The following is a 56003-nucleotide window of genomic DNA, read 5'->3' as shown; positions in this document are numbered from 1 at the left end:
GTCCGAATATTTTATGTGCGAATAGACCATGTCGAGATGGCGCTTGTTGACCGGCACATCGACCGGCTCGCACACCGTGCCGCCCGAATGGTGGATCGACGGCGCCATATAGGCGAGCTTCACGAAATTGCGGAAATCCTCGATGGTCGCGTAGCGCCTGACGCCATCGAGATCGCGCACGAAGGGCGGGCCATAGACCGGCGCGAAGACGGTGGCATTGCCGCCGATCTGCACCGAGCGTTCCGAATTGCGGGCGTGCTGGGTATAGACGGACGGTGCGGTCTTCAGCAGCGAACGGCAAAGCCCCTTCGGGAAATGCACGCGCTCACCCTTGACGTCGGCGCCGGCCTCTTTCCACAGCTGCAGCGCTTCGGCGTCATCGCGGAAGATGATGCCGATTTCCTCGAGCACCGTATCGGTGTTCTTCTCGATCAGCGCCAGGCCTTCCTCGTCGAGCACCTCATAGACGTTGATCTTGCGCTTGATATAGGTGAGCTGCGTGCCAGGTCCGCCGCCGGAGCGCGCCGCGCGCCTGGCCGCCGCTCCGCCGCTCGCACCGCGCCCACGTCGCGCGTTTGACGCTTCCTGGTCGACTGCCGCGTGTTCGCTCATGATCGCTCTTCCCTGAATATGGCCTGGCCTGACGATGGCTGGTCCGTAACCGTTGCGGCCGCATGGCGCGGCTTTCGCCGGATCGTAGCCATGCACCCTATTCGAAACGGCCCGTCCGCGCCAACGCCTGTCGCAAAATCGACAAGAAAACCAATAGATTTTCCAGTCGCTTTCCTTTTGCGGGAAGTCGCAAATCAGCTATGGATACCCGCCCATTGCGGGTTAGGTATGAACGCCAAAATTTTGTGCCTTGCGACACAGTCGCGATGCCGTGAGGAGCTGGATAAAAATGTCCGACGACGAGATCATCCTTTCTGAACTTTCCGACGACGAGTTGGTGCAGCAGATGCACGACGATCTCTATGACGGCTTGAAGGAAGAGATCGAGGAAGGCACGCGCATCCTGCTGGAGCGCGGTTGGGTGCCCTACAAGGTGCTGACCGAGGCGCTGGTCGAAGGCATGCGCATCGTCGGCGAGGATTTTCGCGACGGCATCCTGTTCGTTCCCGAAGTGCTGCTGTCCGCCAACGCCATGAAGGCCGGCATGTTTATCCTGCGTCCGCTGCTCGCCGCCACCGGCGCGCCGAAGCAGGGCAAGATGGTGATCGGTACCGTCAAGGGCGACATCCACGACATCGGCAAGAACCTGGTCGGCATGATGATGGAAGGCGCCGGTTTCGACGTCATCGATCTCGGCATCAACAATGCGGTCGAAAAATATCTCGATGCGATCGAGCAGCATCAGCCCGACATCATCGGCATGTCGGCGCTTTTGACCACCACCATGCCCTACATGAAGGTCGTCATCGACACGATGAAGGAAAAGGGCATCCGCGACGATTATGTCGTGCTGGTCGGCGGCGCGCCGCTCAACGAGGAATTCGGCAAGGCCGTCGGCGCCGACGCCTATTGCCGCGATGCCGCGGTGGCGGTCGAGACCGCCAAGGACTTCATGAAGCGCAAGCATAACGTTCGCGCTTCCGCCTGACCCAAGGCATCAGGATGGAAAGACAAGAAAAGCCGCGCCTTGCAGCGCGGCTTTTTTGTTCCCAGATGATGGACGAGGCTGCCGATCAGTTGGCGACAGTGTCCTTGACCGCCCTTGCCGTCGATTTGACGTCCTTGCCGACGCCGCGGACGGTGTTCGCGCAAGCCGTAAGGGCCAGGGCACAGGCAAGAATGGCAATCGGTGCGATGCGTAGCAGTTTCATGGACGGTGTCTCCCTCAACAGATAAATTAGCCCCATAGCAACGAAGGCCGGCTTGACTGGTTCCATGGCCAAAACACAGAAAACGAAACCGAATCAAGACGACAGGCTGCTCGTCATCGCCTGCGGGATGATTGCGCGTGAGGTATTGGCCGTCAAGGAACAGCTCGGGCTCGATCACCTCGAACTGACCTGTTTGCCGGCGGAGTTTCATTTCTATCCCGACCGCATCGCGCCCGCCATGGACAAGGCGATCGAGAAGGCCAAGGCGCAAGGTTACGAGCACATCTTCGTCGGCTATGCCGATTGCGGCACTGGCGGCCTGCTCGACCGCGTCATCGAGAAGCATGGCGTCGAGCGCATGGCCGGCCCGCATTGCTTCGCCTTCTATCAAGGCATGGAGGCCTATGCGAAGGTCGCCGACGACGACATGATGTCCTTCTACATGACGGACTTCCTGTGCCGCCAATTCGACGCCTTCTTCATGAAGCCGCTCGGCCTCGACAAGCACCCCGAGCTGATCAAGGACTATTTCGGCAACTACGAGAAGCTGGTCTATCTCGCCCAGACCAACGACCCGGAACTCGACAAGGTCGCGGAAAAGGCTGCCGCCCTGCTCGGCCTCGCCTATGAGCGCCGGGCGACCGGCTATGGCGACCTGACGGCCGGAATGGCGCAGGCGGCGAAGGTCGCCTGAGCGCGATTTGCCCTAGGCAGCCCCTCCTCCGGCCGTAGCGCCGCCAGCACATCAGCAAAGCTCGTCTTGCAGACAAAACCCAGCCGGTCTTTCGCTCGCGACGCGTCATAGACACGGTCGATGGAGGAAAACATCGTCCAACCCATTCGTGCGTAAAGAGCCGGAAAGCCCGGAAAATAGCGCGCGACGACCGATGGCGCGTCCCTGATCAGCATGTCGCAGTCGTCGGACCGGAATGGTGTCGGCGCACAGATAATGAATGTATCGAAGCCAAGCTGCGGCGCCTTCTCCAACGCGGCGACATGAGCTTCCGCCGCATCTTCCACCGTCAGCCGGCGGAACAGCAATTCGTTTGCCTTGGTGTTGGCATCGGACTGTTCGATCGCATGCGCCATGTCATCGACTTCGGGAAAGAAGCGCGCCGTGCGCAAAACCACGACCGGCAGGCCATGCTGAAGATTATAGAGACGACAGAGATGTTCGGCTGAAAGCTTGGTGACGCCATAGATGTTGCGCGGCTCGGGCGACATCTCTTCCGTCAGCCAGGCGGCCTTTCGCGCACCGCCCTTGAAGCCGTCGCGTATCGCCTGCGAGATCATCAGCGAAGTCGTCGAGGTGAAGACGAAGCGCTGCACGCCGGCCGCCACCGCCGCGTCGAGCAGATTCAGCGTACCTTGCACATTGGTGGCGACGAAATCGCTGTTGGCGCGGCTCTCTATATTGGGCTTGTGCAGCGCGCCGCTGTGGATGATGGCTTCGATACGACTATCCCCGACCGCCCGCATGACCAGATCGCGATCGGCGATCGAGCCGATCATCTGCGTTTCAACAGATGGAACCGGGTCAAGACCGATCACCTCATGGCCAAGCGCGCGCAGGCGCGGCGCCAGCGCGCTGCCCAGCCAACCCGACGATCCCGTGAGCAAGATTCGCATGCGTCACCATGATTTTTGACGGTGACGCTGTTAAGCACGGATGACAGGCGTGGGCGACCCGATAAAATCAGGCATCGGCCGGCAACGGCGCCGCTCCAGACATTAACTGCCATTTTTATCACTGCCATTTTATCCAGGGAGTTCCAGATGATCCTTCGTCCACTGCTTGCAGCCATCGGCCTGCTTTGGTGCACCCTGCCCGCCCTTGCCGACGGCCAGGTGCAGAAGCTGATCACGCCTGCCGACAAGGCCCGCCTCGACAAATATGGCGAGACGCGCAAGGCGGCGCTCGCCGAGGCGAAGGCCGGCAACCCGGCCGACGTCAAACAGCTCGATGCCTTGCTGGCGAAGCCGCTGGTATCGTTCTCCGACAAGGACCTGACCGGCAACTGGAAGTGCCGCACAATCAAGGCGGGCGGGTTGAGCCCGCTTGTCATCTATGGCTGGTTCAAGTGCAAGGTGACTGACGATGGCTCCGGCTGGCGGCTGGAAAAGATCAGCGGCTCGCAACGCACCCAGGGCCGCTTCTTCGACGATGGCGAGAAGCGCTCGATCTATCTCGGTTCCGGCTCCGTCAACGACGATCGGGCAAAGCCCTATGGCAGCGGTCCGCAGACCGACCAGGTCGGCTACGCCTTCCGCACCGGCGCCAGGGAATGGCGCATCGAACTTCCCGCGCCCTATTACGAATCGAAGCTCGACATCATCGAGTTCAAGCGCTGAGCGTGGTCATCAAGATTTAACCCCATTCCGGCACAAATTCCGGCCAGCAGTGCGCGGCAGGCGGCCGCGTGCAAGGCAGGGAAGCAGGTTATGTCTTCACCGGTTGGAACCAGCGCGCCGATCGTCGTCGTGACCGGCGGCGGCCAGCATGTCTGGGCCATGATCAACGCAATCGCCGATCGCGTTGGTCCTGTCAGCGTCGTCCTCGAAACCCCTGAATCCAAAAAGCAATTGCTGCGCGGTCGGGCTCGCCGCCAGGGCTGGGTCTCGGCCATCGGCCAGCTTGGCACCATGGTGCTGAGCAGGCTGGGCAAGCGGCTCCTGGCTAGCCATAGCGCGCGATTGATCGCGGAGGAGAAACTGGACGTTGAGCCGCGACCAGACCAGGAAATCATCCAGGTGGCCTCGGCCAATGGGCCTGAGTGCCTGCAGGCGATCCAAAAAATCCAGCCAGGCGTCGTGCTGCTCAATGGTTGCCGGCTGATCTCGGCCGGGATGCTGAGCAAGATGCCCTGCCCGGTGCTCAACTATCATGCGGGCATCACACCGAAATATCGCGGCATGAATGGCGGCTATTGGGCTCTGGTATCAGGTGATGCGCAGAATTTCGGCACGACTGTCCACCTCGTCGACGCCGGCGTCGACACTGGCGGCGTGCTGAAGCAGGCGCGCGGCAGACCGAAAAAAGGCGACACCATCTCAAGTCACGCGCTACGCCAGGCGGCGTTCTCGCGCGACATATGCGTCGAGGCCATCAGCGATGCGCTGGCTGGAAAACTCACGACGATCGATCCCGGCCTGCCTTCGAAACAATGGTATCATCCGACGATCTGGTTCTACGTGTGGACCGGCCTCAGAACCGGAATCTGGTAGGCTTTGTCAGCCCCCAACCGCATAAAGCCAGACGGCTTTTCCCGTGCGCCGATCCTGCCTCATGTGCGCGTCGCGAACGAATAAACGCACCTTTCATTTTACGACATTGAAATGCGTCGCTTTTGAATGCGCGCGCGTCGTCCCATAACAAGCGGCCCCACTGCGCATGCGGCAATGCTCGATACTTCGAGGAGCGAGAATTCATGGCCGATCTTATCGTCGTCTACTGGCGCGACATCCCTGCCCAGGTCATCGTCAAGAAGGGCCGGCAGAACGCCAAGCGCGAACTGCCGCTGCGCTTCACCGAGGCCATTGACATGTGCGCCATGCGCACTGGCGCCGGCGGCACCGACGACTATCTGGCCGAATGGCGCAAGGCGGATCCGGTTCCGGTCGGCGACGACCTCGAAGCCGAGGTTGAAAAGGCTTTTCAGGACCTCGACGCGAAATATGACCGCGAGCGGCTGGTCGCTCTGGTCAAGGCAGGCGGCAAAGAAAATGTCTGAGACAAATCCGGCGGTTACCCAGGCCACCCTGGTCAAGAAGGCAGCGCCGAAATCCGACTACAAGCCGGCCGACGTGTCGCCGCAGCGGCGCGTGCAGCGCTCCTTCGCGGTGAGATTGTGGTCGATCCGGCATTCGCGCCTGCTCGAATGGTTCTATTCCCGTTTCGCCGACATGTTTCTGCTCCTCCACCCTCTGTGGAGGGGCATCGGCTACGGTCGCGTTGAGGCCCCGATCAAATTCGTCGAAAAGCGCGTCAAGGGTTTCATGTTCGATTGCCGCATGTGCGGCCAGTGCATCCTGTCTTCGACCGGCATGTCATGCCCAATGAACTGCCCCAAGCAGCTGCGCAACGGTCCCTGCGGCGGCGTGCGCGCCAACGGCAATTGCGAGGTCGAGCCCGACATGCCTTGCGTCTGGGTCAAGGCCTGGGAAGGCTCGCAGAACATGGTCAACTCGGACAAGATCCTGGCCGTGCAGAAGCCGGTCGACCAGTCGCTGCGCGAAACCTCGGCCTGGCTGCGGGTCACCGCGCAGGCGGCCGCCGCCCGTGAAGCCGCGGCCGCGCCGAAGACCGGAGCCGCCGCATGACCGCCCGTCAGCGCGACGAGAACCCCGCCGGCATTCACCTGCCGCTCGATCCCCTGCCCGGTCACTCGTCCCGCGGCCGGCTGGAGCGCGTGCTGCGGCGTGGCGAGTTCGCGGTGACGACCGAGCTCAACCCGCCCGACAGCGCCGATCCGGAAGACGTCTACAACCGAGCGAAAATCTTCGACGGCTGGGTCGACGCCATCAACGCCGTCGACGCGTCCGGCGCCAACTGCCACATGTCCTCGGTCGGCATCTGTGCGCTGCTGACCCGCATGGGCTATGCCCCGATCATGCAGATCGCCTGCCGCGACAAGAACCGCATCGCCATCCAGGGCGACGTGCTGGGCGGCGCAGCGATGGGTGTCGCCAACATGCTGTGCCTGACCGGCGACGGCGTGCAGGCCGGCGACCAGCCCGGCGCCAAGCCGGTGTTTGACCTCGATTCCATGTCGCTGCTCGAAACCGTCCGGATCATGCGCGACAATGGCAAGTTCTTGTCCGGTCGCAAGCTGACGACGCCGCCGCAGGTCTTCCTGGGTGCTGCCGTCAACCCGTTCGCGCCGCCCTTCGATTTCCGCCCGATCCACCTCGGCAAGAAGATCGCCGCCGGCGCGCAGTTCGTGCAGACGCAGTATTGTTTCGACGTGCCGATGTTCAGGACCTTCATGCAGAAGGCGCGCGATCTCGGCCACACCGAAAAAGTGTTTGTCCTGTGCGGCGTCGGGCCGCTCGCTTCGGCCAAGACCGCCAAGTGGATCCGCTCCAACGTGCCGGGCATCCACATTCCGGATGCCATCATCAAGCGGCTGGAGGGCGCCCAGGACCAGAAGAAGGAAGGCAAGCAGCTCTGCATCGACATCATCAACGAGGTGAAGGAAATCCCCGGCATCTCGGGCATCCATGTGATGGCCTACCGCCAGGAGGAATATGTCGCCGAGATCGTCGATGAATCGGGCGTGCTCAAGGGCCGCCAGCCCTGGAAGCGCGAGATCCGTCGCGACGATCAGATGGTTGCCGACCGGCTCGATCACATACTGCACGACGAGATTACCGAAACGCAGGTGGACATGGTAAAGACCGCGCACTAAGCGCGGCCGATCACCAGACCCTGGAACGAAACCAGAGACGATATAAAGAAGCACTTTATATCAAGGCGGAGAGACTTCATGACCCGGACCATCGTCGCCTCGGCGACACGAGAGATCATTATCGGCTTCGACCAGCCCTTCTGCGTGATCGGCGAGCGCATCAACCCGACCGGCCGCAAGAAGCTCGCCGCCGAGATGGTCGCCGGCAATTTCGAGACCGTCATCAAGGACGCTCTGGAGCAGGCCGCCTGCGGCGCCACCATGCTCGACGTCAATGCCGGTGTCACCGCGGTCGACCCCAATGCGACCGAGCCGGCGCTGCTGGTGCAGACGCTGGAGATCGTCCAGGGTCTCGTCGACCTGCCGCTGTCGATCGACAGCTCGGTCACCGCCGCGATCGAGGCAGCACTCAAGGTCGCCAAGGGCCGCCCGCTGGTCAACTCCGTCACCGGCGAGGAAGAGAAGCTCGAAGCGATCTTGCCGCTGATCAAGAAGTACAACGTGCCGGTCGTCGCCATCTCCAATGACGAGACCGGCATTTCGATGGATCCCGACGTGCGCTTCGCCGTCGCCAAGAAGATCGTCCAGCGCTGCGCCGATTTCGGCATTCCCGCACATGACGTCGTCGTCGACCCGCTGGTCATGCCGATCGGCGCGCTCGGCGATGCCGGCCGCCAGGTGTTCGCGCTGCTGCGTAGGCTGCGCGAGGAGCTCAAGGTGAACACCACTTGCGGTCTGTCGAACATCTCCTTCGGTCTGCCGCATCGCCACGGCATCAACGCCGCCTTCATCCCGATGGTGATCGGTGCCGGCATGACCTCGGCGATCATGAACCCGGTGCGGCCGCAGGAAATGGAAGCCGTGCGCGGCGCCAACGTGCTCAACGGCACCGACGAGAACTGCACCAACTGGATCAGGACCTACAAGGACTACAAGCCGGCCGAAGGCGGCCATGCGGTCGCGGCGCCAACGGCGGTCAACGCCCCTGGCGAAGGCGCCGGCAATGGCGGTCGCCGCCGCGGCGGCCGTGAAGCCCGGATGGGTCGGGGATAAGCGCGCAATCGTGAATTCACCTGCCAACATCACCGATCCACTCGTGCTGTTCATGCCGTCGGGCAAGCGCGGGCGGTTTCCTGTCGGCACACCGGTGCTCGATGCCGCGCGCCAGCTCGGCGTCTATGTCGAGAGCGTCTGCGGCGGCCGTGCCACCTGCGGGCGTTGTCAGATCGAGGTGCAGGAAGGCAATTTCGCCAAGCACAAGATCGTCTCTTCCAACGACCACATTTCGCCCAAAGGCCCCAAGGAGGAGCGCTACGAGCGCGTGCGCGGCCTGCCTGAACGGCGCCGCCTCTCCTGCTCGGCGCAGATCCTCGGCGACCTCGTCATCGACGTGCCGCAGGATACGGTCATCAATGCGCAGACCATCCGCAAGGATGCCGACACCAGGGTGATCGCCCGCGATACGGCGATCCGCATGTGCTATGTCGAGATCGAAGAGCCCGACATGCACAAGCCGCTCGGCGATCTCGACCGGCTGAAGATCGCGCTGATGAAAGACTGGGGCTTCAAAAACCTCGAATTCGACTTCTACCTGCTGCCGCAGGTGCAGGGCATATTGCGCAAGGGCAACTGGACCGCCACCGCCGCCATCCACAAGGATGCCGACAGCGACATCGCGCGCGTCATCGCACTGTGGCCGGGCCTCAAGAACGAGGCCTATGGGCTGGCCTGCGACATCGGCTCGACCACAATCGCCATGCATCTGGTGTCGCTGCTGTCGGGCCGCGTCGCCGCCTCCTCCGGCACCTCGAACCCGCAGATCCGCTTCGGCGAAGATCTGATGAGCCGCGTCTCCTATGTGATGATGAACCCGGATGGCCGCGAAGGCATGACGGTCGCGGTGCGCGAGGCGATTTCCAGCCTCGTCGACAAGGTCTGCGCGGAAGGCAATGTCCAGCGCAACGACATCCTGGATTCCGTCTTCGTCGGCAATCCGATCATGCACCATCTGTTCCTCGGCATCGATCCGACCGAACTCGGCGGCGCGCCCTTCGCGCTCGCCGTCTCGGGCGCGGTGCGCATCAAGGCCTCCGATATCGGCCTCAAGCTCAACCAGGGCGCGCGCCTCTACATGCTGCCTTGCATCGCCGGCCATGTCGGCGCCGACGCGGCGGCGGTGACGCTGTCGGAAGGCCCGCATCGCCAGGACGAGATGATGCTGATCGTCGACGTCGGCACCAATGCCGAGATCGTGCTTGGCAATCGCACGCGTGTCGTCGCCGCCTCCTCGCCCACCGGCCCGGCCTTCGAGGGCGCCGAAATCTCCGGCGGCCAGCGCGCCGCGCCCGGCGCCATCGAGCGCGTGCGCATCGACCCCGACACGCTGGAGCCCAAATATCGCGTGATCGGTTCGGAACTTTGGTCCGACGAGCCCGGCTTCGTGGAAAGCGTGCAGGCGACCGGCGTCACCGGCATCTGCGGCTCCGGCATCATCGAGATCGTCGCCGAGATGTATCTCGCCGGCATCATCTCGGAGGATGGCGTCGTCGACGGCTCACTGGCCGCGCGCTCGCCGCGGGTCACCGCCAACGGCCGCACCTTCTCCTATGTGCTGAAGGAAGGCGAGCCGAAGATCACCATCACCCAGACCGACGTGCGCGCCATCCAGCTCGCCAAGGCAGCACTCTATGCCGGCACCAAGCTTTTGATGGAAAAGCAGAACACCGAGCATGTCGACCGCATCCACTTCGCCGGCGCCTTCGGCTCCTTCATTGATCCGAAATACGCCATGGTGCTGGGCCTGATCCCGGATTGCGACCTCGACAAGGTTTCCGCCGTCGGCAACGCCGCGGGTGCTGGTGCCCGCATGGCGCTGCTCAACCGCGGCTATCGCCGCGAGATCGAGGAGACGGTCAGCCAGATCGAGAAGATCGAAACCGCGCTGGAACCGAAATTTCAGGAGCATTTCGTCTACGCCATGGCGCTGCCCAACAAGGTCGACCCGTTCCCGAAACTGTCGGCAGCAGTGAAACTGCCGCCGCGCAAGACGGTCAGCGAGGACGGTGTCGCCGGCGACGCCGCCCCGCGCCGGCGCTCGCGCGAAGGCCACGCGGCAAGGCGCAGCCGGGAATAGAAGCAACCTTCACAGGTCGCCTCGAAATCCCAAACTCATTTGCATGCAAATGTTTCCGGATCGAACCGATCCGGAAACCAAAACGCTGTTTTCGCGAAATCCACCCGATACATGGCAGGCGCATTTACCCGGCATCGAACGGCGGCCGAAGATAATCCTCGGCTCCCGCTGTTCTTCAAGGGAGATGAAAATGTCGATGTTTGGAAATCTCGGTCGCTTCGGTGTGACCATCAGGCAGACCCATGCCAGGAACAAGGCGATCCGCGCGCTGAACAGCCTGCCGGCGCATGTCCAGAAGGATATTGGCTGGCCGGCGTCGCCGCCTGCCGACCCGCAGGCCGCGCTCATTTCGCTGCTTCTGGGGACGGCGCGCTGATGACCTTCGCCGACAAATGCAAATTGCTCGACAGGCGCCGGGGGTCTCGCACATCCCCGGCGGCAACCAGCAACCGGCTGCGCGCGGCACTTTTGCCGCGCCGCTGACTGCGGCGGCGTGCATCACGCCGCCGTGTGGACCACTGCGTAAATCTTGACATTTTCGGCCAAGGTACGATCTTCGGAAATAGTGGAGGTTTCTCTTAGTCGGCTCTTGCCGAAGTTCGTGTATCCGCATGCCAAGTCTGAAAAGCCACTTCGTGTCCTTCGTGCTCAGGTACAGCCGCAAAAAGGCCTTTTCCAGCCCGGAAAACCTGCAGCGCTGGATCGCGGCCGCGCGCAAGACCGAGGACCATCACCCCCCGGTCTCACTGCAGCAGCGTTTCGACATCCAGACGCGCACCGTCGACGGCTTTCCGGTTTATGAGATCGCTCCGAGGGCCGGCGAGCAGAGGCGGATTCTCTACCTGCATGGCGGCGCCTATGTCTTTGAGATCACGCCCTATCATTGGCATCTGATCGCCGAGATGGCCGACCGGCTGGGCTACGGCATCACCGTGCCGATCTATCCGATCGCCCCGGAACACGATTTCCACGCCATGTTCGGCATGGTCGGCGAAGTCTATCGCCAGATGCTCGACGAGACAGAGGCGCAAGACATCATCTTCATGGGTGATTCCGCCGGTGGCAACATGGCGGTGGTGCTGACCATGATGGCCGCGGAAGAAGGCTTGCCCCTGCCCTCCCGCCACGTGCTGATCTCACCCGGCCTCGACATGTCGCTTTCCAACCCCGAGCTGTTCGAGGCCGAGCGCAACGACCCCTGGCTCGGTATTCCCGGCGGCCTCGAAGCGATCCGGATGTACAGCGCCGGCATCGACCGCAGCGACTGGCACATCAGCCCGATCTATGGCGACCTGTCGGTGCTGCCGAAAACGCTGCTTTTGACCGGCTCGCACGATCTCTTGACGCCCGACAATCTGATCTTCGCGCAAAAGGCGCGGGACGCCGGTGTCGAGATTGATGTCATCCACGAGGAAGGCATGTTCCACGCCTGGCCATTGATCGACATGCCGGAATCGCGGCGCGCGCGCCAGCACATCGCGGCGTTTCTCAGCGAGAAGCGCTCGCCGGTCAGGCCAGATAGGAAAGCAAGGTTCGAAGCGCCCTCCGCCGAGGCGGCGGAGTAGCGCCTCTGCTTTCGGTCCGATCCTGTTGACGGATCAGAACTTGCCGGTTTCCCGGAACACTTCGAAGGTCGCGCGGATATGGTCGGCCACCGCCTTCACCGGCGCGCTGGCGTCCGGCGCCACCACCATGGCCAGATTGTAGGTGCCGATATCGGGCATGCCGTCCTTCGGGCAGAGCTCGACCATGTCGTTGCCGAGGAAGGATCGCGGCAGCGGCGCGACGGCCAGGTCAGCCATGATCGCGGCGCGCTGGCCGGCCGTGTGCGCGCTCATGTAAGCGACGCGGTAGTTGCGGCCCTCGCGCCCCAGCGCTTCGAGCGCGCCGGCACGCCAAGCGCAGCCCTCTTCCCACAATGAAACCGGCAGCGGTTCGCGCAGATGCGCGCAGCCGCCCTTGGCGCCGGCCCAGACGATCGGCTCGGTCAAAAGCACCTCGGCGCCGAGCGCGCTGGTCTTGTAGGAGTTGGTCAGAAGCGTGATGTCGAGCGCGCGGTCGTCCATGCGCCGGCGCAGATTGCTGCTCTGGTCGATGGTGACGTCGACGGCGATCGAGGGATGCGACTGCGCGAAACGCTTCAGCACGTGCGGCAGCACGCGCTCGCCATAGTCATCCGGCGAACCGAGCCGCACCACGCCGACGATCTCGGGAATGATGAACTTTGACACCACCTCGCGGTTGATCGACAGCAGCCGCCGGGCATAGCCAAGCAGCATCTCGCCATCCGTGGTCAGCGACACCGAACGGGCGTCGCGCGCGAACACCGAGCGGCCAAGAATGTCCTCCAGCTTCTTGATCTGCATGGAGACCGCGGACGGCGTGCGGAAGACGGCATTGGCGGCGGTGGTGAAGCTACCGGTCTCGGCAATCGCCACGAAAGTGCGCAAAACGTCGAGATCAAGCAGCGGCAGTGGATGATTGAGTGGGGCGTTCATGGGAACTGACCTTCAATTTTTCTGATACAAAGCATCATTCCATTTCGTTTGATTGAACACCGAATTGGGAGGATAGTCAACTCCATCGAGGCAGGATGCTGCCACAAGCAGCCACGAAACGACCACGTCACAGACCTGCAATCGACATGAAATGGGGTTGAAACACGCCGCGTGTAAGGCCCCACGCATCAAAGGTCGGAATGTCTCCGGCCCGCCACCAAAGGAGAATGAAATGTCTATCCTGTCGTCCCTCGGTCGCATCGCGACTGAATTCAGCGCGGCCCGCGCCCGCTACCAGACCGAACGCGCCATCCGCTCCCTGCCGATCGAACTGCAGAAGGATATCGGCTGGCCTGAGGCTTCCGACACCAAGACCGGCATTCGCAACGGCGTTGGATCCTGGGCTGGAGCGAAGTAAACCGTGTGTACCAAATGCTGAAGGCCTGCCGCGCGGACCCAGCCCGGCAGGCCTTCTCTATTTTACCCAGGCCTTCCACATTTTGTTTGCATTCAAATGAGTTTGAGAGCCATGTCGCCAACGCATGGCGCATATGAGCAAGCCGCATAGCGGCTCTGATTTCGAATTAATGCCTTGTAAACAATCACAAATTTCGAGCAGACTGCCCAAATTTGTCGCATCTGGTGTCGTATTTCATATCAAGCGCTTCGCTTTTGCGATTTAGTTTCACGCAGCACAAGCCTATATGACCACCAGCAAACGAGCTGCCCCACTCCATCAAGCGAAGGCGACCCGTCTGAGCAACCGATAGGAGATGATCATGAAGCTTTTTGCCCGCCTCTTCGCCCGCCGCGAAATGAACCTGACCACCGCTCTCGAGCGTCAGCGCCTCGCCAACACCATGCCCGGCCAGACCGGTGCGATGGCTGCGGCGCGCCTCGGCTTCGTCGCCTGACCATTTTTCCGAAGCAGCGCCTCCCTGCCGCTGCTTCAAGACTGTAGCGCCGCCTGGCTCCGGCCACGGCGGCGTTTTTGTTTTGCCTTTGCACATTTCGCCTGTCGCTTGAACAGTTGATGCTGCTCCCCCGGAACATGACTGGATGTTCCCGAGAGCATTGCGGCCAGCAATTGCCCATTTGCGACCCATGTCGCAAATTTTGTCTCGCCAAGGCGGCCTAGCCAATTGACAGCCAAGGTTTTTCCTGATGTCGCTATGCTATTCGCGACATCCTGTTCGCGCCATGGCCAGATGAGGTTCCCGTGAACGCCGTCAAGCATCCGATCAAGCGATCGTTTGTGTTCTTCCTTGTTCCCGATTTCACGATGATCGCTTTTGCGACCGCACTCGACCCGCTGCGCTCCGCCAATCGCATGCTCGGCTACGAGGCCTATCGCTGGCGCCTGGCCAGCATCGACGGCAAGCCGGTGCGCGCCTCGAACGGCGTCGAATGCGCGGTGAACACCTCGCTGGAGGAAGAGCGCAAGAAGATGGCCGGGCCCGACAGGCCGAACATGGCCATCGTCTGCAGCGGCATCAATGTCGAGCGCTATCAGAACAAGTCGGCCTTCGCCTGGCTGCGCGAGGAATATAATCGCGGCGTCGCTGTCGGCGGCCTGTGCACCGGCGCGCATATCCTGGCCGCCGCCGGCCTCTTGTCCAACAAGCGCTGCGCCATCCATTGGGAAAACCTGCCGGGCTTTTCCGAGGCGTTTCCGAAGGCCAATGTCTTTGCCGACCTCTTCGAGATCGACCAGAACATCTACACCTGCGCCGGCGGCACCGCCGCGCTCGACATGATGTTGAAGCTGATCGGCGACGATTTCGACGAGAGCCTCGTCAACCGTGTCTGCGAACAGGTGCTGACCGATCGCGTGCGCAGCCCGACCGACCGCCAGCGCCTGCCGCTCCGCGCGCGCCTCGGCGTGCAGAACTCGAAAGTGCTGACCATCATCGAGCTGATGGAAGGCAATCTCTCCGAGCCGCTGTCGCTGATCGAGATCGCCGACCATGTCGACCTGTCGCGCAGGCAGATCGAGCGGCTGTTCCGCACCGAGATGGGCAGATCCCCTGCCCGCTACTATCTGGAAATCCGGCTTGACCGCGCCCGGCATCTGCTGATCCAGTCGTCGATGCCGGTGGTCGAAGTGGCTGTCGCCTGCGGCTTCGTCTCGGCCTCACATTTCTCCAAATGCTACCGCGAGCTCTACGCCCGCTCGCCGCAGCAGGAACGCGTCGACCGCAAGCAGTTGCTGGCGGCTTGATCGCCGGTCAGGTCCCGGCCGGCTGCCCCTGCGCCGTGCGCATCGCCTCGACACGGATATCTTCGGTCAGCCTAGCCTTCAGGCCTGAGAATTCCGGGCTGGTCTTCAGCGTGTAATGGCGCGGATGCGGCAGGTCGATGGCGACATCCGACTTGATGCTGCCGGGCCGCGCCGTCATCACGATGACCCGCGAGGCCATGAAGATCGCCTCCTCGATGTCGTGGGTGACGAACAGCACGGTCTTCTTGCGCCGCTCCCAGATGCCGAGCAAAAGCTCCTGCATCAGCCCGCGTGTCTGGTTGTCGAGCGCGCCGAACGGCTCATCCAGCAACAGGATCTCGGGATCGTTGGCGAGCGCCCGGGCGATCGCGGTGCGCTGCTGCATGCCGCCGGACAGCTGCTTCGGCCAATGGTTCTCGAACCCCTTCAGCCCGACGAGATCGACATAGGAAGCGACGAGCCCGTCCCGCTCTTTTTGCGCCATGCCGCGTTCGCGCAGGCCGAAGGCGACGTTCTCGGCCACCGTCAGCCACGGGAACAGCGTGTAGGACTGGAAGACCATGCCGCGATCCGGCCCCGGCCGCGTCACCGCCTTGCCGTCGAGCAGCGCGCGGCCTTCGCTCGGTGCCTCGAGACCGGCGACGATCCTCAGCAGTGTCGACTTTCCGCAACCGGACGGCCCCAGGATGGTGATGAAATCATTGGCGGCGACCGCCAGGTCGACCGGCATCAGCGCCTTGACCGGCTGCCCGCCGCGCACGCCGGCAAAGGTGCGCGAGACGCCCTCGATAAGAAGCTTGCTCACGCCAGGCTCCATGGAAAGAGCCAGCGGTTGAAGGCCTTGAAGGCAAAATCGGACAACAGCCCGATCAGTCCGATGACGATGATGCCGAAGATGATCTGTCCGGTCGCCAACCGTGACTGGCTGTTGATGATCATGTAGCCGATGCCCGACGACGAGCCGATCAGTTCGGCGACGATGACATAAGTCCAGGCCCAGCCGAGCACCAGCCGCAGCGTCTCGGCGATTTCGGGCGCGTTGGCCGGCATGATCACCCGTTTGACGATACCGTTGTTGGTCGAGCCCAGCGTAGAGGCGGCCTCGACCAGGTCGCGCCGTGTCGACCCGACCTTGACGGCGACGATCAGGATGATCTGGAACACCGAGCCGACGAAGATGACCAGCAATTTTTCCAACTCGCCGATGCCGGCCCACAGGATGAGCAGCGGAATGAAGGCCGAGGCCGGCAAATAGCGGGCGAAGGAGACAAAGGGTTCCAGGAATGCCTCCACCGGCTTCCAGGCGCCCATGGCGATGCCGATCGGCACCGCGACGACCGACGCCAGCACGAAGCCGCCGAAGACGCGCCAGATGGTGATCAGTATGTCGAGCCAGAAACGATCCTCGACCAGCAGCCGCCAGCCGTCTCGCAGCATCGACAGCGGATCGGCGAGGAAGATGCGGTTGACGTGCCCGCCAAGCGTGATCCAGGCCCAGAAGGCGACGAACAGCACGAAGAAGGAAATGCCGAGCACGGTTCGCAGGCCCGGCGAGACTGGATGCAAGGGGCGCATCTTCAAATCGTCCCCATCTTCAGATCGTCACTTGTCCAGGAGAAGACGGCGGCGCCAGGCGCCGCCGCATGATGGGCAAAGGCCGGACGGTCAGTTGGACACCGCGCTGGTGTCGGCCAGCGTGGCAACGTCGGGGGCTTCCTTGATCAGCCCCATCTGCAGCAGCAAGTCGCCGGCGGTCTTGGAAAAGTCCAGGAATTCCTTGGTGAAGAACTGCTTGTTCTCGGCCTTGTCGGCCCATTTCAGGTACTTCGCCGAATCCTCGAATTCCTTGGCCGACTGCTTCACGTCAGCGCCCATGATTTCGTAGGATTTCTGCGGGTCTTTCTTGATCAGGTCGAGCGCCTCGAAATAGCTGTCGGCAAGCGCCTTGGCCGCGTCCGGATTGGCCTTGAGGAATTCGGGTGTGCAGCCGACCGTGTCGAGAACCATCGGGTAGTCGAGCGTGGTCGCCAGTATGTGGCCCTGGTCGGCCTTGTCGCGCACCGCCGAAATGAACGGCTCATAGGTGACGGCGGCATCGTTCTGGCCGGCAAGGAAGGCCTGCGCTGCGGCGTCCGGCTCGAGATTGACGACCGTCACGTCCTTGGTCGACATGCCGTTCTTGTTCAGCACCCAGGCGAGCAGAAAATAGGGCGACGTGCCCGGCGCCGAGGAGGCGACGCTCTTGCCCTTGAGATCGGCGACCGACTTGATGTCGTTGCGCACGACAATGCCGTCGGCGCCATAGGATTTGTCGAGCTGGAAGATCTGCTTGGTGGTCACCCCGCTGGCGTTCCACACCAGCCAAGTCTCGACGGTGGTGGCGGCGCATTGCAGGTCGCCGCTGGCGATGGCGAGCGGACGGCTGGCCTGAGGCACCTTCTTCAAGGTCACGTCGAGGCCGTGCTTCTCGAAGAGGCCTGCCTGCTTGGCAAGCGTCAGCGGTGCAAAGCCGGTCCAGCCGCTGATGCCGATGGTGACCGATGTGGCGGCCATCACCGGCGCGGACAGGCTGGCGGCAAGCGTCAAAGTCGCGGCAAAAACGGCGATCCGGTTCATGTGAGTTCCCCTTTTGTTTGTCTTGAGGGAAATTGTTCACAGACGCCAATCGGCTTGTCAATCAACAGGAACGTGTTCGGCGGCACGGTCGCCGCGATTGCCTCGTCGCCGACGCTCAGCCGGGCAGAAGCCGTGCCCGTCAATAGCCGTCGCAGACGCACTCGGCGGACGAGATCTGATCGTTCCAGTCGCCTCCGAGATAGCGGGCTCTGCGGCTGATCTCAATCGAACTGCCGCCCATCCGCGTATCCTCATAGGCTATGAGCGTGCAGCCGCGGCTAACGAACACCGACGACACACGATCGTTCCAGAACTGACCGCCACGAAAACTTACCGAATCATTGGGCGCCATTTCGATGGATCGTCCGCGAAAATTCGCGTGCTCGAACATGACGCAGGCAGGCTGGTCGTTGTATTGGGCGCTGGCGCCGTCGGCAAAAAGCACGGACGCGACAGCTGTCAGGATGGCAAGGCGTTTCATCTCTTATTTCCTCGGTTTCGACCGCGGTCCCCCACTGCTGGATAGCGCGGTCCGGACCGTTTGCCAATGCTCCAGCCCGCAGCCCAAGCTAGCGGCTGTCCAGCATCCAGCTGCGGTTGCGCCACATTTTCTCGCCGATCTGGCAGTCGGCTGGGGGTTTGTCCTGAGCCAGCACCACTGGCGGATGATCCGCCTCCTCCGCCGCCCATTGCGGTGACGCCGGACCGGCAAGTTCCAGCACCAGCTTGCGGCGTATGGCTTCGGGAAATTGCGTCCAGTCGTTGACCGGGATCATGAAGGCGCCGGGGCCGCCGATGACACAGTCGCTGTAATAGCGGTCGAGATCGTTGACGTCGTAGGCGCCGGAAAAGCCGCCCCGGGTCATCAGCGGCAGGCCGTTGATGATGATGCCTTGCCTGACCACGCCATCGCGGGTGAGATTGACCGGCGCGCCCTGATTGTTGGGTCCGTCGCCCGAAATGTCGATGACCCGCTTGGTCCCCTGGTAGCCGCTTTCGGCGAAAAGGTCGCTGCCGAACTCCAGCGCACCGGAGATCGAGGTGCGTCGTGCGCTGTTCGGCGGCTGGGCGGACAATTGTGCGACCACCCGCTCCGCATCGGCACGGTTGGCGATGACCGTCCATGGCACGATGACGCGTTGCCATGTGGTGCCGGCCCATTCGACATAGGTGACGGCGATCTTGCCATGGGCGCCATCGGCGATCGCCTGCAGCACATTGTCATGCGTCAGCGCCGCCGCGTAGCCATGACGCTGGATCTCGAGCTCGTCCGCCGACATCGACAGCGAAACATCGACGGCCAGCACCAGTTCGACATCGACCGGCTCGTCCGCGCGAGACGGAGGCGCCAGCCAGAGCATCAGCGCCAGCGCAGCGCACCCGGAAAGGAGATGTCTTGCACAAGGGAAAGCAGACATGCCGCAAGGGTAAGCGAAAATCGCACGCTTAAAAAGACAAAAGCCCGGCTCGAAGCCAGGCTTTTGCGATCAGTCCGTTGCTCCGGCCGAAACCTCAGCTGCGCGGCTTGAGGTTCTCCGGGTCGTAGAGCGGCTTGTAGCCGACGCCTGCGACTTCGACCGGATAGGTCTCACCGAAATACTCGACATTGAGCTTGCGGCCTTCCTGCGCATACGCCCGCGGCAGATAGGCAAGCGCGATGTTCTTGCCGATGGTCGGGCCATAGGCGACCGATGTGGTGAAGGAGCGGCGGCCGAGTTCGTCGACCAGCGTCTCACCGGTGGCGGGATCCAGCACCGGCATGGTGCCCACGGGATAACGCGCCACACCCTTGGAATCGGTGTTTTCGGTCATCACCAGCGTGCACAAGGTCGCAGGCTGATGCTCGCGGGCGCGGTATTCGACATGCTTGGCTTTGCCGCAGAAATCGTTCTCCTTGACCTTCGGACGGGCGAGATCGGCTTCCAGCAGATTGTACTCGGTCAAGAGGTCGGCGTTCTGCAGCCGCAGGCTCTTTTCCATGCGCCGCGTATTGGCATAGGTCTCGACACCGAACGGCATGACGCCGGTCGAGCGCAGCGCGTCCCAGACGGCCAGGCCGTCCTCGTAGCGCATATGCAGTTCCCAGCCCTGCTCGCCGACATAGGAGATGCGGAACGCGGTGACATCCTTGCCGCCGATCCTGACCGGCTTGATCGCCGCGAACGGGAAGTTTTCTATCGAAAGGCCCTCGGGATTCTCGACCACTTTCTGCAAGGTGGTGCGGGCATTCGGGCCCCAGATGCCGATGGTGACGTATTTCTCGGTCACATCGGTGATAGTGGCGTCAAAGCCTTTGTCCTGCGCGGTGCGCTGCATGTAGCGGAAGTCACGCGGGCCGGCGTCGGCGCCGTCGATCACCCGGCAGCGATCGGCCATGCGGATGACGGTGAAATCGGCGCGCACCATGCCTTCCTCGTCGAGGAAGTGGGTGTAGATGCCCTTGCCGATATTGTTGTCGCCGCCGATCTTGGCTGCGCACAGCCATTCCAGCAGCGCGACATGGTCTGGCCCTTCGACGTCATACATCGAGAAGTGCGAGAGGTTGACGATGCCGCAATCCTCGCTCATCGCCAGGTGCTCGGCATTGGAGACGCGCCAGAAATGGCGGTTGTCCCACTCGTTCTCACGTACGGGTACCCGGTTGCCATACTTCTCAAGCAGGTGCTCGTTGGCGGCGTAGCCATGGGCGCGCTCCCAGCCGCCCAGCTCCATGAAGTAGCCGCCGAGCTCCTTCTCGCGCTCCCAGAACGGCGAGCGCCTGATGTCGCGGCCCTTGGAGAAAGGCTCGCGCGGATGCACCGCCGGATTATAGACCTTCATCGCCGTCTCGGTGCAGCGATCCCAGATGAACTGCTCCTTGGTCTGGTGCGGATAGAAGCGCGCATAGTCGATGGCGTGGTGGTCGATCGCCGTGCGGCCGTCGGTCATCCAGTCGGCGATCAGCTTGCCCACGCCGGGGCCGTCCTTGACCCAGATGGCGACGGCGTACCAGAGCCCCCTCACCTTCTGGCTTTCGCCCATCGACGGGCCACCGTCGGCGGTCACCTGCAGCAGGCCGTTGAAGGAATGGCTTTCGTTATAGCCGAGTTCGCCCAGGATCGGCGTCAGCTCCATGGCGCGCTCGAGCGGCGCCAGGATCTGCTCCATGTCGAGGTCACGCTGCGACGGCGACAGCCGTGCCTCATGCTTTTCCAGCAGATCGCGCGGATGGCAAAGGCGCGGATTGTTTTCTTCGTAATAGCCCCACTCGATCTGGCCGCCCTCGGCAGTCTTGGGATCGCCGGTGTCGCGCATATAGGCCGAGTTGCCCTGATCGCGCAGCAACGGCCAGCCGATCTCCTTGCCGGTGCCGGCGAACTCGTTATAGGGCCCGAAGAAAGTCAGCGGATGGTCGATCGGCATGACCGGCAGGTCCTCGCCGACCATTTCGGCGATCAGCCGGCCCCAGATGCCGGCGCAGACGATGACATAATCGGCCTCGATCGTGCCGCGATCGGTCACCACGGCGCTGATGCGGCCGTCCTTGACCACGAGCGACTTGGCCGGCGTGTTGGCGAAGGATTTCAGCTTACCCGACGCTTCCGCCTGGTCGACCAGCTTGCCGGCGACAGTCTGCGAGCGCGGGATGACAAGGCCGGCATCCGGATCCCACAGGCCGCCCTGAACCATGTCTTGTTCGATCAGTGGGAATTTCTCCTTGATCTCGGCCGGTTCGATCAGGCGCGCGCGTGTGCCAAAAGCTTTCGCCGAGGCGATCTTGCGCTTGATCTCGTCCATGCGACTGTCGTCGCCGACGCGCGCGACCTCGAGACCGCCGATGCGCGCGTAATGGCCCATCTTCTCGTAGAAATCGATGGAATAGAGCGTCGTCCAGCAGGACAGGAAATCATGGCTGGTCGTGTAGCAGAAGTCGGAAGCATGCGCGGTCGAGCCGATATCGGTCGGAATGCCCGACTTGTCGATGCCGACAATGTCGGTCCAACCACGTTCGATCAGGTGATGGGCGATCGATGCGCCGACAATACCGCCGAGGCCAATGATGACGACCTTCGCCTTTTTCGGAAACTCTGCCATTGCCCGCGACTCCAAAGTGATAAAGCGGGCGGACTATAGGGCGGAGCGGTAGGCCTGATGAAGCCTGTTTGCGACATTGGCAAAAAGCCGAGCGACCCTGAGGGCCGAACACGCTTCCCCTGGCAGCACTGGTGGGGATTCCTTTACGCGACAGAGTTGGATTCGCATTCGAAACTCCCCAGGAGCTTCTCGAAGACAAGCCGCTTGCCTTCGCGCACGCTGTCTTCAAGCGGGTTCGCCTTCGCCAGATGCGCCGCAATCGCGCTGGCCAGCATGCAGCCCGTCCCGCGCATCGATGCGGCAAGGCGCGGTGTGTCGAAGCGGATTGGCTCTTGATCGGAGCGCAACAGAATGTCAGTTGATCGAGGCCCCGATGCGTGGCCGCCCTTGATCACCAGGGCCTGCGCTGCGGCGGCCATCAATTCCTGGCCTTGCAACACTGCGCCGTCCTCGTCCAACGCCAGTTCCGAGCCAACAAGGAGCGCCAGTTCGACGAGATTGGGTGTGACGAGACGGCAAAGCGGCATCAGATCACTTTTCATGGCGGCGATGGCACCTGCTTCCAGGAGCGCCCGGCCTGACGTCGAGGCCAGCACGGGGTCGAGCACTGCCGGCACCTGCGGATTTTCGCGCAGCACGGCGGCAACGGCGGTGATGATATCGGCCGTTGCGAGCATGCCGATCTTGATGGCCGCCACATGGTTGGCCTGCAACGCCGCTCGCATCTGATCTGCGACCAGACTGGGTTGCACATGATGGATTGCCGTGACGGCTTCGTGCGTCTGCACCGTTAGTGCAGTGACAGCAAGGCAGGTGCGCACGCCAATGGAAGAGATCGTCTCGATATCGCGTGCAATTCCAGCCCCACCGCTGGAGTCCGATCCACCGACGACAAGCACATAAGGGTCTCGCTTCAGCGCCATCGGTCCGTCTTTTCGATCCATTCCCGCGTGCGCGCTTCGGGATCGGCATTCAATGTGATGTCGGTGACCACCGCCGCGCTGTCGCCGCCTGAGGCGAAGACACCGTCGAGCCGGTCAGGGTTGAGGCCGCCTATGGCGACCAGGGGTATCGGTGCGACCCGGCGCTTCCACTCGCGGATCCGTTCTATCCCTTGCGGCGCCCATTTCATCTTCTTCAGGATCGTGGGATAGACAGGCCCCAACGCGATATAGTCAGGCTCGGCGGCCATCGCCGTTTCCAGTTCGATATCATCATGTGTGCTCAGTCCGAGCCTCACGCCGGCTGCCCGTATCCGCGAGCGGTCGGCGGTCTGCAAATCCTCCTGGCCAAGATGCACGAAGTCGCAACCTTCCTCGATCGCCAGCCGCCAGTGGTCGTTGACAATGAGTTGGCATTGCTGCTCGGCGCACAAGGCCTTCGCCTTGCTGATTTCGGCGCGCAACCCGGCATCATCCATGGTCTTGATGCGAAGCTGCACCAGCTTGACGCCGAGCGGCACCAGCCGTTCGATCCAGGCGGCGCTGTCGACGATCAGGTAGAAGGGATCGAGCTTCATGAGAAAACCGGCCTGCCGATCGTCGGCGTCGATGGCACGGCGACGTCGCGCGGCTCGATCATGCCCGAGCAAAAGGCCTCACGGCCGGCATCGACCGCCTTGCCGAATGCGCGCGCCATGCCGACCGGATCGGCCGCCTTGGCGACCGCTGTGTTCAGGAGCACAGCGTCAAAGCCGAGTTCCATGACGTTCACCGCGTGCGACGGACGTCCGAGCCCTGCATCCACAATCAGCGGGACGCCAGGAAAATGTCCGCGCATCGAACGCAGCGCCATGATGTTGACAGGTCCGAGGGCGGAGCCGATCGGCGCGCACCATGGCATCAAGACCTTGCAGCCCGCCTCCAGCAGCCGCTCGGCGACGACAAGATCGTCGGTGGTATAGGGAAATACCGTAAAACCGTCCTCACACAGGATACGGGCAGCTTCGACCAGGCCGAACACGTCCGGCTGCAGCGTGTCGTGGTTGCCGATCACTTCGAGCTTGATCCAGCCAGTACCGAAGACTTCGCGCGCCATTTTCGCGGTCGTGACAGCTTCCTTGACGGAGTGGCAGCCGGCAGTGTTGGGCAGGATTTTTACACCCAGCGAGCGGATCAACGACCAGAATTGTTCGCCAGCCCTGCCGCCTGCCATTTCACGGCGCAACGAGACGGTCACCACCGACGTGCCCGACGCCTTGACGGCATCGGCAAGGATGGCCGGCGAAGGGTATTGAGCAGTGCCGAGAAGCAGGCGCGACGGAAGCGCGGTTCCATAAAGCTCGAACATGGTCTAGCCGCCCTGCATGGGCGAGAGGATTTCGATCCGGTCGCCATCGCTCAACCGGAACTCCGCCCGCTTGGCTTTGTGCACGAGATCGCTGTTGACGGCCGTTGCCAGCCAATCGCCCTCATAGTCGAGCGCGGCAAGCAGGTCGGCCAGTGTGGCGGCTGCAACCTCATGCGCTTCGCCGTTGACGGTCAGTTTCATGAGCAAGCTCCCTGGTTCTGTCTTGGCTGAAAACCAGGCCGGCAGCCTGGCGCGCCATGGCGGGGGCGAGAAGAAAGCCATGGCGGTAAAGCCCATTGATTGCAACGATGTCTCCGCTCGTTTCGACGCGCGGCAGATTATCGGGAAAGGCCGGACGAACGCCGACACCGGTTTCAACGACCTCGGCTTCGCCAAAGGCCTGGTGGAGGGCATAGGCAGCACCCAACAGCTCCATCATGGAACGCGCCGTGACCGGTCCGGCGGACTGGCTTTCAATCATCGTTGCGCCGATCATGAAACGCTGGTCAGTGCGCGGCACCGCATAAAGCGGAAGGCGCGGATGCAGCAGCCGGACCGGGCGCGACAGCGAGATGTCAGGGGTGCGCAGGATCAGCATTTCGCCGCGAACGCCGCGCAGCCGGTCATCGGCTGCTGCCATTCCCGTGCAGTCGATCTGCCATTCGAAACCGGAAACAGGCTGGGCGTCGGCCCCGAAGCGGAATTCGACGCCCATGGCCACGAGCTTGCCATGAAGTGCTGCCATCGCCTGGCGCGGGTCGAGATGAGCCTCATCGGGAAACAGCAATCCGCGCCGGAAGCGGCCGGCGAGGTCGGGCTCCAGGAGCGCAATTTCGTCTTCATCGACACGCCGATGCCCCGACGTGCGACTGGCGAACCGGTCGAGCTCGCCAGCATCACGCGGGGCGGCCACGACCAGCGTTCCGGCCCGTGTCACCTGACCCGGCAGCACCGCATCCCACCAGTCAGCGGTGTCGCGTCCGATATCCAGCACCGGCTGCTCGGCGCTTTCTCGCTCACACCATGGCGCCAGCATGCCGCCGGCAAACCACGATGCATTGCCACCGAGGCCATGCCGGGTCTCGACCACGGTCACCGCCGCGCCTCGGATCGCGAGTTCGAAGGCGGCGGTGAGGCCGGCGACGCCAGCCCCTTTGACCAGAACCCTCATGACGGCTCCGGCACCTCTGGCATGAGCGGTACGCCGGTCTTGTCAGCCGGCATGTAGAGATCGCCACCCTCGCGGTATTTCGCCGCCATCGCCGCCATGCCCTCTTTCTGTGCCTCGGCGCGGATGTCCTGGGAGATACGCATGGAGCAGAATTTTGGTCCGCACATCGAGCAGAAATGTGCCACCTTATGCGCCTCCTTGGGCAAGGTCTGGTCGTGGAAAGACCGCGCGGTTTCGGGATCGAGCGAGAGGTTGAACTGGTCCTCCCAGCGGAACTCGAAGCGCGCGCGGGAAAGGGCATCATCCCTGACTTTTGCTGCCGGATGGCCCTTCGCCAGATCGGCGGCATGGGCGGCGATCTTGTAGGTGATCACGCCGATCTTGACGTCGTTGCGATCGGGAAGGCCGAGATGCTCCTTCGGCGTGACGTAGCAGAGCATGGCGGTGCCGAACCAGCCGATCATGGCAGCACCGATGCCGGAGGTGATGTGGTCATAGCCCGGCGCGATGTCGGTCGTCAGCGGTCCAAGCGTATAGAAGGGCGCCTCGCCGCAGACAGCGAGCTGCTTGTCCATGTTCTCCTTGATCTTGTGCATCGGCACGTGGCCGGGGCCCTCGATCATCACCTGGCAGTCCTTTGCCCAGGCGATCTGCGTCAACTCGCCGAGCGTTTCCAGCTCGGCGAATTGCGCCGCGTCGTTGGCATCGGCGATCGAGCCGGGACGAAGGCCGTCGCCGAGCGAGAAGGACACGTCATAGGCGCGGCAGATGTCACAGATCTCCGCGAAATGCTCATAGAGAAAGCTTTCCCGGTGATGGTGCAGGCACCATTTGGCCATGATCGAGCCGCCGCGAGACACGATGCCTGTGACCCGGCCAACGGTCAGCGGGATGTAGTGCAGCCGCACGCCGGCGTGGATGGTGAAATAGTCGACGCCTTGTTCGGCCTGTTCGATCAGCGTGTCACGGTACACCTCCCAGGTCAGGTCCTCGGCAATGCCGCCGACCTTCTCGAGCGCCTGATAGAGTGGCACCGTGCCGATCGGCACCGGCGCATTGCGAACGATCCAGTCGCGGATGTTGTGGATGTTGCGGCCGGTCGACAGATCCATCACCGTGTCGGCGCCCCACCGGATCGCCCAGACCATCTTTTCGACCTCTTCGGCCATCGATGAGGTGACCGCCGAGTTACCGATATTGGCGTTGATCTTCACCAGAAAATTACGACCGATGATCATCGGCTCACTCTCTGGGTGGTTGATGTTGGCGGGAATGATTGCCCGTCCGCGCGCTACCTCCTCGCGAACGAATTCGGGTGTGACGAAATCGGGAATAGCCGCGCCGAAGCTTTCACCGTCGCGCGGCAGCTTGCCGCGCATGATCTCGCGTCCAAGGTTCTCGCGGATGGCGACGAACTCCATTTCGGGCGTGATGATGCCGGCGCGCGCGTAGGCAAGCTGGGTCACTGCCTTGCCAGCCTTGGCCCTGAGCGGCCGGTTGCGGACCGGAAATTCCGGCGTCAGGCGCTCGCCCACGGCGAATCCATTGTCTTCGGGCCGGACATGGCGGCCGTCATAGGCCTCGACATCGCCGCGTGCCGTAATCCATTCGTGGCGAAGCCGGGCGAGGCCATTTTCGATGCTGGTTTCGACAGTCGGGTCCGTATAGGGGCCGGACGGATCGTAGACGGTGACGGGCGGTTCGCCCGCCGTCGGATGGACGGAGATTTCGCGCATCGGCACCTTGATGTGCGGATGGAGGACGCCGGACTTGTGGATTTTCCGTGAGGCAGGCAGCGGTCCCGTCGAGACGGCTGGGGTGAGGGCATTCATCTTGAGGCTCCTTTGCTCATTGCATTGGAGACCCAGTTCTGTGCCGGAAGGATGAGACGCTTCGGTCGCCCTGCTTGAAAAACAGGACTTCGGGCGTGAACTCCCGCAAAGCGCTTGCACCGTCCCTACGCCAGTATGAACTGGATCAGGTTCAACGGGTCACTGCGCCGCGAAGCCAGCAGTATCTCAGCCCCTTGCCGGGACTCCCCTGGTGAATGCTCCAAGTTGAATGGGCCGGCGCTATTTTGTCAAGCGCATTTGGCCGGCGCGGCAACCGGCACTGATTGCTGTTGTGGACGAAGGTCGGCGGCGAAGCTCAGGCGAAGGCCCAGATATCCTCGGCCTGGAAGCCGACCTGGTAACCCGCCGTCTTCAGTTTGACCACGACCTGGCCGATCTCCGGGGCCGGCAACGCACCAACCTCGACCTTGATCATGCCCGGACGATAGCGTTTGAGGTCGAGTTGTTCGAAGACGATCCAGTCGGCGCCTTCGCAATCGACGAGGAAGGCATCGATGTGGCTGATGCCGTTGCGATCGAGCAAGGTCTGCAGCGTTTCCGAGGGCACCTCGATGTCTTTCAGGTGTGGCGCGAACTTGTTGAAGTTGGCATCGGCCTCGCCCCAGGCATTCTTGCCCGACATCAGATTGGTGTCAGTGACCGACGAGCAGCCAATGAACTCGATCGGCAGCGTGCCGGCCTCGAGCGCGGCGGCATCGAAAGTGTGGACGGTGATCGTACCCTTGGTCTTGGTGACGGCTACCGGCTCGATGATGAAGCGGTCCGTGTCGGGATAGTTGGCGCGCAGCCGCTTCTGATTGTACGGGATCGGCTCGACCAGCATGGCGCGGGCGCCGTATATCCTGTGCAGCCATGGCGTGACGTCGTCGAACAGCGCGCCGTCGCAAGCGCCGACATTGACCATCTGGAACGGCTGCCCTGCCCCACCGAAGCGTGCCTTCAGCGCCGCCCTGGCAAGGAATTTCGTACCGCGCAGCGACGGCCCGCGGTCGAGCAGGCCCGAGGGAAGACCGAGCGACAAGGCGATGCGCGCCAGGCTGGATAGCGAACTCATGGCTTGTCTCCAGGAATGACGTGCAAGGCGGCGCGATGCTGGCCGCGAGCCACGGCCGCCCACAGCGCCATGAACGGCGTTGCCAGCAGCAGGAAGGGCGGAATCAGATGCGGGAAATAGATACGCGTGTCATGGATCGGAAAGACCGTGAACTTCGCCAGCGCCCCCAGCACCAACGCCGCGAACAGGATGCCGGCGCGGCGGTCGAGGCGGAAGCCGGCACGGCCGGTAGCGAACCAGCCGGCCAGTGCCAGAACCGAAACGCCGACCCAGCTGTTCAAATTGACGGCGCGCAGCAGCGATGTGGCAAAAGCCTTGAGATAGGCGGTGACCGAGAAGGCCGGCGCGAACCCGTCCATATTGTAGTGCTGTTCGATGCTGGAGAACCACAGATGCGGCCACCAGCCGGGATGATGAGCCCAGTGCGAAATGGCGAAATAGGCAACGAAGGACGCGGCAAAGCCGGCCAGCGCACCCCATGCCTTCTGCCGGAAGGCGATCAGCAGCACCGCGAATATGGCAAGGAAAACAATATTGTCCGGCCGCACCATGAAGGCGAGAAAGAGGAGGATCGCCGTCGCCACCTCGCGGCCTCTGGTATAGGCAAAAAGCCCTCCGAGCAGCAGCGCCGACGTGAGCAGATCCGGCGTCGAAGCCCGCGCCGCGTCGCCAAAATCGGCCATGATCAGCACCGCACCAACCACCGGCGCCAGCGCCAAGGCCTTCTCCGAGCGTAGCCAGAGCAGCGCGATGGCGCCGAACAGCAGCACCGAAAACAGCTGCACCAGGCGCATCGCCTCGACCGGCGACATCACCGCGCTCAGCGTCGACAGGATCTCGGCGTAAAGGAACTTGATCCGGTACATGCCGAGCAGAGAATGGAAGTCGGCGGCATTCTCCGTCATGTGGCTGCGGAAGCCGCCGCCATCATCGGTCAGCGCCTTGTAGGCGCCGGCCGACACGCCCGCCTTGACCGTGCTGTAGGCATAATCATGCAGCGCCTGCGCATCGGGATAGGTGCCTTCCTCGGATATTGCGAGGTAGGGCAGCATGTCCCAATTGGCGTCCGGCATCACCCAAGCTGTGAACGCCGTCAGAAGGATGTAGAGCGCGAACGCCGCCGCGCCGATCGGTGCCGCCAGCCGCGCATAGCTCCCCTCGCCCCAAGCCAGACCGGCCTCGGCGAGCCGATCGAGCATGTTCTGCGGAGCGGGAGACTTGGTCAGCATCTTTTTGTGCTCAACGGACTTGGCTTTTGACGAAATCCTTCACGATCGACACGATGCCGCGTGACAGCAGGCTGTCGAAGGCATCGACGAAGCGGTCGACATGCTCGCGCTGGCAGATCAGCGGCGGCTCGAGGCGGATGACGTTACGGTTGTATTCGGTGAAAGCGACGAGCACGTCGTAATCGCGCAGCAACAGCGCGCCGACGAAGCCGGACAGCGAGCCCTTCAGCTTGTCGTCGAGCACACTGACGATCGGGCGCAGCACCATCGGCAAGGTCTGCGAGAAGTCGTGGAACTCGAGGCCGACCATGAAGCCTTTGCCGCGTACATCCTTGATGATCTTCGGGTATTTTTCCTTGAGCACCTGCAGCCGCTGCAGCAAATAGTCGCCAGTGAAGGCGGCGTTGTCGATCAGCCCCTCGTCATAGAGCACGTTGAGGCCCTCGATCGAGGTGACGCAGGCCTCGCCCATGCCGCCAAAGGTCGCCATGGCGTGGATCATCGCCGTCTTCGGCGTGCCATAGGCCTTCATGTAGACATCTCGCCTGGCGATCATCGCACCGACCGCCGCCTTGCCGGCGCCGAGCGATTTGGCCAGCGCCGTCACATCGGGCACGACGCCGTAATGCTCGAACGCATAGAAGCGGCCCGAGCGGCCGTAGCCGCACTGCACTTCGTCGGCCACCCACAGCACGCCATACTGGTCGCAGAGCGCGCGCAGCTTCTGCCAGTATTCGGCTGGTGCCTGGATAATGCCACCGCCGCCCTGGATGGTTTCCAGCACGATGACGCCGACCTCGGGATCGGAACGGAACAGGCGCTCGACCGCTTCGATGTCGGCGAAGGGAATGCGAACCGTATTGTCCGCCATCTTGAAGTCAGCGCGGTAGAGCTGGCCGTCGGTGATGCCGAGCACGCCCTTGGTCTTGCCGTGGAAGGAATTCTCGGCATAGACGATCTTCGGCCGCTTCGGGCCGGCGGCGCGCTCAGCGAGCTTCACCGCCGCTTCCATCGCTTCAGAGCCGGACGAGCCCAAAAACACCATGTCGAGATCGCCGGGCGAGCATTTGGCGATGTTGTGCGCGAGTGCTGCCGCATATTGCGACATGAAGGCGATGGCGATTTCCTGGCGCTTCTCTTCCTGGAACTTTTTACGCGCTTCGAGGATGCGCGGATGGTTATGGCCGAAGGCAAGCGAACCGAAGCCGCCGAAGAAGTCGAGGATCTTGCGGCCGTTCTGGTCGATGTAGAACATGCCTTCGGCACGCTCGATCTTGATCTTGTGGAAGCCGAGCAGCTTCATGAAATGCAGCTGGCCGGGATTGAGATGCGCCTTGAACAGGTCGGTCATGCGCGCGACATCCATCGCCTTGGCCTGTTCGACGCTGATCAGATCGGGCTTGGCGATGGTGGCGGGCGACAGCGCCGGCGCACTGACTAGGGTGCGCGCATTTGTCTGTTCGGGCTTGGCCATGACGGTCATTTCAATCTCCTGTCCGCGCTGACGACCCGCGTCGTGCGCCATAAAACTGTTTGGCGGGCCCGCTATTCGGCGGGCACATGCTTGGTGGCCACAGCAGGACCGGCCTTCTTGGCGCGGTATTCGCTGTAGGCGGCGATCAGCATGTCCTCGTCGCGATATTGCGGCACCCAGCCGAGCTGGCGTTCGGCCTTGGACACGTCGAGCACGCATTCCTCGTCGGCGATCAGATACTGTTCCGGGTCCATGATCGGCATGTTCATGAGATCGAGCAGGTCGAGCGTGCGCTTGACCGCCCAGCCCGGCGTCGGCAGCAGGATCGATTTCGAGCCGGCATGCCGGATCAGGTCGCCGAGCAATTTCTTCACCGGCGGCGGATTGAGGGAACCCAAATTATAGGCCTCATTGGGCACGCCGGCCTTCCAGGCCGCGCGGGCAGCTTCCGCGCAATCGAAAACAGAGATGAACTGGTAGGGGTTTTTGCCCGTGCCGATCATCGGCACCGGAAGGTTCCAGTCGATCAGCTTGAACAGTTTTTCGAGGATGCCGAGCCGGCCTGGGCCGATGATCAGGCGCGGGCGAAACAGCGAAATCGACATGCCGCGCTTGCGCCATTCGGCCGCCAGTTCCTCAGTCTTCTGCTTCGACCAGCCATATTCGCCAAGCGGCGCGACCGGATGCTCCTCGGTCATCGGCTGGGTGACCGTGTGGCCGTAGATCATGTCCGTCGTGTAGTGGGCGAGTTTTGCCGCACCGGCTTTGTCCATGGCCTGCATGATGTGCTCGGTGCCATGGAAATTGACCGGGAAGAAGAAGTCGTGTCGCTTGGCCCGCACCTGGATCGGCGACAGCATCTTGGCCGACAGATTGTAGACCATGTCGTCGGCCTTCAGCCCGACGGCGGCGACCGAAGCTGGATCGGTGACGTCACACTTGATGAAGCGGACGTTGCGGTAATGCGCAAGGTCGCTCTTGACGATATCGGCGACGAGAACCTCTTCGCCATCGGCCACAAGCTTCGGGGCGAGGTGACGGCCGACGAAGCCGTCACCGCCGAAAATCACATGTCTCATCGAACGATCTCGTTTGCTGGGATCTTGTCAGGCGTGATGGAAGCGGTCTGATCCTCATGCCCGCGACCACTTTGCGCGATCAGCACGGTGCCGACGCAGATGAAGGCGATGCCGGCGATGCGCCAGCCATTGAGGTCTTCGCGGAAAACGAAATAGGCGAAGATGGCGACAGCGACATAGGCAAGGCTGAGGAACGGATAGGCGAAGGAAAGCTCGACCTTCGACAGCACATAGAGATGCGAGGCCATCGAGATCACGAAGGTGCAAAGCCCGAGGAACACCCAGGGGCTGAAGACGATCTGCAGCAGCTTGACGAGCGGATTGACGCCCTCGAACGAGATCGGCCCAAGCGACATCATGCCTTGCTTCAGCATCAGCTGCGCAGCGGCATTAGTCATGACCGTAAAGAGAATGAAGACGATATATTTCATGCCTGCTCACCCACCCCGTGTCATCGAGTAATACAAAGCTGAAAAGATTTCGTGAACTCACAAGAATGTTTTGAGTAAACCTTGCAATTAATCATTCGCTAACCACGATTCATTCCAATTTTATCTATTCCGCCGCCTCAGCGCCGCGTCGTCGCAGGTCGATGCCGCCGGCCGTGCGCGCCCAGAAATCGGACATGAAGGCAGGGTCGCGCAGTGCTTCCAGCCTCGGCCAGCCCGCGAAGGAGGCGGCGAAGGTCGCAGCACTCATGCGCGCATCCTTGTAAGGATTGACCGCCCCGCCGGCCCCGATCGTGATGCGGTCGAGCTCGCCAAGCAGGGCGTGCGTCGCCGCCCCCTTGTTGGGGAAATCCAGCGTCAGCGTGCAGCCCGGTCGCGGGAATGACAGCAGCGCCGGCGAGCGGATCGAACCGAAGCGTTTCAGCACGGTGAGGAAAGACCCCTGCCCGGCCCGCCGAGCCGCCGCGAGCAGCTCCGGCACCACGGTACGTGCAGCCTCTTCCGGCATCACGCTCTGGTGCTGGAACAGTCCCTTGGGGCCATAAAGCCGGTTCCAGTCGCGCATACCGTCGAGCGGGAAGAAAAAACTGCGGTAGCTGGTCTGGCGCGGCGCGGTCGCCCGGCCTTTCTTCCATCGGTAGGCGGCATTGAAGGCGGTCAGGAACGGCCGGTTGAGCACATTGAACGGCGGCTGGAACGGCACCGCCAGACTGCCGCCGGCGCGCGAGGCCGCGTGTGAGCCGTGCTCGGCGTGGTTGCCGGCGAACAGCAGCCCGCGACCGCTGTTGCGGCCGCCGGCGATTTGGTCGATCCAGGCGACGGCATACTCATTGGCTTGGTCCGCCGCCTCTGCCAGATCGAAGAATTCGCCGAGGTCGCGAAACGGCGTCGTCGTCTCGACGATGTCGAGCGAAGGCACCCGCATCAGCCGGATCGAGGCCGACAGGATCAGGCCGGTCAGGCCCATGCCGCCGATCGTCGCCGCAAACAGGCGCGGATTGTCCGTGGCCGAGCAGCGATAGGTCTTCCCATCGGAGCGCAGCAGCGTGAAGCTTTCGACATGGCAGCCGAACGTGCCGCGCCGGTGATGGTTCTTGCCATGCACGTCATTGGCGATGGCGCCGCCAAGCGTGACGAATTGCGTGCCCGGAACCACCGCCGGGAAGAAGCCGTAGGGTGCTGCATGGGCGATGATGTCGGACAACAGCACGCCGGCATCCGCTTCGAGAACACCGGTCTCGGCGTTGAAGACGCGGATGCGGTTCAGCGTCCGCATGTCGACGACCGCGCCGGCCTGGTTCTGGCAGGAATCGCCATAGGAACGCCCATTGCCATAGGCCAGCAGCGACCCTTCCTTCGCCTGGCCGCCCTTCAGCAGCGCAATGGCGTCGTCGGCGTGGATCGCCCTTGCCGCAGGCGGCGTGGCAAGGCCAAAGCTGCGAAAACGGTCGGCCATGCCTACCAGCCCCCGATGACCAGCAGCACGGCGCCGATCGCCACCACGATCTGGCTGCGCCAGTCGCGGATGATGAAGACGACCGGGTCGTCATGCATCTCGTCGCGGCGCGCCAGGATCCAGACGCGCATGGTGAGGTAAAGCACGATCGGCGGCAGCGGCCAGATCAGCCAGGGATGCGGATAGAGCTCGCGCACCGCGACGCTGTCCATGTAGAGCGCCAGCACCAGTGCCGAGGAGAAGGCGGAGGCCATGCCGGCCTGGGCGACGATCTCCTGGTCCTCGGTACGATAGCCACGGCCGGCAATGCGTTCGCCGGGCGGAATGGCAGTGGTGCGCAGTTCGACGAAGCGCTTCACCAGCGCCAGCGACAGGAAGAAGAAGATCGAGAAGGCGAGCAGCCAGAACGAGACGTCGACGCCGGTTGCGGCAGCACCCGCGATCACGCGGATCGAATAGAGGCCGGCAAGCGTCAGCACATCGACCAGCAGCATGCGCTTGAACGACAGCGAATAGGCCGTGGTGACGACCATGTAGCCGCCGAGCACACCGAGGAATTCGATTGGCAAAAACAGGCCGGCGCCGATGCCGATCGCCAACAGCACGACCATCGCACCGAGGCCGAAGGGGATCGACAGCGCGCCGCTGGCGAACGGCCTGTTGCGCTTGGTGATGTGCTTGCGATCGAGCGCGAGATCGAAGAAATCGTTGAGGATATAGATCGCCGACGCCACCGCGCTGAACGAGATGAACGCCAGCAGGCATTGCCAGATCATGTTGGTATTGAAGTACTCGTGCGACAGCACCATCGGCACGGCGATCAGCGAGTTCTTGAGCCACTGATGCACGCGCAGCATCTTGACGATGGTCCGCAAGGTCGGCTTCGGCGCCGGCATGGTTTCGGCGCCATGCGCCGCCTGCCAGCGCGCGGCATGGCGGTCGGGCGCAACGACGATCGCATTGCGCGCGGCGTCGAAGACCTGGAGATCGTGGCGGCTGTTGCCGGCATAGTCGAAGCCGCCATCGCCATAGGCTGATATCAGCGAGGCGCGCTTCTTGCCGGAGGTGAGATTGTCCAAGCCATCGGTCGCCAGCACGCGGTCGAAAATGCCGAGATGGGCTGCTATGGCGTCGGCGAATTTGCGCGGCGTGCCGGTCGCCAGCACGATCTTGCGGCCTTCGCTGTGCTCAATACGCAGCCGATCGAGCAGCGGCGCGCGATAAGGCAGCGTCGCGGGATCGATGTCGATGCGCTGCGCGATCGCCAGCTTCACCCGCGCCGGCCCGCCGGCCGCCCAGAACGGCACCAGAAAGATATAGAGCGGGTTCTTCTTGAGGAGGAGGAACAAGCCTTCCCACAAAAGGTCGGTCGCGATCAGCGTGCCGTCGAGATCGACCGCAAGCGGTATTGCGTTCCTGTCCGACCGCGCGTCCATGTCTGTCCTGCCCTGCCAGCGTATGATCCGGGAAACCGGAATCTGGTTGCGCGCCGCTTGTCGGCGTCTTGACGCTGGTATAGCGGGGGATGGCGTAGCGAACGTTAAAACGCCTGGTTGCAGGCGGCTGCCGCACCGGTATTTCCGGCGTCATTGTTAAGTAACTGCTACCGGAAAGGATAAAAGGCCGAGCAAATGCCCGGCCTTTCCAATCATGCCGCCACGATTACTTGATGCGGGCGACACCACCCGAGATTTCGACGGTTTCCGAACCGGTCAGGGCCTCGAGGTCGCCATTCGGCAAGGTCACGAAGCAGCCGTTCTGGCAGAACTCGACGGTTTCACCGCCGGCCAGCGCAAGGTCGGTCTTGCTGCCGCCCTCCGTCACGACCAGCGTGCGGGTCTCGGCGTCCTTGTTGACCGCGCTGGCAGCATGGGCCGAACCGCTCACGGCGAGCAAGGCCACGGCAGCGACGAGAGACTTCCACATTTTGCAATATCGGTGTTCCCACCGCCTCTGTTGCATTTCGCAAGGCATTTTCGCCCTTTGCATGGGAGCTTATATGAGATGGAAGCTGAACCGCAACTGAATGCCGCATTCATGCCGCAATCGGCTTTGGCTGCCCGAAGGCATACGTCCGACCTGTTAATTTCGCGAACCGGCACGATATGATGTCGAAGGCGGCGAACGCGAAGAAATGACCATGCACGACAATTGGCTGGAAACGATCGGCGTTGGGGTTGAGTCGCGAAGGATTACCGCGGGGCTGACCCACTATGTGCCCGCATCCGTCAACCATCGGCTTGGAATCCACGTCGGAGCGCCGGTCAACGCGTCGTGCCATTGCGATGGAAAACATCACCGCCGGGTCCAGTCGGACGGCGACATCGATATCGTGCCCGCCGGCCTCGATGGCGACTGGGAGGATGACGCGGACTGCACCATCCTGAGGCTGTGGGTCAGTCCCGCACTGGTCCGACGTGCTGCCGAGGATCTCGAAATCGATCCGGACAGGTTCGTCGTCAATCCGCGGTTCCAGCACCGCGATCCCAGGATCGAACACATCGCCCATGCGCTGGCGACCGGTTTGAAACCGGATGTGCCATCGGATCGGCTGTATTTCGAAAGCCTGGCCAGGGCGCTGGCGGTGCAGATCATCCAGGGTGCTGGGTCAAAGCCGGAAGCCCCAGCCAAGCAAACGCTTTCTTTCGGTCAGAAGCGCAGGCTGGCCGATTTCATCGAAGCCAATCTCGACCAGGATCTTTCGCTGGATGAATTGGCCCAGGTGGCGGCCATCAGCGTCTCGCATCTGAAGGTGCTGTTTCGCCGCACGTTCGGCATGCCGCCCCACCAATACGTCATCCATCGCCGGGTCGAGCGGGCCAGGACCTTGCTGCATCAGGGGAAGATGCCGCTCAGCCAGATCGCGCTCGAGGCCGGTTTCGCGCATCAGAGTCACATGGCGCAAAGCATGAAGCGCATCCTCGGTGTCACACCGGCCGCGCTGATCCGCATGCAGCGATAGCCAGCGGTTCGGCATTTTCGCCGGCCTTTGGCTTTCGCAGCCAATCATCCGTTTTTGTCTTGCGCCGTCTATATCTGGGCGACCCAAGCCCGCCCATCCGGCATTCCTGACATCCCATTGGTCAGATTGAAGGGTACAGGACATGTTTGTTGTGTTGGGCGCTGCCGGAAAGATTGGACGGGCCACCATCGGTGCGCTGCGTCAGCATAACGTTCCGGTCAGGGCCATAGTGCGAAACCCGTCCCATGCCGAAGAGTTCCGTTCGCTTGGTTGCGAAACAGAAATCGCCGATCTGCGCGATGCGCCGGCATTGGCGCGGGCGACAAAGGGCGCCACCGCTGTTCAGGTCATCTGTCCCACCGGCTTCCGCGCCGATGACGCGTCGGCGGAGATGGAATCCACCATCCGGTCCATCGTCACCGCACTGGATCAGAGCCGGCCGCAAAGCATTCTGGCAATCTCGGACTATGGCGCCCAGCTTGCCGCCGGCACCGGCATCACGCTCACATTCCATCATCTGGAATCGCAGCTGAAGACAATCCCGGCGGCGCTGACGGTGCTGCGTTCCGCCGAGCACATGCAAAACTGGAACCGCCTGGCTGGCCGGGCGATTGAGACCGGCGTGCTGCCGAGCCTGCATCATCCCGTATCAAAGTCCTTCCCGACCGTATCGGCCGGCGACGTCGGCCTGATGGCGGCTGATCTCCTCCTTTCGGGCGGCGGCGACGCGCTTCGCTTGGTCCATGCCGAGGGGCCCGATCGTTACAGCGCAACCGATGTGGCGCGGACGCTTGGCGAGGTTGCCGACCGCGAGATCGTCGCCCGCGAATTGCCGAGGCAGGACTGGGTTCCGGCCCTCGTTGGCGGTGGCATCAGCACGAGTTACGCCGAACTGGTCGCCGCGATGTTCGACGCCCACAATGCCGGCCGCATAGATGCCGAACACGGCGTCGGCGAGATCAGGCGCGGCAAGACCGATCTGCGCGCGGCATTGTCGGCGCTGATCGAGAACCGCGAACAAACCTAATCGGGATCGGGCTTGCGCACCTTTCGCCCCGATTTGGCGAGCTTTTTCGCCTCGGCCGCGGCGTCCGCCTTGGCCTGCTCCTGTTCGGCAAAGTCGGCCTCGATCTTGTCGTCGTCGGTCGGCCAGGCCTTCGCATGTTTGGTCTCGATGACGGCGCGCGGCGTGGAGGGGATCTCGATGTGCTGGTCGCTGAATTTTTCCAGCACGGCAAAGCGGACATCGTTCTGCACGATGTTGCCGTTCATCACATCGGCCAGGAACACACGGATCTCGAATTCGAGCGCCGCAGGTCCAAAATTGGAAAACAGCACGAAAGGTTCGGGGTTCTTCAGCACCATCGGGTGGCCGCGTGCGATCTCCAGCAGGATGGCGTGAACCTGCTTGACGTCGCTGCCATAGGCGACGCCGACCTTGATGTCGATGCGGCCGAGCTTGTTGCGATGCGTCCAGTTGCCGACGGCGTTGTTGATCAGGTTCGAATTGGGCAGGATCACCGACTGCCGCTGGAAAGTCTCGATCTCGGTGGCGCGCACGCTGATCTTCTTGACCGTGCCGCTGACGTCGCCGGCGACGATCCAGTCGCCGACCTTGAACGGCCGCTCGGCCAAAAGGATCAGGCCGGAGACGAAATTCGACACCACATTCTGCAGGCCGAAACCGATACCGAGGGAAAGCGCACCGGCCACCAGTGCCAGGCTGGAGAGATCGATACCCGCCGCCGAGATGCCGACCAGCCCCGCCAGCGCCACGCCGGCATAGCCGACCGCGAGCCGGATCGAGTTGCGCACCCCGGTATCGACCTTGCCGCGCGCCATCACGGAGCCGTCGAGCCAACCCTGGAACCAGCGGGTCAGGAAATAGCCGATGATGAAGACGACGATGCCGGACAAGATACCGGTGACCGAAATCGTCACCGAACCGATATTGACCCCGGTCGCCAGCTTGTAGGCCCATGCCTGGATGTCGCCGGGCTGGAACCCCCACATCAACAGGATCAGCGGCAGGAAAACCAGCACGATCAATAGGTTGATGGCAACACTGACGACCAGGCCGAGCTGGTCTAGTGCCGTGTCCTCGTAGCTGGAATTGGTCGACAGCCAGCGCCCGACAGTGGTGTTGGCGAAAGCCCCCTCCTCGCCGATCGCCTGCGCCGACAGGAAGCCGATATAGGCGGTGATCAGTGCCGTGCCGGTGACCACGACTTGCAGCGAGACGAACAGAGCAAGGCCGATATAGCCAAGCAAGGCGGCGATGATGGTGAACAGGCCAAGCGCCAGCGCCAGATAGCGCAGCCATGCCGGCCACGGCCGCCAGCTTCCGTCGCGTGCCTTGAACGGCCGCAGCATCGCCATCAGGATCAAGAGGATGCCGACGACAATGGTGGCGACGAAACTGCGCGCGATGGTCAGCGACAGCGGTGATCCCATCTTGTCGTTGACGACAGACAGGAAGGTGTTGACGCTGATGACGACCGCCATGGCGGTGGACAGGCGCACCAGCCAGCGCGCCGGCCCGGTTTCGACCGGGATGAGGCGCCAGTTCGGCAGCCGCGGCTCAAGCGCCGCATTGGTCAGCCGGTTGACGCAGAATATCACCCCTATGGCAGTCGCCAGCGCATTGAGGAACAAGCCAATGTCGCCACGCAACACATTGTAATAATTGAAAAAGAAGATGGTCGAGCCGAGGAACGAACCGACTGCCAGCGTCGGCAGCAAGGTGGACCAGAAGGCCACCGACAAGCGGCTGAGATAGGACGGATCTTCGTTGGAGGGGTCGGCCTCGAACACCCGCCCGAACAGGCGCCTGCCGCCGACCAGCAGCACCAGCGCCAGGCCGAGCGCCACGAAGGTTGCTGCGAGGATGGCCTGGAACTTGAACTTGAACGCGAAGCTCAGCCAGGACGACACCGCCTTGTAAAAGTTGGCGTATTCCTCCTGGGCGTCGGAGAAGACCTGCGGGCTCAGCGCATCGGACAGCACGTAGCGCTTGGTCAAAAGGTTGCGGAACAGCTCGCTGCGCATATTGCCGATCTTGTCGATCAGTCCGCTGATGCGGATCGACAGGTTCTGCGCGGCGGCGACGACCGCGTTGATCTCGGCCTTTTCCGACGCCAGTGCCTGGCGTTCGCCGGTCACGATGTCGGGCTCCTGCGGCTGGCCCGCAGCCGGCGGTGGACCGAGCACCTCGATGCGATTGTTGATGTCGGTGAGCCGCGAACGGAACGCCAGCGCACTGGTCAATGCCGCCCGCGACAGATCCTCCAGCTGCAGACGGATATCCACGAGCGAGGCATCGTCCTCACTGTCCTGCTGTATTTTCTTTTCGAGATCGTCGGTCTTGGCCGTCAGGCCCTGGATGACTTTCTGCTGATCGGTGATCAAGCCGGCGGAGCCCTGGCCAAGCGCCTGCGCCATCGCCTCGAACGAAGGCGGCGCCGAAATAACCAGCGCGAGGACCAGGATGAGGCGAAGCAATCGAAAAAGCATGATTTGTTGGCGACTCACCGGCGGCAAAGACATTCAAAAAGCCTGTCCTTGATAAAGACGGCCATATCATGGGGCAAGCCGTCGCATCCGATCGCGCTCGGATCGCGATCCGAGCGTCGGCCAGTCGAAAGGCCATGGCGCAATATTGGCTTTGCGGATGCGGCCTGCTCTATAGTCTGCCGCATCGCCCGAACCGGATGACAATGATGGCAGAGTACTCGGCCTTTTCGCTGCTCGCGAACGCGCTCAAGGGAAACAAGGACTGGAAGCCGGCCTGGCGCAAGCCGGACCCGAAGGCTTCCTATGACGTCATCATCATCGGTGGCGGCGGCCACGGGCTGGCGACCGCCTATTATCTGGCCAAGGAACACGGCATCACCAATGTGGCGGTGCTCGAAAAGGGCTGGCTCGGCTCCGGCAATGTCGGGCGCAACACCACGGCGGTGCGCTCGAACTACCTGCTGCCGGCCAACACCCGCTTCTACGAACACTCGATGAAGATGTGGGAGGGCCTGTCGCACGAGCTCAATTACAATGTCATGTTCTCGCAGCGCGGCTGCCTGAACCTGGCGCACACGCCGGCCCAGTTCGACGACTATGCAAGGCGCGGCAATGCCATGCGCCATCTCGGCGTCGATGCCGAACTGATGACGCCGGCGCAGATCAAGCGCCTGATCCCGGCGCTCGATTTTTCCAGCGACGCACGTTTTCCCGTCGTCGGCGGCCTGATGCAGCGGCGCGCCGGCACCGCCCGCCATGATGCCGTGGCCTGGGGCTATGCGCGCGGCGCCGACCGGCGCGGCGTCGACATCATCGAGAATTGCGAGGTCACCGGCTTCCTGCGGGACGGCGACCGCGTCACCGGCGTTACCACATCGCGCGGCGACATCAGGGCCAAGAAGGTGGCGGTCGCGGTGGCCGGCAGCACCGGGCGCGTCATGCGGCTGGCCGGCATCGAGACGATGCCGATCGAGAGCCATGTGCTGCAGGCCTTCGTGACGGAATCGCTAAAGCCCTTTATCGACACGGTCGTGACCTTCGGCATGGGGCATTTCTACATGTCGCAGTCCGACAAGGGCGGCCTTGTCTATGGCGGCGACATCGACGGCTACAACAGCTACGCCCAGCGCGGCAACCTGCCCATTGTCGACGAAGTGATGAGCGAGATGCTGGCGCTGTTTCCGGGCCTTGCGCGGGTGCGCATGCTGCGTTCCTGGGGTGGCGTGTGCGACATGTCGATGGACGGCTCGCCGATCATCACCACCGGCCCGCTGCCCGGCATGTATCTCAACTGCGGCTGGTGCTATGGCGGCTTCAAGGCGACGCCGGCTTCCGGTTGGACCTTTGCCTGGACCATCGCCAAGGATGAGCCGCACGACTTCAACGCGCCGTTCACCCTTGACCGCTTCCACCGCGGCCTCGTCATCGACGACAAGGGCCAAGGCGCGAACCCGCGGCTTCATTAGGAAACATCCCGTGCTGATCACTTGCCCCTATTGCGGCCCGCGCGACGTCATCGAATTCACCTATCAGGGTGACGGCAACCGCGAGCGTCCCGATCCCGCCTCGCAAAATTTCGAAGCCTGGAACGCCTATGTCTATGACCGGCTGAACCCGGCCGGCGACCACAATGAGATCTGGCAGCATTCCGGCGGTTGCCGAGCGCATCTGAGGGTCGTGCGCAACACGCTGACGCATGAGATTTCGAGCGTCGCCTTCGTGCGCGGCGATCATGGCTCGGCCGCGCGCCGCAAGGCGGAGGACAAGCCATGAGCCCGCGCCGCACCGACACTGGCGGCCGCATCGACCGGCTGAAAACTATCCGCTTCACCTTCGACGGCGTTGCCTATACCGGCCATGCCGGCGACACGCTGGCATCCGCGCTGCTGGCCAAGGGCGTCACGCTTTTCGGGCGCTCGTTCAAATATCACCGCCCACGCGGCCTGCTCACGGCAGGTGTGGAGGAGCCCAATGCGCTGGTGACGGTGCTGAAGGGCGAGGTGCGCGAGCCCAACATCCCGGCGACCATGGTCGAGATCCATGACGGGCTGGTCGCGATCAGCCAGAACCGCTTTCCGTCGCTGGCCTGGGACGTCAACGCCGTCAACCAGCTTGGCGGCAAGATCCTGTCCGCCGGCTTCTACTACAAGACCTTCATGGGGCCGGTGATCGGTCCGCTGAAGGGCACGCGCTTCTGGATGTTCTGCGAGCACTTCATCCGCCGCGCCGCCGGTCTCGGCAGCGCCGGATCGGCAAAAGACCCCGCCCGCTACGAGCGCATGAACGCCTTTTGCGACGTGCTGGTGGTTGGCTCGGGTCCTGCCGGCCTGATGGCCGCCAAGGCCGCCGCCGATCAGGGCGCCCGCGTCATGCTTGCCGATCTCGAACCGCGTTTCGGCGGCTCGACCAACTGGTCCGGTGAAACCATCGATGGCGCACCGGCCGCCGAATGGGCCCGCCGCACGGTCACCCAGCTCCAAGGCCGCGACAATGTCCGGCTTTTGCCGCGCACCACGGTGTGGGGCTATTACGACAACAACACGCTTGCAGCACTCGAACGGGTCAGCGACCACAAGGAGCAACCCGCCAAGGGCGAACCGCGCCACCGCTACTGGGCGATCCGCGCCAGATCCGTGGTGCTGGCCACCGGCGCCTTCGAACGGCCGCTGGTTTTCCCGGGCAATGACAGGCCGGGCGTGATGCTGGCACATGCCGCCGAGCGATACGTCAACGAATTCGGCGTGCTGTCGGGCGAGCGGATCGCGCTGTTCACCAACAATGACAGCGCCTATCGCGCGGCCGTCGCCCTCAAGAAAGCGGGTGCGGCGATCGTCGCCATCGCCGACGTCAGGTCCGAGCTGTCAGCCGAAATGCGCAAACTGGCGACGGAGGCCGAAGCCGAAGTGCTGGCCGGCCATGCCGTCGTCGCCACCGAGGGCGGCAAGGCGGTCTCCGGCATCAAGGTCCAGCGTTTCGATATGCTCACCGGCGCGCTCACCGGCGACGAACGAAGCATCCACGCCGACTGCCTGCTGATGTCGGGCGGCTGGTCGCCGACCATCCATCTGGCCAGCCAGGCCGGCGCCAAAGCGGAATGGAATGCCGCACGGCAGGCTTTCCTGCCGCCGAAGCCGACGCAGCAATGGCCAACGCAGCAATGGATTGGTGCCGGCGCCTTCACCGGCAGTTTTTCGACGGCCGAAGCGATCGCCGAAGGCCGGGCCGCCGGTCTTGCTGCCGCAGGTGGAACGAGCACGCCGGCGGCATTGCCCACGGTCGAAGCTCTACCCGGTGACCCCGATCCGGCGCCTGTCTTCGAGATCAGGGCCAAGGGCAAGAGCTTTGTCGACTTCCAGCACGACGTGACGGCGGAAGATGTCCGCCTGGCGCATCGCGAAGGCTTCGTCTCGGTCGAGCATCTGAAGCGCTACACCACGCTCGGCATGGCGACCGACCAGGGCAAGAGCTCCAATGTTCCCGGCCTTGCCATCATGGCCGAGGCGCTGAGCAAGCCGATCCCGGAAGTCGGCACGACTCGCTTCCGGCCTCCCTTCGCGCCGGTGTCGATCGGCTCGCTGGCGGCGGAACGCTTTGGCGACCTAAAGCCGGAGCGGCTGACGCCGATGCATGACTGGCACCTCGCCAATGGCGCGACCATGTATTCCGCCGGCCTCTGGTACCGGCCGATGATCTACGGACTTTCAGGCGAAACGATCGAGCAGGCCTATGTGCGCGAAGCCAAGGCGACGCGCGAAAGTGCCGGGATCGTCGATGTCTCGACACTGGGCAAGATCGCCGTGCAGGGCCCCGACGCCGCTACCTTCCTCGACCGCGTCTATACCAACATGTTTTCGACGTTGGCTGTCGGCAAGGCCCGCTACGGGCTGATGCTGCGCGAGGACGGCTTTGCCTTCGACGACGGCACCACCTGGCGGCTCGGCGAACAGGATTTCCTGATGACCACCACCACGGCCAATGCCGGCAAGGTGATGCAGCATCTGGAATATTTCCTCGACGTGATCTGGCCGGAGCTGAAAGTACACGTCACCTCGGTGACCGACGAATGGGCGGGTGCCGCGATCGGCGGACCGAAAGCCAGGCAAATCCTGGCCGCCTGCGTCACCGACACCGCGGTCGACAATGCAACACTGCCCTTCATGGGCATCGTGCGTGGCGAGATAGCAGGCGTGCCAGTGATGATCTGCCGGCTTTCTTTCTCCGGTGAGATGGCCTTCGAGGTCTATTCCGGCGCCGGCCATGGCACCCATGTCTGGGAAGCCTTGATTGAAACAGGCAAGCCGTTCGGCCTGGTCACCTACGGGCTCGAGGCGCTGGGCACGATGCGCATCGAGAAGGGCCATGTCACCGGCGCCGAGATCGACGGCCGCACCACCGCGCGCGACCTGCATCTCGACTGGATGCTGTCGAAGAAGAAGCCGTTCATCGGCTCGGCGATGATGGACCGCGAGGGCCTGATCGCGTCCGACCGGCTGGAACTGGTCGGCCTGATTGCACTCGACAACCGGCCGCTCAATGGCGGCGCGCACATTGTCGAGGCGTTGGACGAGGCCAATCCGCACGGCTCGATCGGCCACATCACCGCCTGCTGCTATTCGCCGGCGCTCGGCAAGCATATTGCGCTGGCGCTGGTCGAGGGCGGTAAGGCCAGGCACGGCACCCGCGCCCATGTCTCCGATCCCTTACGCAACCGCTTCGGGCCGGTCGAAATCGTCTCCAACCATTTCTACGATCCTGAAGGGACCCGCATGCATGGTTGAGCGCCAATCCCCGCTCGAGCCGGAGTTTCATGTGGGCTCGCATGGCAATTTCGAACATGGCGTCGAGATCCTGCTCACGGAGACAAGGCCCGGCTCGATCGTGCAGCTCGCCGCATGGCCGGGCGAAGAGAAGAAGCTGATCGCTGCCATCCGCACCGTCACCGGGCTGTCGCTACCCGACGGCGCCGGCGGTGGCCTGAGCGATGGCGTGAAGTCGGTGTTCGGCTTCGCGCCGGGAAAATTCACCGTGGCCGACGAAGACGAAGGGCTAGCTGCGGCTTTTGCCAAAGCGGTGACGCCGGCCATCGGCACCGTGACCGACCTGTCGCATGGCCGCACCGCCATCCGCATCGCCGGGCCGAAGGCCGAATGGGTGCTGGCGAAATTCTTCGCCATCGACTTCGCGCTTACGGCCTTCCCGATCGGCGCCGGCCGCTCGACCACCCATCACGACGTCTTCGCCCAGATCCAGCGCACCGGCGCCGACCAGTTCGACATCTATGTCTTCCGCTCCTTCGCGCGTTCGTTCTGGAAGGCGCTCTGCCATGCCAGCGAGGAAGTCGGCTACGAAGTGCAGTAGAGCAACTCCAGGAAAAGTGTGAAACGGTTTTCCGTCCGGAGTTGCGTCAAAACAAGGACGCGGTGGCGGCACAAGGCCGCTTCGCCCTTCTTCTGGCCTCAATGCCGGCCGGTTCTGCCGCTAGAGAATCGCGCCGTGGACGGCCATGGTGGAAAAACGTGGCCGCCCAATCGGCCCAAGGGATAAAAATCCCGTCTCAGACTCGGCACATTCGTTTGGTTCGAACATCCCCATGACCGCAGAACTATCCGCCGGCGCACCAGATCGCGCCGATGTGTCGGCCAGAGCCTTGCTCCTGCTGCCGCTGACGGTCGCCTGTGGCGTGTTCATGACCAGCCTCGACCAGAATGTCGTGGTAACAGCGCTGCCCGGCATCGGCGAAAGCCTCGCCCGCCCGCCGAGCCAACTCGGCCTGTTGATCACCGTCTATGTCGCCAGCCTGATCATCTCGATGCCGCTTGGCGGCTGGGCCGCCGACCGCTTCGGCCTGCGCAACGTCTACTGCTTTGCCTTGCTGGTGTTCGCCGGCTCGTCGGCTCTGTGCGGACTGTCTGATAACATCTGGACGCTGGTCGGCGCCCGCGCGCTGCAGGGATTTGGCGGGGCGCTGATGGGCACGCTCGGCCAGGTCGTCATCCTGTCGAGCTTCCCGCGCAACCGGACGCTGAAGATCAACATGTATATCTCGGTGGCCAGCCAGACCGGGCCGCTGGTTGGCCCGCTCGTCGGCGGCGCGCTGACCACCTACATTTCCTGGCGCTGGATCTTCTTCATCAATGTGCCGTTCGCGCTGGCGGCAGCGATCCTTGCCGCCTCACTGTTCCCGACGGTGACTAAACCCGTGCGCACGCGCTTCGATTTTCCCGGCTTTCTGCTGGTCGGCAGCGGCATGGTGCTTCTGGTGTTCGGCATGGACTCGCTTGCCGCCAAGGACGCCGCCGGCGGCCTGATTGCCGGTGAACTGGTGCTGGCGGTCATCATCCTGTCGATTGCCTCGCTCTACTGCCTGCGCGTGCCCAATCCCCTGCTCGACCTCAAGCTCTTGCGCATCCGCACATTCCGCATCTCGTTCCTCACCGGCGGTGGGCTGGACACAATTGGCCTCAGCTCCGTCGCCTTCCTGCTGCCGCTGATGTTCCAGCTTGGTTTCGGCATGAGCGCGGTGCAGGCGGGATCGCTGACCTTCGTTGCCGCGCTCGGCTCGGTGGTCATGCGTTTCTTCATGCCACGCGTGCTCAACCGGTTCGGGTTCCGCCGCGTGCTGGTCTTCAACACGCCTGTTGTTGCCGCGCTGGTTGCGGGCTTCGCCTTGATGCAGGCGACGACGCCGGTCTGGATCGTGCTTGGCTATATCTTCGCTTTCGGCGTCTTTCGTTCCATACAATGGGCGTCGACCGGTAATCTCGCCTATTCCGACATCGCCCCCGAACAGCTCGCCCGCTTCAGCGCCCTCTATTACATCCTCTGGCAGCTGGCAGTGGCGATCAGCGTTGGCCTGGCGGCGGCCATGCTGTCGTTCCTGGCCGGCGGCGGCCCTGCCGTGACCAATGATTTTCGGATCCTGTTCGCGATCGAGGGCGTCATCACGCTCTGCGCGCTGCTTGCCTATCTCAAGCTGACGCCGCAGGACGGCGCCCATGTCAGCGGCCACGGCCTGCAGATGAATACGGAATGATCGTCACACGCCGCCGAGTTTTTCGGCGGCCGCTCTATTCGCTGAACGTCACCCACTCTTCCAGCGGCACCCGATCGGTGCGGAAGGCGTTTTCCGGCTTGGACGTGTCCTCATAGCCCAGCGCCATGCCGCAGACGACGATCTCCTCATCGGGAATGTTGAGCACCGGCCGGATCTGCCGGTGATAGGGCGCGAAGGCGGCCTGCGGGCAGGTGTGCAGGCCCCTGCCCCGCGCCGCGACCATGATGTTCTGCAGGAACATGCCGTAGTCGATCCACGAACCCTGGTTGAGGCGGCGGTCGATGGTGAAGATCATGCCGACAGGCGCGTCGAAGAAGACGAAGTTGCGGTCATGCTGGGCGCGCATCTTGTCGACCTCCCGTCGGCCGATGCCAAGCGCGCCATAGAGGCCGAAACCATTGGCACGGCGGCGGGTAAGATACGGCTCGAAGAACTGGGTGGGATAGTAGCGGTATTCGTCCCAGTCGGCCTTTTCGGCGCGGATACCGGAATTCAGGACAGCATCCGATATCTGTTGCTTGGTCTCGCCCTTGGTGACGTAGACCCGCCATGGCTGCATGTTGGTGCCGGACGGGGCGCGCGCCGCAACCGCCAGAATGTCGCGGATGGTGTCATCGTCGATCATGTCGGGCAAAAACGCGCGCACCGAACGGCGCGACACGATCGCCTCGTCGACGATCTCGGCCTCATCCGCGATTCGAGCCTTCTTTTCCAACATGGGCCGTCCCTTAGCCTTTGTGTCGATCGGACGTCCCCACTCGCCGCTCGCGGCGGAGCCTTTGCATGAACCGTCAAAATCCTGCAAGCAAATCTTGAGCATTGGTGAAAATCTACTTGATTTTTTCATGAGCTTGATCTCTCATGAAATTCGGATGGAAATTTTCATGAAATGAGCGTTCTGCCTTCCACTACCCCGCGAACATTGCAGGGACCTGACGAACGCGTACTGGCCAGCGATATCAGGGCGCTGCGCCGGGCACGCGGGCTGACGCTCGCCGAGATCGCCCTGAAACTCAGCCGTTCGGTCGGCTGGGTCAGCCAGGTCGAACGCGGCCTGTCGACGCCGTCGCTCAGCGATCTCAGGGCCTTCGCCGAGCTGTTCGGCGTGCCGATCAGCCTGTTCTTCAGCCATGACGTGCCGGTCGAGAGCGAGCGCGGCGTGGTGGTGCGGGCCGGCAGGCGCCGCACGCTTGGCACCAGCGAATCCGGCCTGGTGGAAGAACTCCTGTCGCCCGATCTCGGTGGTAGCTTCGAGATGGTGCGCTCGATCTTCGCACCGGGCGCGGAGATGAAGACCCAGCAGCTGCGGCCGACCGAGGAAGCCGGCTACCTCGCCTCGGGCATTTTCGAGATCGAGATAGCGGGCGTCTGGCACCGCCTCGGCGAAGGCGATTCCTTCCGCTTCGAAGGCAAACCCTACCGCTGGCGCAATCCAGGCACCGAGCCGGCGGTTGTCATCTGGGTGGTTTCACCACCCGTCTATTGAGTCAATTTCTGGGAGAAGAACATGGCGGGTTTGCCGAGCACGGCGCGCGTGGTGATCATCGGAGGTGGCGTCGTCGGCACCTCCTCGCTCTATCATCTCGCCAAAGCGGGCTGGACCGACTGCGTGCTTCTGGAAAAGAACGAGCTGACCTCAGGCTCGACCTGGCATGCCGCCGGCAATGTGCCGACCTTCTCCTCGTCCTGGTCGCTGATGAACATGCAGCGCTATTCGACCGAGCTGTACCGGGGCCTCGCCGACGCGGTCGACTATCCCATGAACTATCACGTCACCGGCTCGCTGCGGCTCGCCCACTCCTGGGAGCGCATGCAGGAATTCCAGCGCGCCAAGGGCATGGGCCGCTATCAGGGCATGGACATCGACGTGGTCGGCGTCGACGAGATCAAGCGCCGCTATCCCTTCATCGAGACGCACGACCTGAAAGGCGCGCTCTATGACCCGAGCGACGGCGACATCGACCCGGCGCAGTTGACGCAGGCGCTGGCCAAGGGCGCGCGCGACCTGGGCGCGAAAATCATCCGCTTCTGCCCCGTCACCGGCGTGCGCCGCGAGAAGGATGAATGGGTGGTCGCCACGCCGCAGGGCGAGATCCGCTGCGAGATCGTCGTCAATGCCGCCGGTTACCGCGCTGCTGAAGTGGCCCGGATGTTCGGCCGTGAAGTGCCGATGATGGTGATGAGCCACCAATACATCCTGTTCGAGGAAATCCCCGAACTCGCCGCCTGGTCGAAGGAACAGGGCAAGAAACTGCCACTGCTGCGCGATGTCGATACGTCCTATTACCTGCGCCAGGAAAAGGCCGGCATGAATCTCGGCCCCTATGAGCGCAATTGCCGCGCCCACTGGGCCACCCCTGGCGATCCGATGCCGGAGGATTTTTCCTTCCAGCTCTTCCCCGACGATCTCGACCGGCTGGAACATTACCTGGCCGATGCCGTCGCCCGCGTGCCGATCCTGGGCACCGCCGGCCTGTCCAAGGTCATCAACGGTCCGATCCCCTATGCGCCGGACGGCAATCCGCTGATCGGCCCGATGCCCGGCGTGCCCAATGCCTTCGAGGCCTGCGTCTTCACCTTCGGCATCGCGCAAGGCGGCGGCGCCGGCAAGGTGCTGGCCGAGTGGGTCACGCAGGGCCAGACCGAATGGGATATGTGGTCCTGCGATCCGCGCCGCTTTACGTCCTTTGCATCCGCGCCGGACTATTGCGTCGCCAAGGGCCTGGAAATCTACGGCAATGAATACGCCATCCAGTTCCCGCGCCATGCCTGGCCCGAAGGGCGCGACAGGAAACTGTCGCCGATCCATGACCGCACCAAGGCGCTCGGCGGCCGCTTCGACGCCTATAATGGCTGGGAGCGCGCCACCTGGTATGCGAAGGACGGCGACGACATTTCCGAGGAAGCGACGCTAACCTTCCGCCGTGAAGGTCCCTGGCAGCATCGCGTCCGTGAAGAGTGCCACGCTGTCCGCGACGCCGCCGGCATCCTCGACCTGCCGGGTTTCTCGCGCTTCAACCTCGAAGGCCCCGGCGGCGCCGAATGGCTGAGCCTGCAGGTCACCGGACTGGTGCCGAAGCCCGGCCGCATCGGCCTCGTCTACTTCGCCGACGACAAGGGCCGCATCGTCACCGAAATGTCCGTCGTGCGCCACGACGAGAATGTGATGACGCTGATCACCGCCGCGGTCGCGCAATGGCATGATTTCGAATGGCTGAAATCGCGCATGCCCAAGGACGCGCCATTCAAGCTGATCGACCGCACCGAGGAATTCTCCACTCAGATCCTGGCCGGCCCCAATTCGCGGAAAATCCTCGCCGATGTCTGCGACGCCGACCTCACTCTGCCCTGGCTGACGCATCAGGAAACGAAGATCGCCGGCCGCTGGGCCAAGCTCGTGCGTGTTTCCTTCGCCGGCGAACTCGGCTGGGAAATCCACACAAAAGTCGGTGACACCGCCGCCATCTTCGACGCCATCTGCGCGGCTGGTCAGAAGCACGGCCTGAAACCGTTCGGCATGTACGCGCTGGATTCGCTCAGGCTGGAGAAGGGCTACCGCACCTGGAAGGGGGATCTGTCGACCGACTATTCCATCCTGCAGGGCGGGCTGGAGCGCTTCGTCAAATGGGAAAAGCCCGACTTCCGCGGCAAGGCCGCACTGCAGAACGAAAAGCAGCAAGGCGTGAAGAAGCGCTTCGTCACGCTGGTGGTCGAGAACCCCGGCGATTGCGACGCGCCCTACATGTCGACGCTGTGGCATGGCGGCCAGATCGTCGGCGAGACCACGTCAGGCGGCTGGGGCCATCGCATCGACAAGTCCATCGCGCTCGGCATGCTGCGGATGGATTTGACCGAGCCCGGCACATCCGTCGAGGTCGAAATCTTCGGCGATCGTTTCCAGGCGGTCGTGCAGAAGGACGAGCCGCTCTGGGATCCCAGGAACGAAAGGCTGCGCGCATGAAGAATGTCATCCTCACCGATGGCGGCATGGGCCAGGAACTGGTCCGCCGCAGCAAATCCGAGCCGACGCCGTTGTGGTCGGCCAGGGTCTTGATTGACGAACCCGATCTGGTGCGCGATCTGCATGCCGAATTCATCCGCGCCGGCGCGCGCGTCATCACCATCAACACCTATTCGGCGACACCCGAACGCCTGGCGCGCGAGGGCGCCGAGGAGCTGTTCAAGCCGCTGCAGAAGCGTGGCATCGAGCTGGCCAGGCAGGCTCGCGACGAAGCCGGCGACGCAACGATCGCCGGCTGCCTGTCGCCGCTTTTCGGCAGCTATGCGCCTGTGCTGACCATCTCCTACCAGGAGACGCTCGACATCTATCGCCGCATCGTTGCCGAGCAGGTGGATGGCGTCGATCTCTTCCTCTGCGAAACCATGGCGTCAGCCGATGAGGCACGCGCGGCCGTCACCGCGGCATCGGAAAGCGGCAAGCCGGTCTGGGTGTCGTGGACGCTCGCCGATCACGGCACGCCGCGTCTGCGCAGCGGCGAAACAATAGCCGCCGCGGCCAGCGCGCTCGATGGCCTGCCGATAGCGGCGCGGCTGCTCAACTGCTGCCGGCCGGAAGCGATCGCCGCCGCCTTGCCTGAACTGATCGATCTCGGCGGCCCGGTCGGCGCCTATGCCAATGGCTTCACCTCCACAGAGGCGCTCAAGCACGGCGGTACCGTCGATGTGCTGCACGCCCGCCACGACCTCGGCCCGGACGCCTATGCCGAGCAAGCGATCGGTTGGGTGGAGGCAGGTGCCGACATCGTCGGCGGCTGCTGCGAAGTCGGACCGCCGCACATTGCCGCGCTGCGTGATCGACTGCAGCAGGACGGTTACGAAATTTCGGGGGTTTTGCATGCCTAGACCATCGTCGCGCATCTCCGGCATCGTGCCTTCGGGCAAGGATGGCTGGGAAGTCCATTCCGCCGCCTGGGCCCGCAAGGCCGCCGGCGAGGACATCATCATGCTGTCGGTCGGCGACCATGATTTCGACACGCCCTCGCAAACGATCGAGGCCTGCGTGGCCGCGGTCCGCGGCAGCAATCACCATTACACGCCTCTGCCCGGCCTGCCGCGCCTGCGCCAGGCAATGGCGGCAGCCTCCAGCGCCTGCACCGGCGTCGAGACGACGCCTGACCAGGTGATCGCCACGCCGGGCGGCCAGGCGGCCCTCTACGCGGCGGTGCAGGCGGTTCTCGACCAGGGCGACCACGCCATCGTCGTTGCCCCTTACTACGCCACCTATCCCAACACGTTCAGCGCCGCCGGCGCCAGTTTCACCGTCGTCGAGACGCCGGCCGAGGATGGTTTCCAGCCGCACGCCGACATGATCCGCGCGGCACTCAAGCCCAACACCCGCGCCATCCTGATCAACACGCCGAACAACCCGACAGGTGCCGTTTATTCGCGCGAGCGGCTCGAACAGCTGGCCGAAATCTGCCGCGAGCACGACCTCTGGCTGCTGTCGGACGAGGTCTACTGGACGCTGGGCGGCGGCGAGCACGTCTCGCCGCGCTCGCTGCCCGGCATGGCCGAGCGCACGCTGGTCATCAATTCCATGTCGAAAAGCCATGGCATGACCGGTTGGCGCATGGGCTGGCTGACCGGTCCGGAAACGATGATCACGCTGCTCATCAATCTCAATCTGGTGACCACCTACGGCCTGCCGGCCTTCATCTCGGTCGCCTGCGCCGAGGCGCTTGAGAATCATTACGGCGTGAAGGACATCGCCGAGCGCTACGCGGCGCGCCGCACCATCTTCCTCGATGCCGTGCGCGGCATGAACGACGTCGCCGTGCGCGGCTCCGAAGGCGGCATGTATGTGATGCTCGATATATCGGAGGTCGAACCCGACGACGAGAAATTCGCCTTTGCCTTCCTCGACAAGGAGAATGTCGGCGTGATGCCCGGCTCAAGCTTCGGCGAAGCCGCCGCCGGCCACATCCGCATCAGCCTCTGCCAGCCGGAGCCGATTCTCCGAGAAGCGGCACTTCGGCTGCGCCGTTTTGCTTCCAGCTATCGCCGCGAGGCCGCATGACCAAGACCATCCCCACCAAGGCCATTCCTACCAAAGCGAGGGCCGTCATCATCGGCGGCGGCGTCTCCGGTTGCTCGGTCGCCTATCATCTGGCCAAGCTCGGTTGGACCGACATCGTGCTTTTGGAACGCAAGCAGCTGACCTCGGGCACGACCTGGCATGCCGCCGGCCTGATCGGCCAGTTGCGCGGCTCGCAGAACATGACGCGGCTGGCGAAATATTCGGCCGACCTCTACGTCAAGCTGGAGGCGGAGACCGAAGTCGGCACCGGCATGCGCCAGGTCGGCTCGATCACCGTCGCGCTGACCGAGGAGCGCAAGCACGAGATCTACCGGCAAGCGTCGCTGGCGCGTGCCTTCGACGTCGATGTGCGCGAGATTTCTCCCAAGGAAGTCAAAGAGATGTACCCGCATCTCAACGTGTCCGACGTCGTCGGCGCCGTGCATCTGCCGCTCGACGGGCAGTGCGACCCCGCCAACATCGCCATGGCGCTGGCCAAGGGTGCCCGCCAGCGCGGCGCCACCATCGTCGAGAATGTGAAGGTCACCAAGGTCCACACCAAAGCCGGCCGCGTCACCGGCGTGTCCTGGGCGCAGGGCGAAGAACAAGGCACCATCGAGGCCGACATCGTCGTCAACTGCGCTGGCATGTGGGCGCGTGAATTGGGCGCGCAGAACGGCGTCACCATCCCGCTGCACGCCTGCGAGCATTTCTATCTCGTCACCGAGCCGATCCCCGGCCTCAGCCGCCTGCCGGTGCTGCGCGTGCCCGACGAGTGCGCCTACTACAAGGAAGACGCCGGCAAGATGATGCTCGGCGCTTTCGAGCCGGTGGCCAAACCTTGGGGCATGGACGGCATCCGCGAGGATTTCTGTTTCGACCAATTGCCCGAGGATATGGACCATTTCGAGCCGATCCTCGAAATGGGCGTCAACCGCATGCCGATGCTGGCCACCGCCGGCATCCACACCTTCTTCAACGGCCCTGAGAGTTTCACCCCCGACGACCGCTACTATCTCGGCGAGGCGCCGGAACTGTCCGGCTACTGGATGGCGACCGGCTACAATTCGATCGGCATCGTCTCCTCCGGCGGCGCCGGCATGGCGCTGGCGCAGTGGATCAACGATGGCGAAGCGCCCTTCGATCTCTGGGAAGTCGACATCCGCCGCGCCCAGCCCTTCCAGAAGAACCGCCGCTATCTCAAGGAGCGCGTCTCCGAAACGCTCGGCCTGCTCTATGCTGATCATTTCCCCTATCGGCAGATGGCGACATCGCGTGGTGTGCGCCGCTCGCCTTTGCATGAGCACCTGAAGGCGCGCGGCGCCGTGTTTGGCGAGGTCGCCGGCTGGGAGCGTGCCAACTGGTTCGCCCGCGAGGGACAGGAGCGCGAATACCGCTATTCCTGGAAGCGGCAGAACTGGTTCGACAACCAGCGCGAGGAACATCTGGCGGTCCGCAACAAGGTCGGCCTGTTCGACATGACCTCCTTCGGCAAGATCCGCGTCGAGGGCCGTGACGCCTGCGCCTTCCTGCAAAAACTCTGCGCCAACGACATGGACGTGGCGCCGGGCAAGATCGTCTACACACAGATGCTCAACCAGCGCGGCGGCATCGAAAGCGACCTCACTGTCTCGCGGCTGTCGGATACGGCCTACTTCCTCGTCGTACCGGGCGCCACACTGCAGCGTGATCTGGCCTGGCTGCGCCGGCATGTCGGCGACGAATTCGTGGTCATCACCGATGTCACGGCAGCTGAAAGCGTGCTCTGCCTGATGGGACCGGATGCGCGAAAGCTCATCCAGAAAGTCAGCCCCAACGATCTTTCCAACGAGAACAATCCGTTCGGCACCTTCCAGGAGATCGAGATCGGCATGGGCCTCGCCCGCGCCCACCGCGTCACCTATGTCGGCGAACTCGGCTGGGAGCTCTATGTCTCGACCGACCAGGCGGCGCACGTCTTCGAGGCGATCGACGAGGCCGGCGCCGATATCGGGCTGAAACTCTGCGGCCTGCACACACTGGATTCCTGCCGCATCGAAAAGGCCTTTCGGCATTTCGGCCACGACATCACCGACGAGGACAATGTGCTGGAAGCCGGCCTCGGCTTCGCGGTGAAGACGGCCAAGGGCGACTTCATCGGCCGCGACGCCGTGCTGAAGAAGAAGGAAGCCGGATTGAGCCGCCGCCTGGTCCAGTTCCGGCTGAAAGACCCGCAGCCCCTGCTCTTCCACAACGAAGCCATCCTGCGCGACGGCAAGATCGTCGGCCCGATCACCTCAGGCAATTACGGCCATCATCTCGGCGGCGCGATCGGGCTGGGCTATGTGCCGTGCCAGGGCGAGAGCGAAGCGGATGTGCTGGCCTCGTCCTATGAAATCGAAATCGCCGGCGAGCGCTTTGCGGCGGAAGCGTCGCTGAAGCCGATGTATGATCCGAAGGCAGAGCGGACGAGGATGTAGCGCCTCTTCCTTCTCCCCGTTTACGGCAGGGGAATCGCATATGGCGATTTTGGGCTTGAAGTTGGTTTGAGAAGGGATTCTTTGGGAAGGCAGTCCACCGAGGAGTGACTGCCATTACCAGCCTTGAGAGCTATTTCGGTACGGTGCCTGA

52 protein-coding genes and 1 riboswitch (1 of these 53 running past the window's edge) are annotated in these 56003 nt (G+C 63.1%); of the genes, 26 read left to right on the top strand and 26 right to left on the bottom strand.

Annotated elements, in window-relative coordinates:
- Window positions 1-612 carry the beginning of a trimethylamine methyltransferase family protein gene (locus CKW40_RS10110; RefSeq protein ID WP_095199801.1) on the bottom strand. It extends 963 nt beyond the left edge of the window, so the window shows 612 of its 1575 coding nt (coding positions 1-612); the start codon lies at window positions 610-612; the stop codon falls past the left edge of the window.
- A gap of 289 nt (window positions 613-901) precedes the next feature.
- On the opposite strand from CKW40_RS10110, the gene CKW40_RS10105 reads away from it, so the two are divergent.
- A complete protein-coding gene (locus tag CKW40_RS10105; RefSeq protein ID WP_027046950.1) occupies window positions 902-1600 on the top strand; it encodes a corrinoid protein in 699 nt (232 codons plus the stop codon).
- A gap of 85 nt (window positions 1601-1685) precedes the next feature.
- Here CKW40_RS10105 and CKW40_RS10100 read toward each other — a convergent pair whose 3' ends face one another.
- Complete coding sequence (locus CKW40_RS10100; RefSeq protein WP_095200255.1) at window positions 1686-1823, bottom strand: entericidin A/B family lipoprotein; 138 nt, start codon at window positions 1821-1823, stop codon at window positions 1686-1688.
- A 64-nt stretch (window positions 1824-1887) separates the two neighbouring features.
- On the opposite strand from CKW40_RS10100, the gene CKW40_RS10095 reads away from it, so the two are divergent.
- Entirely contained in the window at window positions 1888-2517 is a 630-nt protein-coding gene (locus CKW40_RS10095) for a DUF1638 domain-containing protein (protein WP_095199800.1), read from the top strand.
- Here the strand turns inward: CKW40_RS10095 and CKW40_RS10090 are convergent.
- On the bottom strand, window positions 2469-3452 hold the full coding sequence (locus CKW40_RS10090; protein ID WP_244571150.1) for an NAD-dependent epimerase/dehydratase family protein: 984 nt from the start codon (window positions 3450-3452) through the stop codon (window positions 2469-2471). The genes CKW40_RS10095 and CKW40_RS10090 overlap by 49 nt on opposite strands.
- A 147-nt stretch (window positions 3453-3599) precedes the next feature.
- Here CKW40_RS10090 and CKW40_RS10085 point away from each other — a divergent pair, with 147 nt between their 5' ends.
- From CKW40_RS10085 to CKW40_RS10045, 9 genes are all read left to right on the top strand, one after another.
- Window positions 3600-4175, top strand: coding sequence for a DUF4893 domain-containing protein (locus CKW40_RS10085; RefSeq protein WP_095199799.1), 576 nt, complete (start codon window positions 3600-3602; stop codon window positions 4173-4175).
- Window positions 4176-4265: 90 nt separating this feature from the next.
- Window positions 4266-5048, top strand: coding sequence for a formyl transferase (locus CKW40_RS10080; protein WP_095199798.1), 783 nt, complete (start codon window positions 4266-4268; stop codon window positions 5046-5048).
- A 203-nt stretch (window positions 5049-5251) separates the two neighbouring features.
- Window positions 5252-5554, top strand: a complete 303-nt coding sequence (locus tag CKW40_RS10075; RefSeq protein WP_095199797.1) for a virulence factor — start codon at window positions 5252-5254, stop codon at window positions 5552-5554.
- Window positions 5547-6143, top strand: a complete 597-nt coding sequence (locus tag CKW40_RS10070; RefSeq protein WP_095199796.1) for a methylenetetrahydrofolate reductase C-terminal domain-containing protein — start codon at window positions 5547-5549, stop codon at window positions 6141-6143. Before CKW40_RS10075 ends, CKW40_RS10070 begins: the two co-directional genes overlap by 8 nt.
- The gene (locus CKW40_RS10065) at window positions 6140-7231 is read left to right on the top strand and encodes a methylenetetrahydrofolate reductase (protein ID WP_095199795.1); all 1092 of its coding nucleotides are present in this window, start codon (window positions 6140-6142) and stop codon (window positions 7229-7231) included. The genes CKW40_RS10070 and CKW40_RS10065 overlap by 4 nt, the downstream gene beginning before the upstream one ends.
- 78 nt (window positions 7232-7309) lie before the next feature.
- Window positions 7310-8284 carry a methyltetrahydrofolate cobalamin methyltransferase gene (locus CKW40_RS10060; RefSeq protein WP_095199794.1) on the top strand — a complete coding sequence of 325 codons (975 nt, stop codon included), beginning with the start codon at window positions 7310-7312 and terminating at the stop codon, window positions 8282-8284.
- A complete protein-coding gene (locus CKW40_RS10055; protein WP_095199793.1) occupies window positions 8235-10364 on the top strand; it encodes an ASKHA domain-containing protein in 2130 nt (709 codons plus the stop codon). The genes CKW40_RS10060 and CKW40_RS10055 overlap by 50 nt, the downstream gene beginning before the upstream one ends.
- A 190-nt stretch (window positions 10365-10554) precedes the next feature.
- Window positions 10555-10740 (top strand): hypothetical protein, encoded by a 186-nt coding sequence (locus CKW40_RS44575; RefSeq protein ID WP_244571149.1) that lies wholly within the window; start codon window positions 10555-10557, stop codon window positions 10738-10740.
- A 235-nt stretch (window positions 10741-10975) separates the two neighbouring features.
- Window positions 10976-11929 (top strand): alpha/beta hydrolase, encoded by a 954-nt coding sequence (locus CKW40_RS10045; RefSeq protein ID WP_095199792.1) that lies wholly within the window; start codon window positions 10976-10978, stop codon window positions 11927-11929.
- A 33-nt stretch (window positions 11930-11962) separates the two neighbouring features.
- Here CKW40_RS10045 and CKW40_RS10040 read toward each other — a convergent pair whose 3' ends face one another.
- Window positions 11963-12862 carry a LysR substrate-binding domain-containing protein gene (locus CKW40_RS10040; protein ID WP_010910020.1) on the bottom strand — a complete coding sequence of 300 codons (900 nt, stop codon included), beginning with the start codon at window positions 12860-12862 and terminating at the stop codon, window positions 11963-11965.
- A gap of 232 nt (window positions 12863-13094) precedes the next feature.
- Here CKW40_RS10040 and CKW40_RS10035 point away from each other — a divergent pair, with 232 nt between their 5' ends.
- The 3 genes from CKW40_RS10035 to CKW40_RS10025 all read left to right on the top strand — a co-directional run bounded on the left by CKW40_RS10035 (window position 13095) and on the right by CKW40_RS10025 (window position 15083).
- Window positions 13095-13280, top strand: coding sequence for a hypothetical protein (locus CKW40_RS10035; RefSeq protein ID WP_095199791.1), 186 nt, complete (start codon window positions 13095-13097; stop codon window positions 13278-13280).
- Window positions 13281-13641: 361 nt separating this feature from the next.
- Window positions 13642-13776, top strand: coding sequence for a hypothetical protein (locus CKW40_RS45340; RefSeq protein ID WP_013894968.1), 135 nt, complete (start codon window positions 13642-13644; stop codon window positions 13774-13776).
- Between the two features lie 368 nt (window positions 13777-14144).
- Window positions 14145-15083 carry a GlxA family transcriptional regulator gene (locus CKW40_RS10025; RefSeq protein ID WP_348647147.1) on the top strand — a complete coding sequence of 313 codons (939 nt, stop codon included), beginning with the start codon at window positions 14145-14147 and terminating at the stop codon, window positions 15081-15083.
- A gap of 7 nt (window positions 15084-15090) precedes the next feature.
- On the opposite strand, the gene CKW40_RS10020 is transcribed toward CKW40_RS10025, so the two are convergent.
- From CKW40_RS10020 to CKW40_RS09925, 20 genes are all read right to left on the bottom strand, one after another.
- Entirely contained in the window at window positions 15091-15888 is a 798-nt protein-coding gene (locus CKW40_RS10020) for an ABC transporter ATP-binding protein (RefSeq protein ID WP_095200253.1), read from the bottom strand.
- Window positions 15885-16658, bottom strand: a complete 774-nt coding sequence (locus CKW40_RS10015) for an ABC transporter permease (protein ID WP_095199789.1) — start codon at window positions 16656-16658, stop codon at window positions 15885-15887. The genes CKW40_RS10020 and CKW40_RS10015 overlap by 4 nt, the downstream gene beginning before the upstream one ends.
- A 90-nt stretch (window positions 16659-16748) precedes the next feature.
- On the bottom strand, window positions 16749-17699 hold the full coding sequence (locus CKW40_RS10010; protein WP_095199788.1) for an ABC transporter substrate-binding protein: 951 nt from the start codon (window positions 17697-17699) through the stop codon (window positions 16749-16751).
- Window positions 17700-17838: 139 nt separating this feature from the next.
- The gene (locus CKW40_RS10005; RefSeq protein ID WP_095199787.1) at window positions 17839-18180 is read right to left on the bottom strand and encodes a peptidase inhibitor family I36 protein; all 342 of its coding nucleotides are present in this window, start codon (window positions 18178-18180) and stop codon (window positions 17839-17841) included.
- 88 nt (window positions 18181-18268) lie between these two features.
- Window positions 18269-19117: a DUF1194 domain-containing protein gene (locus CKW40_RS10000; RefSeq protein ID WP_095199786.1), complete on the bottom strand. Its 849-nt coding sequence runs from the start codon at window positions 19115-19117 to the stop codon at window positions 18269-18271.
- A 94-nt stretch (window positions 19118-19211) separates the two neighbouring features.
- A complete protein-coding gene (locus CKW40_RS09995; protein WP_095199785.1) occupies window positions 19212-21773 on the bottom strand; it encodes a GcvT family protein in 2562 nt (853 codons plus the stop codon).
- A gap of 143 nt (window positions 21774-21916) precedes the next feature.
- The gene (locus CKW40_RS09990) at window positions 21917-22696 is read right to left on the bottom strand and encodes a hydroxymethylpyrimidine/phosphomethylpyrimidine kinase (protein WP_095199784.1); all 780 of its coding nucleotides are present in this window, start codon (window positions 22694-22696) and stop codon (window positions 21917-21919) included.
- Window positions 22687-23292: a thiamine phosphate synthase gene (locus CKW40_RS09985; protein ID WP_095199783.1), complete on the bottom strand. Its 606-nt coding sequence runs from the start codon at window positions 23290-23292 to the stop codon at window positions 22687-22689. Before CKW40_RS09985 ends, CKW40_RS09990 begins: the two co-directional genes overlap by 10 nt.
- Complete coding sequence (locus tag CKW40_RS09980; RefSeq protein WP_095199782.1) at window positions 23289-24062, bottom strand: thiazole synthase; 774 nt, start codon at window positions 24060-24062, stop codon at window positions 23289-23291. Before CKW40_RS09980 ends, CKW40_RS09985 begins: the two co-directional genes overlap by 4 nt.
- Window positions 24063-24065: 3 nt before the next feature.
- The gene (thiS, locus tag CKW40_RS09975; RefSeq protein WP_095199781.1) at window positions 24066-24263 is read right to left on the bottom strand and encodes a sulfur carrier protein ThiS; all 198 of its coding nucleotides are present in this window, start codon (window positions 24261-24263) and stop codon (window positions 24066-24068) included.
- Window positions 24232-25233, bottom strand: coding sequence for a glycine oxidase ThiO (thiO, locus tag CKW40_RS09970; RefSeq protein ID WP_095199780.1), 1002 nt, complete (start codon window positions 25231-25233; stop codon window positions 24232-24234). Before thiO ends, thiS begins: the two co-directional genes overlap by 32 nt.
- On the bottom strand, window positions 25230-27065 hold the full coding sequence (gene thiC, locus CKW40_RS09965; RefSeq protein ID WP_095199779.1) for a phosphomethylpyrimidine synthase ThiC: 1836 nt from the start codon (window positions 27063-27065) through the stop codon (window positions 25230-25232). Before thiC ends, thiO begins: the two co-directional genes overlap by 4 nt.
- Before the next feature lie 104 nt (window positions 27066-27169).
- Window positions 27170-27285: riboswitch (TPP riboswitch) on the bottom strand.
- Between the two features lie 96 nt (window positions 27286-27381).
- Window positions 27382-28140, bottom strand: coding sequence for an FkbM family methyltransferase (locus tag CKW40_RS09960; protein ID WP_095199778.1), 759 nt, complete (start codon window positions 28138-28140; stop codon window positions 27382-27384).
- Complete coding sequence (locus tag CKW40_RS09955; RefSeq protein WP_095199777.1) at window positions 28137-29369, bottom strand: glycosyltransferase 87 family protein; 1233 nt, start codon at window positions 29367-29369, stop codon at window positions 28137-28139. The genes CKW40_RS09960 and CKW40_RS09955 overlap by 4 nt, the downstream gene beginning before the upstream one ends.
- A 10-nt stretch (window positions 29370-29379) precedes the next feature.
- Window positions 29380-30852 carry an aspartate aminotransferase family protein gene (locus tag CKW40_RS09950; protein ID WP_095199776.1) on the bottom strand — a complete coding sequence of 491 codons (1473 nt, stop codon included), beginning with the start codon at window positions 30850-30852 and terminating at the stop codon, window positions 29380-29382.
- A 62-nt stretch (window positions 30853-30914) separates the two neighbouring features.
- The gene (locus CKW40_RS09945; protein ID WP_095199775.1) at window positions 30915-31922 is read right to left on the bottom strand and encodes an NAD-dependent epimerase/dehydratase family protein; all 1008 of its coding nucleotides are present in this window, start codon (window positions 31920-31922) and stop codon (window positions 30915-30917) included.
- A complete protein-coding gene (locus CKW40_RS09940) occupies window positions 31919-32353 on the bottom strand; it encodes an EamA family transporter (protein ID WP_095199774.1) in 435 nt (144 codons plus the stop codon). The genes CKW40_RS09945 and CKW40_RS09940 overlap by 4 nt, the downstream gene beginning before the upstream one ends.
- 124 nt (window positions 32354-32477) lie before the next feature.
- The gene (locus CKW40_RS09935) at window positions 32478-33827 is read right to left on the bottom strand and encodes an FAD-binding oxidoreductase (protein ID WP_095199773.1); all 1350 of its coding nucleotides are present in this window, start codon (window positions 33825-33827) and stop codon (window positions 32478-32480) included.
- A 2-nt stretch (window positions 33828-33829) separates the two neighbouring features.
- Window positions 33830-35263 (bottom strand): UbiA family prenyltransferase, encoded by a 1434-nt coding sequence (locus CKW40_RS09930; RefSeq protein WP_095199772.1) that lies wholly within the window; start codon window positions 35261-35263, stop codon window positions 33830-33832.
- A 226-nt stretch (window positions 35264-35489) separates the two neighbouring features.
- On the bottom strand, window positions 35490-35753 hold the full coding sequence (locus CKW40_RS09925; protein WP_032930670.1) for a hypothetical protein: 264 nt from the start codon (window positions 35751-35753) through the stop codon (window positions 35490-35492).
- Between the two features lie 214 nt (window positions 35754-35967).
- Here CKW40_RS09925 and CKW40_RS09920 point away from each other — a divergent pair, with 214 nt between their 5' ends.
- Window positions 35968-36789: an AraC family transcriptional regulator gene (locus CKW40_RS09920; protein ID WP_095200252.1), complete on the top strand. Its 822-nt coding sequence runs from the start codon at window positions 35968-35970 to the stop codon at window positions 36787-36789.
- A gap of 142 nt (window positions 36790-36931) precedes the next feature.
- The gene (locus CKW40_RS09915) at window positions 36932-37816 is read left to right on the top strand and encodes an NAD(P)H-binding protein (RefSeq protein WP_095199770.1); all 885 of its coding nucleotides are present in this window, start codon (window positions 36932-36934) and stop codon (window positions 37814-37816) included.
- Here the strand turns inward: CKW40_RS09915 and CKW40_RS09910 are convergent.
- Entirely contained in the window at window positions 37813-40302 is a 2490-nt protein-coding gene (locus tag CKW40_RS09910) for a mechanosensitive ion channel family protein (protein WP_095199769.1), read from the bottom strand. The genes CKW40_RS09915 and CKW40_RS09910 overlap by 4 nt on opposite strands.
- A gap of 206 nt (window positions 40303-40508) precedes the next feature.
- On the opposite strand from CKW40_RS09910, the gene CKW40_RS09905 reads away from it, so the two are divergent.
- The 5 genes from CKW40_RS09905 (at window position 40509) to CKW40_RS09885 (ending at window position 47335) form a co-directional block, all read left to right on the top strand.
- On the top strand, window positions 40509-41768 hold the full coding sequence (locus CKW40_RS09905) for a sarcosine oxidase subunit beta (RefSeq protein WP_095200251.1): 1260 nt from the start codon (window positions 40509-40511) through the stop codon (window positions 41766-41768).
- A 10-nt stretch (window positions 41769-41778) separates the two neighbouring features.
- A complete protein-coding gene (locus CKW40_RS09900) occupies window positions 41779-42075 on the top strand; it encodes a sarcosine oxidase subunit delta (RefSeq protein WP_095199768.1) in 297 nt (98 codons plus the stop codon).
- Window positions 42072-45080 carry a sarcosine oxidase subunit alpha gene (locus tag CKW40_RS09895; protein ID WP_095199767.1) on the top strand — a complete coding sequence of 1003 codons (3009 nt, stop codon included), beginning with the start codon at window positions 42072-42074 and terminating at the stop codon, window positions 45078-45080. The genes CKW40_RS09900 and CKW40_RS09895 overlap by 4 nt, the downstream gene beginning before the upstream one ends.
- Window positions 45073-45660 carry a sarcosine oxidase subunit gamma gene (locus tag CKW40_RS09890; RefSeq protein ID WP_095199766.1) on the top strand — a complete coding sequence of 196 codons (588 nt, stop codon included), beginning with the start codon at window positions 45073-45075 and terminating at the stop codon, window positions 45658-45660. Before CKW40_RS09895 ends, CKW40_RS09890 begins: the two co-directional genes overlap by 8 nt.
- 232 nt (window positions 45661-45892) lie before the next feature.
- Window positions 45893-47335, top strand: a complete 1443-nt coding sequence (locus CKW40_RS09885) for an MFS transporter (protein WP_095199765.1) — start codon at window positions 45893-45895, stop codon at window positions 47333-47335.
- 34 nt (window positions 47336-47369) lie between these two features.
- Here CKW40_RS09885 and CKW40_RS09880 read toward each other — a convergent pair whose 3' ends face one another.
- A complete protein-coding gene (locus CKW40_RS09880; protein ID WP_179297906.1) occupies window positions 47370-48074 on the bottom strand; it encodes a nitroreductase in 705 nt (234 codons plus the stop codon).
- Between the two features lie 171 nt (window positions 48075-48245).
- Here CKW40_RS09880 and CKW40_RS09875 point away from each other — a divergent pair, with 171 nt between their 5' ends.
- Genes CKW40_RS09875 through CKW40_RS09855 form a run of 5 tightly spaced genes read left to right on the top strand, consistent with a single transcriptional unit; the run spans window position 48246 to window position 55852 of the window.
- Complete coding sequence (locus CKW40_RS09875) at window positions 48246-48842, top strand: helix-turn-helix domain-containing protein (protein WP_179297905.1); 597 nt, start codon at window positions 48246-48248, stop codon at window positions 48840-48842.
- 21 nt (window positions 48843-48863) lie between these two features.
- Entirely contained in the window at window positions 48864-51317 is a 2454-nt protein-coding gene (locus tag CKW40_RS09870) for a GcvT family protein (RefSeq protein WP_095199762.1), read from the top strand.
- Window positions 51314-52219, top strand: coding sequence for a homocysteine S-methyltransferase family protein (locus CKW40_RS09865; RefSeq protein ID WP_095199761.1), 906 nt, complete (start codon window positions 51314-51316; stop codon window positions 52217-52219). The genes CKW40_RS09870 and CKW40_RS09865 overlap by 4 nt, the downstream gene beginning before the upstream one ends.
- Window positions 52212-53393 carry a pyridoxal phosphate-dependent aminotransferase gene (locus CKW40_RS09860; protein ID WP_095199760.1) on the top strand — a complete coding sequence of 394 codons (1182 nt, stop codon included), beginning with the start codon at window positions 52212-52214 and terminating at the stop codon, window positions 53391-53393. The genes CKW40_RS09865 and CKW40_RS09860 overlap by 8 nt, the downstream gene beginning before the upstream one ends.
- Window positions 53390-55852 (top strand): GcvT family protein, encoded by a 2463-nt coding sequence (locus tag CKW40_RS09855; RefSeq protein ID WP_179297904.1) that lies wholly within the window; start codon window positions 53390-53392, stop codon window positions 55850-55852. Before CKW40_RS09860 ends, CKW40_RS09855 begins: the two co-directional genes overlap by 4 nt.
- The last annotated feature ends 151 nt before the right edge of the window (window positions 55853-56003 follow it).

This window comes from Mesorhizobium carmichaelinearum (genome assembly GCF_900199455.1).
Classification (GTDB): Bacteria; Pseudomonadota; Alphaproteobacteria; order Rhizobiales; family Rhizobiaceae; genus Mesorhizobium; species Mesorhizobium carmichaelinearum.
This window is presented reverse-complemented; position numbering and strand designations above follow the sequence as displayed.

What these genes read in the sequence shown, in the direction of transcription:
- CKW40_RS09955 (WP_095199777.1), bottom strand. Translation starts at nt 29,369, where the DNA reads ATGCTGACCAAGTCTCCCGCTCCGCAGAACATGCTCGATCGGCTCGCC.
- thiS (WP_095199781.1), bottom strand. Translation starts at nt 24,263, where the DNA reads ATGAAACTGACCGTCAACGGCGAAGCGCATGAGGTTGCAGCCGCCACA.
- CKW40_RS10025 (WP_348647147.1), top strand. Translation starts at nt 14,145, where the DNA reads ATGATCGCTTTTGCGACCGCACTCGACCCGCTGCGCTCCGCCAATCGC.
- CKW40_RS09930 (WP_095199772.1), bottom strand. Translation starts at nt 35,263, where the DNA reads ATGGACGCGCGGTCGGACAGGAACGCAATACCGCTTGCGGTCGATCTC.
- CKW40_RS09905 (WP_095200251.1), top strand. Translation starts at nt 40,509, where the DNA reads ATGGCAGAGTACTCGGCCTTTTCGCTGCTCGCGAACGCGCTCAAGGGA.
- thiO (WP_095199780.1), bottom strand. Translation starts at nt 25,233, where the DNA reads ATGAGGGTTCTGGTCAAAGGGGCTGGCGTCGCCGGCCTCACCGCCGCC.
- CKW40_RS09885 (WP_095199765.1), top strand. Translation starts at nt 45,893, where the DNA reads ATGACCGCAGAACTATCCGCCGGCGCACCAGATCGCGCCGATGTGTCG.
- CKW40_RS10090 (WP_244571150.1), bottom strand. Translation starts at nt 3,452, where the DNA reads ATGCGAATCTTGCTCACGGGATCGTCGGGTTGGCTGGGCAGCGCGCTG.
- CKW40_RS09890 (WP_095199766.1), top strand. Translation starts at nt 45,073, where the DNA reads ATGGTTGAGCGCCAATCCCCGCTCGAGCCGGAGTTTCATGTGGGCTCG.
- CKW40_RS09910 (WP_095199769.1), bottom strand. Translation starts at nt 40,302, where the DNA reads ATGCTTTTTCGATTGCTTCGCCTCATCCTGGTCCTCGCGCTGGTTATT.
- CKW40_RS09995 (WP_095199785.1), bottom strand. Translation starts at nt 21,773, where the DNA reads ATGGCAGAGTTTCCGAAAAAGGCGAAGGTCGTCATCATTGGCCTCGGC.
- CKW40_RS10035 (WP_095199791.1), top strand. Translation starts at nt 13,095, where the DNA reads ATGTCTATCCTGTCGTCCCTCGGTCGCATCGCGACTGAATTCAGCGCG.
- CKW40_RS10000 (WP_095199786.1), bottom strand. Translation starts at nt 19,117, where the DNA reads ATGTCTGCTTTCCCTTGTGCAAGACATCTCCTTTCCGGGTGCGCTGCG.
- CKW40_RS10060 (WP_095199794.1), top strand. Translation starts at nt 7,310, where the DNA reads ATGACCCGGACCATCGTCGCCTCGGCGACACGAGAGATCATTATCGGC.
- CKW40_RS09935 (WP_095199773.1), bottom strand. Translation starts at nt 33,827, where the DNA reads ATGGCCGACCGTTTTCGCAGCTTTGGCCTTGCCACGCCGCCTGCGGCA.
- CKW40_RS10100 (WP_095200255.1), bottom strand. Translation starts at nt 1,823, where the DNA reads ATGAAACTGCTACGCATCGCACCGATTGCCATTCTTGCCTGTGCCCTG.
- CKW40_RS09985 (WP_095199783.1), bottom strand. Translation starts at nt 23,292, where the DNA reads ATGAAGCTCGATCCCTTCTACCTGATCGTCGACAGCGCCGCCTGGATC.
- CKW40_RS09880 (WP_179297906.1), bottom strand. Translation starts at nt 48,074, where the DNA reads ATGTTGGAAAAGAAGGCTCGAATCGCGGATGAGGCCGAGATCGTCGAC.
- CKW40_RS09855 (WP_179297904.1), top strand. Translation starts at nt 53,390, where the DNA reads ATGACCAAGACCATCCCCACCAAGGCCATTCCTACCAAAGCGAGGGCC.
- CKW40_RS09860 (WP_095199760.1), top strand. Translation starts at nt 52,212, where the DNA reads ATGCCTAGACCATCGTCGCGCATCTCCGGCATCGTGCCTTCGGGCAAG.
- CKW40_RS09915 (WP_095199770.1), top strand. Translation starts at nt 36,932, where the DNA reads ATGTTTGTTGTGTTGGGCGCTGCCGGAAAGATTGGACGGGCCACCATC.
- CKW40_RS10045 (WP_095199792.1), top strand. Translation starts at nt 10,976, where the DNA reads ATGCCAAGTCTGAAAAGCCACTTCGTGTCCTTCGTGCTCAGGTACAGC.
- CKW40_RS09945 (WP_095199775.1), bottom strand. Translation starts at nt 31,922, where the DNA reads ATGAGACATGTGATTTTCGGCGGTGACGGCTTCGTCGGCCGTCACCTC.
- CKW40_RS09870 (WP_095199762.1), top strand. Translation starts at nt 48,864, where the DNA reads ATGGCGGGTTTGCCGAGCACGGCGCGCGTGGTGATCATCGGAGGTGGC.
- CKW40_RS45340 (WP_013894968.1), top strand. Translation starts at nt 13,642, where the DNA reads ATGAAGCTTTTTGCCCGCCTCTTCGCCCGCCGCGAAATGAACCTGACC.
- CKW40_RS09920 (WP_095200252.1), top strand. Translation starts at nt 35,968, where the DNA reads ATGCACGACAATTGGCTGGAAACGATCGGCGTTGGGGTTGAGTCGCGA.
- CKW40_RS10070 (WP_095199796.1), top strand. Translation starts at nt 5,547, where the DNA reads ATGTCTGAGACAAATCCGGCGGTTACCCAGGCCACCCTGGTCAAGAAG.
- CKW40_RS10095 (WP_095199800.1), top strand. Translation starts at nt 1,888, where the DNA reads ATGGCCAAAACACAGAAAACGAAACCGAATCAAGACGACAGGCTGCTC.
- CKW40_RS09990 (WP_095199784.1), bottom strand. Translation starts at nt 22,696, where the DNA reads ATGGCGCTGAAGCGAGACCCTTATGTGCTTGTCGTCGGTGGATCGGAC.
- CKW40_RS10010 (WP_095199788.1), bottom strand. Translation starts at nt 17,699, where the DNA reads ATGAACCGGATCGCCGTTTTTGCCGCGACTTTGACGCTTGCCGCCAGC.
- CKW40_RS09925 (WP_032930670.1), bottom strand. Translation starts at nt 35,753, where the DNA reads ATGTGGAAGTCTCTCGTCGCTGCCGTGGCCTTGCTCGCCGTGAGCGGT.
- CKW40_RS10065 (WP_095199795.1), top strand. Translation starts at nt 6,140, where the DNA reads ATGACCGCCCGTCAGCGCGACGAGAACCCCGCCGGCATTCACCTGCCG.
- CKW40_RS10055 (WP_095199793.1), top strand. Translation starts at nt 8,235, where the DNA reads ATGGCGGTCGCCGCCGCGGCGGCCGTGAAGCCCGGATGGGTCGGGGAT.
- CKW40_RS09865 (WP_095199761.1), top strand. Translation starts at nt 51,314, where the DNA reads ATGAAGAATGTCATCCTCACCGATGGCGGCATGGGCCAGGAACTGGTC.
- CKW40_RS10080 (WP_095199798.1), top strand. Translation starts at nt 4,266, where the DNA reads ATGTCTTCACCGGTTGGAACCAGCGCGCCGATCGTCGTCGTGACCGGC.
- CKW40_RS10015 (WP_095199789.1), bottom strand. Translation starts at nt 16,658, where the DNA reads ATGCGCCCCTTGCATCCAGTCTCGCCGGGCCTGCGAACCGTGCTCGGC.
- CKW40_RS10005 (WP_095199787.1), bottom strand. Translation starts at nt 18,180, where the DNA reads ATGAAACGCCTTGCCATCCTGACAGCTGTCGCGTCCGTGCTTTTTGCC.
- CKW40_RS10105 (WP_027046950.1), top strand. Translation starts at nt 902, where the DNA reads ATGTCCGACGACGAGATCATCCTTTCTGAACTTTCCGACGACGAGTTG.
- CKW40_RS09980 (WP_095199782.1), bottom strand. Translation starts at nt 24,062, where the DNA reads ATGTTCGAGCTTTATGGAACCGCGCTTCCGTCGCGCCTGCTTCTCGGC.
- CKW40_RS09950 (WP_095199776.1), bottom strand. Translation starts at nt 30,852, where the DNA reads ATGACCGTCATGGCCAAGCCCGAACAGACAAATGCGCGCACCCTAGTC.
- CKW40_RS10075 (WP_095199797.1), top strand. Translation starts at nt 5,252, where the DNA reads ATGGCCGATCTTATCGTCGTCTACTGGCGCGACATCCCTGCCCAGGTC.
- CKW40_RS09875 (WP_179297905.1), top strand. Translation starts at nt 48,246, where the DNA reads ATGAGCGTTCTGCCTTCCACTACCCCGCGAACATTGCAGGGACCTGAC.
- CKW40_RS09960 (WP_095199778.1), bottom strand. Translation starts at nt 28,140, where the DNA reads ATGAGTTCGCTATCCAGCCTGGCGCGCATCGCCTTGTCGCTCGGTCTT.
- CKW40_RS10085 (WP_095199799.1), top strand. Translation starts at nt 3,600, where the DNA reads ATGATCCTTCGTCCACTGCTTGCAGCCATCGGCCTGCTTTGGTGCACC.
- CKW40_RS09895 (WP_095199767.1), top strand. Translation starts at nt 42,072, where the DNA reads ATGAGCCCGCGCCGCACCGACACTGGCGGCCGCATCGACCGGCTGAAA.
- CKW40_RS10040 (WP_010910020.1), bottom strand. Translation starts at nt 12,862, where the DNA reads ATGAACGCCCCACTCAATCATCCACTGCCGCTGCTTGATCTCGACGTT.
- CKW40_RS09940 (WP_095199774.1), bottom strand. Translation starts at nt 32,353, where the DNA reads ATGAAATATATCGTCTTCATTCTCTTTACGGTCATGACTAATGCCGCT.
- thiC (WP_095199779.1), bottom strand. Translation starts at nt 27,065, where the DNA reads ATGAATGCCCTCACCCCAGCCGTCTCGACGGGACCGCTGCCTGCCTCA.
- CKW40_RS44575 (WP_244571149.1), top strand. Translation starts at nt 10,555, where the DNA reads ATGTCGATGTTTGGAAATCTCGGTCGCTTCGGTGTGACCATCAGGCAG.